66 protein-coding genes, 1 tRNA gene and 3 pseudogenes are annotated in these 51,629 nt (G+C 60.2%); 33 read left to right on the forward strand and 37 right to left on the reverse strand.

All coding sequences use genetic code 11. From position 1 onward, the window contains the following. Positions 1-400: 400 nt before the first annotated feature. Positions 401-808 (reverse strand): hypothetical protein, encoded by a 408-nt coding sequence (locus RLCC275e_RS03585; RefSeq protein ID WP_003557243.1) that lies wholly within the window; start codon positions 806-808, stop codon positions 401-403. A gap of 261 nt (positions 809-1,069) precedes the next feature. Between RLCC275e_RS03585 and RLCC275e_RS03590 the strand changes: the two genes are divergently transcribed. From RLCC275e_RS03590 to RLCC275e_RS03600, 3 genes are all read left to right on the forward strand, one after another. Then, positions 1,070-1,146, forward strand: a tRNA-Pro gene (locus RLCC275e_RS03590). An 816-nt stretch (positions 1,147-1,962) separates the two neighbouring features. Next, a complete protein-coding gene (locus RLCC275e_RS03595; RefSeq protein ID WP_033181334.1) occupies positions 1,963-2,706 on the forward strand; it encodes a Crp/Fnr family transcriptional regulator in 744 nt (247 codons plus the stop codon). Positions 2,707-3,049: 343 nt separating this feature from the next. Further along, the gene (locus RLCC275e_RS03600) at positions 3,050-3,298 is read left to right on the forward strand and encodes a hypothetical protein (protein WP_033181333.1); all 249 of its coding nucleotides are present in this window, start codon (positions 3,050-3,052) and stop codon (positions 3,296-3,298) included. A gap of 333 nt (positions 3,299-3,631) precedes the next feature. Here the strand turns inward: RLCC275e_RS03600 and RLCC275e_RS03605 are convergent, their stop codons facing one another. From RLCC275e_RS03605 to RLCC275e_RS03620, 4 genes are all read right to left on the reverse strand, one after another. Continuing rightward, the gene (locus RLCC275e_RS03605; RefSeq protein ID WP_033181332.1) at positions 3,632-4,081 is read right to left on the reverse strand and encodes a type II toxin-antitoxin system VapC family toxin; all 450 of its coding nucleotides are present in this window, start codon (positions 4,079-4,081) and stop codon (positions 3,632-3,634) included. Then, a complete protein-coding gene (locus tag RLCC275e_RS03610; protein WP_003546085.1) occupies positions 4,078-4,329 on the reverse strand; it encodes a type II toxin-antitoxin system Phd/YefM family antitoxin in 252 nt (83 codons plus the stop codon). Before RLCC275e_RS03610 ends, RLCC275e_RS03605 begins: the two co-directional genes overlap by 4 nt. Positions 4,330-4,772: 443 nt before the next feature. Further along, positions 4,773-5,168, reverse strand: a complete 396-nt coding sequence (locus RLCC275e_RS03615; protein ID WP_033181331.1) for a hypothetical protein — start codon at positions 5,166-5,168, stop codon at positions 4,773-4,775. Continuing rightward, on the reverse strand, positions 5,168-5,734 hold the full coding sequence (locus RLCC275e_RS03620) for a Panacea domain-containing protein (protein WP_033181330.1): 567 nt from the start codon (positions 5,732-5,734) through the stop codon (positions 5,168-5,170). Before RLCC275e_RS03620 ends, RLCC275e_RS03615 begins: the two co-directional genes overlap by 1 nt. 368 nt (positions 5,735-6,102) lie before the next feature. Here RLCC275e_RS03620 and RLCC275e_RS03625 point away from each other — a divergent pair, with 368 nt between their 5' ends. Next, positions 6,103-7,182, forward strand: coding sequence for an IS630 family transposase (locus RLCC275e_RS03625; RefSeq protein ID WP_130707161.1), 1,080 nt, complete (start codon positions 6,103-6,105; stop codon positions 7,180-7,182). Between the two features lie 69 nt (positions 7,183-7,251). Continuing rightward, on the forward strand, positions 7,252-7,491 hold the full coding sequence (locus RLCC275e_RS03630; protein WP_003546088.1) for a DUF982 domain-containing protein: 240 nt from the start codon (positions 7,252-7,254) through the stop codon (positions 7,489-7,491). A 26-nt stretch (positions 7,492-7,517) separates the two neighbouring features. Here RLCC275e_RS03630 and RLCC275e_RS03635 read toward each other — a convergent pair whose 3' ends face one another. From RLCC275e_RS03635 to RLCC275e_RS03655, 4 genes are all read right to left on the reverse strand, one after another. Beyond that, positions 7,518-7,742: a hypothetical protein gene (locus tag RLCC275e_RS03635; protein ID WP_033181199.1), complete on the reverse strand. Its 225-nt coding sequence runs from the start codon at positions 7,740-7,742 to the stop codon at positions 7,518-7,520. Then, positions 7,739-7,972, reverse strand: coding sequence for a hypothetical protein (locus RLCC275e_RS03640; protein WP_033181198.1), 234 nt, complete (start codon positions 7,970-7,972; stop codon positions 7,739-7,741). Before RLCC275e_RS03640 ends, RLCC275e_RS03635 begins: the two co-directional genes overlap by 4 nt. Before the next feature lie 11 nt (positions 7,973-7,983). Further along, positions 7,984-8,247: a hypothetical protein gene (locus tag RLCC275e_RS03645; RefSeq protein ID WP_033181197.1), complete on the reverse strand. Its 264-nt coding sequence runs from the start codon at positions 8,245-8,247 to the stop codon at positions 7,984-7,986. 865 nt (positions 8,248-9,112) lie between these two features. Beyond that, positions 9,113-9,760, reverse strand: coding sequence for a S24 family peptidase (locus tag RLCC275e_RS03655; RefSeq protein WP_011650846.1), 648 nt, complete (start codon positions 9,758-9,760; stop codon positions 9,113-9,115). A gap of 142 nt (positions 9,761-9,902) precedes the next feature. Between RLCC275e_RS03655 and RLCC275e_RS03660 the strand changes: the two genes are divergently transcribed. From RLCC275e_RS03660 to RLCC275e_RS03695, 8 genes are all read left to right on the forward strand, one after another. Then, complete coding sequence (locus tag RLCC275e_RS03660) at positions 9,903-10,094, forward strand: hypothetical protein (protein ID WP_018495302.1); 192 nt, start codon at positions 9,903-9,905, stop codon at positions 10,092-10,094. Then, positions 10,091-10,285: a hypothetical protein gene (locus RLCC275e_RS03665; RefSeq protein ID WP_018495303.1), complete on the forward strand. Its 195-nt coding sequence runs from the start codon at positions 10,091-10,093 to the stop codon at positions 10,283-10,285. The genes RLCC275e_RS03660 and RLCC275e_RS03665 overlap by 4 nt, the downstream gene beginning before the upstream one ends. A 220-nt stretch (positions 10,286-10,505) precedes the next feature. Beyond that, on the forward strand, positions 10,506-10,784 hold the full coding sequence (locus RLCC275e_RS03670; protein WP_033181761.1) for a DNA-directed RNA polymerase sigma-70 factor: 279 nt from the start codon (positions 10,506-10,508) through the stop codon (positions 10,782-10,784). A 32-nt stretch (positions 10,785-10,816) separates the two neighbouring features. Continuing rightward, positions 10,817-11,182 (forward strand): hypothetical protein, encoded by a 366-nt coding sequence (locus tag RLCC275e_RS03675; protein WP_033181196.1) that lies wholly within the window; start codon positions 10,817-10,819, stop codon positions 11,180-11,182. After that, positions 11,148-11,543, forward strand: coding sequence for a hypothetical protein (locus RLCC275e_RS03680; protein ID WP_033181195.1), 396 nt, complete (start codon positions 11,148-11,150; stop codon positions 11,541-11,543). The genes RLCC275e_RS03675 and RLCC275e_RS03680 overlap by 35 nt, the downstream gene beginning before the upstream one ends. Continuing rightward, the gene (locus tag RLCC275e_RS03685; RefSeq protein ID WP_027689641.1) at positions 11,540-11,839 is read left to right on the forward strand and encodes a GcrA family cell cycle regulator; all 300 of its coding nucleotides are present in this window, start codon (positions 11,540-11,542) and stop codon (positions 11,837-11,839) included. Before RLCC275e_RS03680 ends, RLCC275e_RS03685 begins: the two co-directional genes overlap by 4 nt. Then, positions 11,836-12,033, forward strand: a complete 198-nt coding sequence (locus RLCC275e_RS03690; protein WP_003546099.1) for a response regulator transcription factor — start codon at positions 11,836-11,838, stop codon at positions 12,031-12,033. Before RLCC275e_RS03685 ends, RLCC275e_RS03690 begins: the two co-directional genes overlap by 4 nt. A gap of 13 nt (positions 12,034-12,046) precedes the next feature. Beyond that, positions 12,047-12,640, forward strand: coding sequence for a hypothetical protein (locus RLCC275e_RS03695; protein ID WP_033181194.1), 594 nt, complete (start codon positions 12,047-12,049; stop codon positions 12,638-12,640). Between the two features lie 158 nt (positions 12,641-12,798). Here the strand turns inward: RLCC275e_RS03695 and RLCC275e_RS03700 are convergent, their stop codons facing one another. Then, entirely contained in the window at positions 12,799-13,674 is an 876-nt protein-coding gene (locus RLCC275e_RS03700) for a LysR family transcriptional regulator (RefSeq protein ID WP_197727357.1), read from the reverse strand. Positions 13,675-13,798: 124 nt separating this feature from the next. Between RLCC275e_RS03700 and RLCC275e_RS03705 the strand changes: the two genes are divergently transcribed. Together RLCC275e_RS03705 and RLCC275e_RS03710 are read left to right on the forward strand one after the other, a co-directional pair. Next, complete coding sequence (locus RLCC275e_RS03705) at positions 13,799-14,407, forward strand: short chain dehydrogenase (protein WP_033181193.1); 609 nt, start codon at positions 13,799-13,801, stop codon at positions 14,405-14,407. Positions 14,408-14,814: 407 nt separating this feature from the next. Beyond that, the gene (locus tag RLCC275e_RS03710; RefSeq protein ID WP_027689644.1) at positions 14,815-15,141 is read left to right on the forward strand and encodes an NIPSNAP family protein; all 327 of its coding nucleotides are present in this window, start codon (positions 14,815-14,817) and stop codon (positions 15,139-15,141) included. Positions 15,142-15,443: 302 nt separating this feature from the next. Here the strand turns inward: RLCC275e_RS03710 and RLCC275e_RS03715 are convergent, their stop codons facing one another. From RLCC275e_RS03715 to RLCC275e_RS03740, 6 genes are all read right to left on the reverse strand, one after another. Further along, positions 15,444-15,680, reverse strand: coding sequence for a hypothetical protein (locus RLCC275e_RS03715; RefSeq protein WP_141653417.1), 237 nt, complete (start codon positions 15,678-15,680; stop codon positions 15,444-15,446). Positions 15,681-15,842: 162 nt separating this feature from the next. Then, positions 15,843-16,475 carry a class I SAM-dependent methyltransferase gene (locus RLCC275e_RS03720; RefSeq protein ID WP_033181191.1) on the reverse strand — a complete coding sequence of 211 codons (633 nt, stop codon included), beginning with the start codon at positions 16,473-16,475 and terminating at the stop codon, positions 15,843-15,845. Between the two features lie 107 nt (positions 16,476-16,582). Further along, on the reverse strand, positions 16,583-16,996 hold the full coding sequence (locus tag RLCC275e_RS03725; RefSeq protein WP_033181759.1) for a nuclear transport factor 2 family protein: 414 nt from the start codon (positions 16,994-16,996) through the stop codon (positions 16,583-16,585). An 84-nt stretch (positions 16,997-17,080) separates the two neighbouring features. Beyond that, the gene (locus RLCC275e_RS03730; protein ID WP_033181190.1) at positions 17,081-17,680 is read right to left on the reverse strand and encodes an NADPH-dependent F420 reductase; all 600 of its coding nucleotides are present in this window, start codon (positions 17,678-17,680) and stop codon (positions 17,081-17,083) included. Between the two features lie 31 nt (positions 17,681-17,711). Continuing rightward, a complete protein-coding gene (locus RLCC275e_RS03735) occupies positions 17,712-18,464 on the reverse strand; it encodes an SDR family NAD(P)-dependent oxidoreductase (protein WP_033181189.1) in 753 nt (250 codons plus the stop codon). A gap of 50 nt (positions 18,465-18,514) precedes the next feature. Next, complete coding sequence (locus tag RLCC275e_RS03740; protein ID WP_033181758.1) at positions 18,515-19,249, reverse strand: SDR family NAD(P)-dependent oxidoreductase; 735 nt, start codon at positions 19,247-19,249, stop codon at positions 18,515-18,517. Positions 19,250-19,477: 228 nt separating this feature from the next. Between RLCC275e_RS03740 and RLCC275e_RS03745 the strand changes: the two genes are divergently transcribed. Next, entirely contained in the window at positions 19,478-20,374 is an 897-nt protein-coding gene (locus RLCC275e_RS03745; protein ID WP_033181188.1) for a LysR family transcriptional regulator, read from the forward strand. A 79-nt stretch (positions 20,375-20,453) separates the two neighbouring features. Here the strand turns inward: RLCC275e_RS03745 and RLCC275e_RS34740 are convergent. Further along, positions 20,454-20,552 (reverse strand): annotated as a pseudogene (locus RLCC275e_RS34740) (dihydrofolate reductase family protein); the annotation flags it as partial. A gap of 282 nt (positions 20,553-20,834) precedes the next feature. On the opposite strand from RLCC275e_RS34740, the gene RLCC275e_RS03750 reads away from it, so the two are divergent. After that, the gene (locus tag RLCC275e_RS03750; RefSeq protein ID WP_033182783.1) at positions 20,835-22,409 is read left to right on the forward strand and encodes a carboxylesterase/lipase family protein; all 1,575 of its coding nucleotides are present in this window, start codon (positions 20,835-20,837) and stop codon (positions 22,407-22,409) included. 313 nt (positions 22,410-22,722) lie between these two features. On the opposite strand, the pseudogene RLCC275e_RS03755 reads toward RLCC275e_RS03750, so the two are convergent. Next, a pseudogene (locus RLCC275e_RS03755) lies at positions 22,723-23,227 on the reverse strand (P-loop nucleotide/nucleoside kinase family protein). A gap of 328 nt (positions 23,228-23,555) precedes the next feature. Between RLCC275e_RS03755 and RLCC275e_RS03760 the strand changes: the two are divergent. The 4 genes from RLCC275e_RS03760 to RLCC275e_RS03775 are packed head-to-tail and all read left to right on the forward strand — an operon-like array spanning position 23,556 to position 26,840. Then, entirely contained in the window at positions 23,556-24,023 is a 468-nt protein-coding gene (locus tag RLCC275e_RS03760) for a DUF305 domain-containing protein (RefSeq protein ID WP_033182785.1), read from the forward strand. 16 nt (positions 24,024-24,039) lie between these two features. Further along, positions 24,040-25,497: a beta-propeller fold lactonase family protein gene (locus RLCC275e_RS03765; RefSeq protein WP_033182786.1), complete on the forward strand. Its 1,458-nt coding sequence runs from the start codon at positions 24,040-24,042 to the stop codon at positions 25,495-25,497. 51 nt (positions 25,498-25,548) lie between these two features. After that, positions 25,549-26,076 carry an RNA polymerase sigma factor gene (locus RLCC275e_RS03770; protein ID WP_033182787.1) on the forward strand — a complete coding sequence of 176 codons (528 nt, stop codon included), beginning with the start codon at positions 25,549-25,551 and terminating at the stop codon, positions 26,074-26,076. Then, positions 26,073-26,840, forward strand: a complete 768-nt coding sequence (locus tag RLCC275e_RS03775; RefSeq protein WP_033182788.1) for an anti-sigma factor family protein — start codon at positions 26,073-26,075, stop codon at positions 26,838-26,840. The genes RLCC275e_RS03770 and RLCC275e_RS03775 overlap by 4 nt, the downstream gene beginning before the upstream one ends. A 152-nt stretch (positions 26,841-26,992) precedes the next feature. Here RLCC275e_RS03775 and RLCC275e_RS03780 read toward each other — a convergent pair. Then, positions 26,993-27,163: pseudogene (locus RLCC275e_RS03780) on the reverse strand (P-loop nucleotide/nucleoside kinase family protein); the annotation flags it as partial. A gap of 384 nt (positions 27,164-27,547) precedes the next feature. Between RLCC275e_RS03780 and RLCC275e_RS03785 the strand changes: the two are divergent. Both RLCC275e_RS03785 and RLCC275e_RS03790 read left to right on the forward strand, forming a co-directional pair. Further along, a complete protein-coding gene (locus tag RLCC275e_RS03785; protein WP_033182790.1) occupies positions 27,548-27,928 on the forward strand; it encodes a hypothetical protein in 381 nt (126 codons plus the stop codon). A 114-nt stretch (positions 27,929-28,042) separates the two neighbouring features. After that, positions 28,043-28,519, forward strand: coding sequence for a hypothetical protein (locus RLCC275e_RS03790; RefSeq protein ID WP_050516830.1), 477 nt, complete (start codon positions 28,043-28,045; stop codon positions 28,517-28,519). Between the two features lie 21 nt (positions 28,520-28,540). Here RLCC275e_RS03790 and RLCC275e_RS03795 read toward each other — a convergent pair whose 3' ends face one another. The 3 genes from RLCC275e_RS03795 to RLCC275e_RS03805 all read right to left on the reverse strand — a co-directional run bounded on the left by RLCC275e_RS03795 (position 28,541) and on the right by RLCC275e_RS03805 (position 31,505). Further along, positions 28,541-29,215 carry a response regulator gene (locus tag RLCC275e_RS03795; protein ID WP_033182791.1) on the reverse strand — a complete coding sequence of 225 codons (675 nt, stop codon included), beginning with the start codon at positions 29,213-29,215 and terminating at the stop codon, positions 28,541-28,543. After that, entirely contained in the window at positions 29,212-30,594 is a 1,383-nt protein-coding gene (locus RLCC275e_RS03800; protein ID WP_050516831.1) for a sensor histidine kinase, read from the reverse strand. Before RLCC275e_RS03800 ends, RLCC275e_RS03795 begins: the two co-directional genes overlap by 4 nt. 473 nt (positions 30,595-31,067) lie before the next feature. After that, a complete protein-coding gene (locus RLCC275e_RS03805) occupies positions 31,068-31,505 on the reverse strand; it encodes a copper-binding protein (RefSeq protein ID WP_003557321.1) in 438 nt (145 codons plus the stop codon). A gap of 328 nt (positions 31,506-31,833) precedes the next feature. On the opposite strand from RLCC275e_RS03805, the gene RLCC275e_RS03810 reads away from it, so the two are divergent. Then, the gene (locus RLCC275e_RS03810) at positions 31,834-32,637 is read left to right on the forward strand and encodes a glycosyltransferase family 25 protein (RefSeq protein WP_033182792.1); all 804 of its coding nucleotides are present in this window, start codon (positions 31,834-31,836) and stop codon (positions 32,635-32,637) included. Here the strand turns inward: RLCC275e_RS03810 and RLCC275e_RS03815 are convergent. From RLCC275e_RS03815 to RLCC275e_RS03830, 4 genes are all read right to left on the reverse strand, one after another. Beyond that, complete coding sequence (locus RLCC275e_RS03815; RefSeq protein WP_033182793.1) at positions 32,603-34,027, reverse strand: HAMP domain-containing sensor histidine kinase; 1,425 nt, start codon at positions 34,025-34,027, stop codon at positions 32,603-32,605. The genes RLCC275e_RS03810 and RLCC275e_RS03815 overlap by 35 nt on opposite strands. Before the next feature lie 147 nt (positions 34,028-34,174). After that, the gene (locus RLCC275e_RS03820; RefSeq protein ID WP_027685636.1) at positions 34,175-34,852 is read right to left on the reverse strand and encodes a winged helix-turn-helix domain-containing protein; all 678 of its coding nucleotides are present in this window, start codon (positions 34,850-34,852) and stop codon (positions 34,175-34,177) included. 221 nt (positions 34,853-35,073) lie between these two features. Beyond that, complete coding sequence (locus RLCC275e_RS03825; protein ID WP_033182951.1) at positions 35,074-36,135, reverse strand: DMT family transporter; 1,062 nt, start codon at positions 36,133-36,135, stop codon at positions 35,074-35,076. 270 nt (positions 36,136-36,405) lie between these two features. Further along, positions 36,406-37,767, reverse strand: coding sequence for an adenylate/guanylate cyclase domain-containing protein (locus RLCC275e_RS03830; RefSeq protein ID WP_245483442.1), 1,362 nt, complete (start codon positions 37,765-37,767; stop codon positions 36,406-36,408). 264 nt (positions 37,768-38,031) lie between these two features. On the opposite strand from RLCC275e_RS03830, the gene RLCC275e_RS03835 reads away from it, so the two are divergent. Next, on the forward strand, positions 38,032-38,382 hold the full coding sequence (locus RLCC275e_RS03835; protein ID WP_026160141.1) for a EutQ-related cupin domain-containing protein: 351 nt from the start codon (positions 38,032-38,034) through the stop codon (positions 38,380-38,382). A gap of 15 nt (positions 38,383-38,397) precedes the next feature. On the opposite strand, the gene RLCC275e_RS03840 is transcribed toward RLCC275e_RS03835, so the two are convergent. From RLCC275e_RS03840 to RLCC275e_RS03885, 10 genes are all read right to left on the reverse strand, one after another. Continuing rightward, the gene (locus RLCC275e_RS03840) at positions 38,398-39,189 is read right to left on the reverse strand and encodes an aldolase (protein ID WP_033182795.1); all 792 of its coding nucleotides are present in this window, start codon (positions 39,187-39,189) and stop codon (positions 38,398-38,400) included. A gap of 254 nt (positions 39,190-39,443) precedes the next feature. After that, a complete protein-coding gene (locus RLCC275e_RS03845; protein ID WP_033182952.1) occupies positions 39,444-39,830 on the reverse strand; it encodes a response regulator in 387 nt (128 codons plus the stop codon). Positions 39,831-39,903: 73 nt separating this feature from the next. After that, positions 39,904-40,956, reverse strand: a complete 1,053-nt coding sequence (locus RLCC275e_RS03850) for a sensor histidine kinase (protein WP_033182797.1) — start codon at positions 40,954-40,956, stop codon at positions 39,904-39,906. 280 nt (positions 40,957-41,236) lie between these two features. Then, a complete protein-coding gene (locus RLCC275e_RS03855; RefSeq protein ID WP_050516832.1) occupies positions 41,237-41,827 on the reverse strand; it encodes a CDP-alcohol phosphatidyltransferase family protein in 591 nt (196 codons plus the stop codon). Beyond that, complete coding sequence (locus tag RLCC275e_RS03860) at positions 41,824-42,078, reverse strand: Rieske (2Fe-2S) protein (protein ID WP_033182798.1); 255 nt, start codon at positions 42,076-42,078, stop codon at positions 41,824-41,826. The genes RLCC275e_RS03855 and RLCC275e_RS03860 overlap by 4 nt, the downstream gene beginning before the upstream one ends. Next, positions 42,075-43,295 (reverse strand): iron-containing redox enzyme family protein, encoded by a 1,221-nt coding sequence (locus RLCC275e_RS03865; protein WP_245495361.1) that lies wholly within the window; start codon positions 43,293-43,295, stop codon positions 42,075-42,077. The genes RLCC275e_RS03860 and RLCC275e_RS03865 overlap by 4 nt, the downstream gene beginning before the upstream one ends. After that, positions 43,292-44,074, reverse strand: coding sequence for a RibD family protein (locus RLCC275e_RS03870; RefSeq protein ID WP_245495362.1), 783 nt, complete (start codon positions 44,072-44,074; stop codon positions 43,292-43,294). The genes RLCC275e_RS03865 and RLCC275e_RS03870 overlap by 4 nt, the downstream gene beginning before the upstream one ends. Positions 44,075-44,262: 188 nt before the next feature. Then, positions 44,263-44,859 carry a general stress protein gene (locus RLCC275e_RS03875; RefSeq protein WP_033182800.1) on the reverse strand — a complete coding sequence of 199 codons (597 nt, stop codon included), beginning with the start codon at positions 44,857-44,859 and terminating at the stop codon, positions 44,263-44,265. 18 nt (positions 44,860-44,877) lie between these two features. Then, positions 44,878-45,195, reverse strand: a complete 318-nt coding sequence (locus tag RLCC275e_RS03880) for a PepSY domain-containing protein (RefSeq protein ID WP_033182801.1) — start codon at positions 45,193-45,195, stop codon at positions 44,878-44,880. A gap of 346 nt (positions 45,196-45,541) precedes the next feature. After that, on the reverse strand, positions 45,542-45,931 hold the full coding sequence (locus tag RLCC275e_RS03885; RefSeq protein ID WP_033182802.1) for a RidA family protein: 390 nt from the start codon (positions 45,929-45,931) through the stop codon (positions 45,542-45,544). 154 nt (positions 45,932-46,085) lie between these two features. Here RLCC275e_RS03885 and RLCC275e_RS03890 point away from each other — a divergent pair, with 154 nt between their 5' ends. Beyond that, the gene (locus tag RLCC275e_RS03890) at positions 46,086-46,679 is read left to right on the forward strand and encodes a TetR/AcrR family transcriptional regulator (protein WP_033182803.1); all 594 of its coding nucleotides are present in this window, start codon (positions 46,086-46,088) and stop codon (positions 46,677-46,679) included. A 54-nt stretch (positions 46,680-46,733) separates the two neighbouring features. Here RLCC275e_RS03890 and RLCC275e_RS03895 read toward each other — a convergent pair whose 3' ends face one another. Continuing rightward, complete coding sequence (locus tag RLCC275e_RS03895) at positions 46,734-47,090, reverse strand: hypothetical protein (RefSeq protein ID WP_082229821.1); 357 nt, start codon at positions 47,088-47,090, stop codon at positions 46,734-46,736. Positions 47,091-47,576: 486 nt separating this feature from the next. On the opposite strand from RLCC275e_RS03895, the gene RLCC275e_RS03900 reads away from it, so the two are divergent. The 7 genes from RLCC275e_RS03900 to RLCC275e_RS03930 all read left to right on the forward strand — a co-directional run bounded on the left by RLCC275e_RS03900 (position 47,577) and on the right by RLCC275e_RS03930 (position 51,564). Beyond that, a complete protein-coding gene (locus RLCC275e_RS03900; protein ID WP_003557361.1) occupies positions 47,577-47,891 on the forward strand; it encodes an ArsR/SmtB family transcription factor in 315 nt (104 codons plus the stop codon). Then, entirely contained in the window at positions 47,888-48,247 is a 360-nt protein-coding gene (locus RLCC275e_RS03905; protein ID WP_033182805.1) for an SRPBCC family protein, read from the forward strand. Before RLCC275e_RS03900 ends, RLCC275e_RS03905 begins: the two co-directional genes overlap by 4 nt. Positions 48,248-48,293: 46 nt before the next feature. Further along, on the forward strand, positions 48,294-48,905 hold the full coding sequence (locus tag RLCC275e_RS03910; protein WP_029875803.1) for an ATP-dependent Clp protease proteolytic subunit: 612 nt from the start codon (positions 48,294-48,296) through the stop codon (positions 48,903-48,905). Positions 48,906-49,245: 340 nt separating this feature from the next. Continuing rightward, positions 49,246-49,464, forward strand: a complete 219-nt coding sequence (locus RLCC275e_RS03915) for a hypothetical protein (protein WP_033182806.1) — start codon at positions 49,246-49,248, stop codon at positions 49,462-49,464. Between the two features lie 156 nt (positions 49,465-49,620). Then, on the forward strand, positions 49,621-49,878 hold the full coding sequence (locus RLCC275e_RS03920) for a GlsB/YeaQ/YmgE family stress response membrane protein (RefSeq protein ID WP_033182807.1): 258 nt from the start codon (positions 49,621-49,623) through the stop codon (positions 49,876-49,878). Between the two features lie 332 nt (positions 49,879-50,210). Then, positions 50,211-50,861 (forward strand): pyridoxamine 5'-phosphate oxidase family protein, encoded by a 651-nt coding sequence (locus RLCC275e_RS03925; protein WP_033182808.1) that lies wholly within the window; start codon positions 50,211-50,213, stop codon positions 50,859-50,861. Between the two features lie 226 nt (positions 50,862-51,087). Beyond that, positions 51,088-51,564, forward strand: coding sequence for a nucleoside deaminase (locus tag RLCC275e_RS03930; RefSeq protein ID WP_033182809.1), 477 nt, complete (start codon positions 51,088-51,090; stop codon positions 51,562-51,564). Positions 51,565-51,629 lie beyond the last annotated feature (65 nt).

Here is a 51,629-nt window from a genome sequence, read left to right on the forward strand (position 1 = left end):
CCCTCGGGGAGAAGGTGCCGGCAGGCGGATGAGGGGGCCACACGGCACACCCCTCTCGTAACAACCTATCCGGCGATTGAGACGACGCGAGCGGTGTGGAACTCACATGGTGTTGTTGGAAAGACCGGCGTCGCCGGCCCCCTCATCCGCCCTACGGGCACCTTCTCCCCGAGGGGAGAAGAGGGAATCGAGAGGTCGCGGCATGGTCCCTTCGCCCCGCAGGCAGGGGTCCGAAGGACGGGTCGAGACCAGTGGCTCGACCCCGGCAAAGGTGGCGGCAGCCGGATGAGGGGCGATCCCCGGCACAAACCAGAAAGCAGCGGCCTCGCGCCGAGACTTCGTCAGCAGCATAACAGGCGGCACCCGGGCCGCCTGTTATGCATCTCAAACAAACCGTCCGTTACTTCTGTTCCGGCGCCAAAAACTCTGCGCAATAGGACGGGCCGTCGACGCCCGGGATATCGGCGACGGTGCGGATGTCGCGGATGGTGTAGTCGGAGCTGGTGGTGATTTCGGCCTGGCAGCGCAGATAGGCGGTGCGGGCGGCGGAAATCTGCTTGCCGCGCTTGCCGTCGGCGCCTTCGGCATATTTCGCCGGAATGCGCACGGTCTTGTAGCCGCCGCGCCAGGTATAGACGGTGGTCGAGCCTTGCTCGCTGTCGCTGATCGGCGGCCCGTAGGCTGCAAAGAAGATGCCGGCCGATTTGCCGACCCAGCGGGCCTCGATCGGGTTGCCGGCAGAAGGAATGGTCGTGCATCCGGCAAGTGCAATTGCAAGCCCGGCCGCGGTCATGGTGCGGAAATTCATCGTGTCGTCCCTGATCTCAAGCGCATTGGCTGCGAAGCCGCCGTCGCAGCGGTTTCGCCTGTCCCGTCTGCCCTTTAGCGCGGAACCCGGCAAAAGAAAATTGCCCCTTTGACACTTCCGTTCGATTTGCGGCAGGTGTGGCTTTTTGCTGCAGCCGCGTGACCCCAAACCTGTCACGTCACGGTCAAAAATTCCGCCGGCTTTTTGGAATTTGGTGCTTGTGCAACCAGATAGGCTGTTCTATAGAAGCGCCGCTGGTCACGGAGTGTAGCGCAGTCTGGTAGCGCACCACGTTCGGGACGTGGGGGTCGAGTGTTCGAATCACTCCACTCCGACCAGCTAGAAACCCCGCTCCGGCGGGGTTTTTCGTTTCTGCTGATCTCAGCCCAAATTCCCCAGGGTTTCACCATTTGGATCATGCGATCCCTGACCGCCCTCGCGCCTTGCGCGCTGTGGATCAAAAAGGAGCCCCGCCGAAACGGGGCAATTTGGGTACGGGCGGATCGCACTGCAAGGGGTGGCGTACGGCCCCGTCACGAGGGGGCCCTGCGCGATCCTTGCGACCTAACCCATTGATAGCCTGAAAAGTTCCTGTGCGGTTCCGCACTAAGCGCCCCGCGCCTGAGGGATTGATGTCGGCACCTTGTTTCATTCGAATAGGAGCACATCTCGATGGAGTAAGCGCCGCCAGGAAAGCAAATGGCCTATGAGCCTGGTATGGCTATCGTCTTTGATAGCGTGACAAAGGCAGTGATCGTCAGTTTCCGCGGCGTCACGGTCTATCTGCCAGGTCCCTATGCTGACCCAAGGGCGGCCGTCCCTACCGCCGAAGCGCATTGCCGCCGACCTGGCTGGCGAGATCGATTGCGACTTATATCAACGATCCACAAACGCAGATATTCGTATTGTGAATCGCTCGTCCTTTCGCAATGAGCGCGCATGCCGAGGCACAATGTGCTAAGCTCTTTTGGTCGGTATCGAACATCGTTGCCGGTCTATCGTCGCTGATCATCAACAATGTTAGTGGCTTATGTGCTGTTTTGTCATAAACGCACACTTTGGCGGGACCGATAGCCAGATCTTTGGCCGTTCCGTAGCTTTCACGACACCCACAGGCGTTTGGTTGACATCCAAGCTCCCGACGCGGAGCTGCTATGCCCCACTTCGACCAATCGACGGTCGAGAACACTCTGCTGAAATTGTTGAGCGTAGACGGCTTCGCACGTCTCTCTGGAGAGATGGAGCGCGTCGACCTTCCATTGCGGCATGTTCTTGTTGCTAGCGACGTCCCATCCACGCATGTCTGCTTCTTGGAAAGGGGATTGGGATCTATGGTTGTCGGCAGCACCGACGAAGAAGCGGTGGAGATTGGCCACATCGGGCCCGAAGGCGCATCCGGCATGCACGTCGTCCTGGCGGTAGAGACCACCCCCACGCGCACGTTCATGCAAGTCGCAGGGTCGGGAATTATGGTGCCGATGGAGACGTTTCAGCGCGCGCTGGCCGATGATCCCGAGATGAAGGATTTCTTCCTTCGCTATGTTCACACAACCGTGCTGCAGCACGCACATTCGGCGCTTGCGAGCGCCCGCTTCAATATGCATGAACGGTTGGCTCGATGGATCCTGATGTGTCACGATCGCCTTGAAGGCAACAACCTGGCAATTACCCATGAATTTCTGGCATTGATGCTCGGTGTCCGGCGTTCGGGCGTCACCAATGAACTACACGTGCTTGAGGGCGTCCACGCCATCCGGTCGACCCGCGGAAACGTTAGAATATTGGACAGGGAGAAATTGATCGAAATTGCCGGTGGCTGCTATGGAGTGCCGGAGCGCGAATACGAAAAAGTGCTGGGTCTTCCGCTCCGCGCCAGGTGCATTAGCCCGCTCGCTTAACCGCTTCCGAAAAAGGCAACACGAGCAGGATATCGCCTGTTTCGTTTCTGATCTCGACGCTCCTTGACCCGATCTCATATCCGAGGAGCACGGCACAGAATGTTGAAGGAGAAGCGTGGCATTCTAAATCCTTCAAAGCCGGCATGGCCGGCAGGATAGCCCTGTTCATTTTGCCTCTCTCCGTCGCGCTCAAGGCAACGGCATCGATGACGCATTCGCCACTGTCCCATGTCATCGCCGGCAATTGTGCGCAACCGCACTGATGGTTGGCCTTCAGAGCTTGATGCACTACGGTTTTTTATCGCGATCCGGGTGAGCTGTTGCGGCGCTCAAGGAGGATGATATGACGGACTTCAATCTCTCACTCCAGCTAGCAGACGTGAGCATGCTTTCGGATGCTGTTCGGACTTGGTACCGGCATAATCACGCCACGCCAACGGAACAATCGACACAGCTGCTTTGCAGCGCGGCGTTCGACCTCTATAATCAAGGACACAGGACGCGCGAGGAACTGGTCACGCTGCTGATCACGAAGTTTGATTGCCTTCATTCGCTTGATGTCAACGCGCCGACGTCCACGTCTCATCATTAGCACGGGATGATTTTAGGCCGGGTCGGCCGATGCAACGTGCGGCGCTGTGCTGCGGCCTCAGCCGCCGACTGTGAATTCACCCACCGCCAGTCCAACTATGGGATTTTTCAGCATGGCCCCCTCTCCAAATTGGACGCCAACCATATCACGATCTCTCTTGGCCGGTCCGGTTTAGATCAGGTTCAGATCGGTGCGTGAGGTGCTGCGCCGGGAGCAGGCGCCGCAGTCAAAGCTGTCCAGTTGCTTGTGATTCCGAGCAGGCGCGACGGGCGTTTATAGCGGCAGCCAGGGCGAGCGACATCAAGTGCGGCTCGCGATCGGCGGTATCTCGGATCATTCCGACCGGAACGCGGCGGGAAGATCAACAGCGATATCAAGCGGCTGGAAATGCCGCAGGTTTTCCGTAATGACAGTGAGGTCGTAGGCCCGCGCGGTCGCTGCAATGATGAGATCGCCAAGGCCGGGATGACGGCCATAGCTCTCGGCTTCATCTTCGAGGGCGCCGACGATGCGCGCGACAACAGTATCCATCGGCAATATCCGTTCCCCGAAACTGTCGGTGATGACGTCCAGCCATGCCGAAAGGCGCTTTGCCCGCTCGATCCCGCCGCGACGGTGAAGGCTCCGCATTCCCTTCTCGATCTCCGCGACCGATAGAGCCGACAGAAAGAGGCTATCGGCTTCGCCCTGCTCATGAAACCATGCCCGCACCGGATCGGACGGCGCCACCTTGCCCGGAGCGAACTTCGAAATGATATTCGTGTCGAGAAGATAGGCGGTCACAGATCGATATCGCGCATTTTCGAAGGGTTCCGCTCCAGCTCGACCCCGCCGGGGAAGGTCAACAGGAAATCCCCGAAATTCGGCCGTGGTTTCTTCAAAGCCCTTTTCGCGGCCTCGGCCGCTTCGACGGACACAAGCACGGCAGCGGGCTTCCCGTGCCGGGTGATCGTCACGAATTCCCCGTTTGCCGCTTCATCCACCAGACCGGCGAAACCGGCTTTGGCCTCTGCCACGCTGATCGTCGACATTGCGGCCTCCTGAATTAAATGACCATATATGGTCAAAATAGTCATTGTCGCTGACGGAATCAAGCGGGGGTTTCCAAGGGTGCAGTGGCGCTTTAGAATCAACCAGCCGAAAGCCCGCCCTTCCTCTGGTTATAATTTTTCTGCAGGAAAGTTATAACCGAGGCACGGCTGAACAGGAGCAGGATGGGGCCCTCAACGGCGTTTTTTCGTCTTCTTCTGCAAAACTTCATCCGAATAGCTGGCGGCTTGTGGCCGAGGCTACTTGTGCGGTTGGACGGCGGCAAGATGAGGGAGCTTACACCGCCAGTTGTCATCGGCCGTCGGCAGTATTGCGTATGCGGGATTCCGTTCGATTTCCGACCGCAAGGCTGCGTTGCGGGCTCGCAATTGGAGTGCACCGGTCGGTGGCGGAAGCGTCGAGACCTCGAACTCCGGTTCCGGAGTCAAGCCGTTCCAGCTGGATTCACAAGAGCCGCAAGCACTTCCTTGACGACAACGCGATCAGGTTTTGGCATCGATCGAACTGTATCGATGAAGATTGCCATCTCTTCGACTACGTCCTGCGGCATTGTTCCAAGCACTTCCGCATCGTAAAGCTCAAGCTTTTCGGCGGTGTAGCGCGCGGCGATAGAAAAACTTATTGCAGTATAACCTGTTTCCGACGCGGGTAGAAACGGCATCCGCTTACATTCAATATTTAGGCAGTCTTTGTGGTTTGGGTCAGAGTTCAGATACAAGAACCTGCCAGCTGCGTTATCTCCAGGCAAGCAAATACAAAAGTGATACTTCTTGTAACCCGCCACAGGCGCGTAGATTCTGACTACGTCACCGGGCTTCATCAAAGGTGCTCGGATATAAACTGTAGCTCTTGCGCCTTCTCGAGGGCGGGAACGTCGTACAACATGACGTAACTTATATCGAACGATTTCTTATCGCTATCGTCTTCCCATGCGTCAACGTAAGCGGGGTCTTCATGGGTGAGTTTGCGGATCTGCGCAAAGCCCAGCGATTTTACTGTCACAAATGATTCGGCCAAAGCCTCGCAATCGCTCTCGGCAAGAATGCCTTCATCAAAAACGCGTTGCGCATCTGTATATCGATAGGTCTTCGCACCAGTCTGGATACGCGTCCACGGTAGGCCAGCGGCGACCGGGTCTTTCTTCAGAAGGTCATAGACACTGGAGGGCACAGGTCCGTGCTCCATAGCCACGTATCGGTCAAACGTGATGGGCCGGCCGTATTCATTTAGATGTCTACGATCAGCAAGGAAAATGGACTTCACGATGTCGTACTGCGTAGCCTGCTTCCCAAGGCGGTCCGCCTCAGAAATCAGGAAGACAACCGTCTCAAGAATACGCGGCTCGTTAGGTGTAATCTGAATGATGGGGGCCTTCGCACGCGTCATGTGTTCTCCTGTTCGATCGAAGATCGAAACAAAACCGTTAGCTGCGCCATACTTCTTATATAGGCAGCGTTTATAATTTATCTACATTTCGTCTTGCGGAACATGTTGCTCAAAGCTGGTAGCAGAATCGTCGTAAACCATCAAAGGGTTTGTTATCGACGCGGATCAACGGACAGGCCTCTTGCTCTTCGCCAAAACTGGCCATTGCCACGCGGATCGTCAGGTTCTTTTCGTATTATGGGTTCTTAGTAACGGTCTAAATGGCTTCTCTGGCAAGTATTCAGTCCTCCGGATTGCTAGTGGATTGATCGCGACGAAAGATTCCGTCCTGAGATTCCCAACCGTTTGGGATTGTGCGACGGTTGGGGATGCGCACAGGGATCACATTTGACGTCACCGCCGCCGACCGTTCTCGGCTTGAAGCCATCATTGCTGCCCCAACGTCTCCGCAGAAGCATGTCTGGCGGGCCAAGATCATCTTGATGAGCGGCAACGGCCTGGGAACGGTCGCCATCATGCAGGCGACGGGAAAGTCCAAACCTTGCGTCTGGCGCTGGCAGGAGCGTTTCATGTCCGAGGGGGTCGATGGCCTGTTGCGCGACAAGAGCAGGCCTCCGGGCATGGCGCCTCTGGAGAGCGACGTGGTGGAGCAGGTCGTTGCGCTGACGCTGGAACCGCCTCGACAGGAGGCAACGCACTGGACCGTGCGTGCCATGGCAAATGCCGTTGGGATCGCGGCCTCTTCCGTCGTCAAGATCTGGCACGAGCATGGGCTGGCGCCGCATCGGTGGCGCAGTTTCAAACTCTCCAATGACAAGGCTTTTGCCGAGAAGCTTCACGATGTCGTCGGTCTCTACGTCTCGCCACCGACCCACGCCATTGTCTTGTCCGTCGATGAGAAAAGCCAGATCCAGGCGCTCGACCGGACCCAACCGGGCTTGCCGCTCAAGAAGGGGCGCGCCGGCACAATGACCCACGATTACAAGCGCCACGGCACGACCACCCTGTTTGCCGCCCTCAATGTTCTCGACGGATCGGTCATCGGCCGAAACATGCAGCGCCACCGGCATCAGGAGTTTATTCGGTTCCTCAACGCCATTGAGGCGGAGCTGCCGAAAGATAAGGCGGTCCACGTCATTCTCGACAATTACGCGACGCATAAACAGCCGAAGGTCCGCGCCTGGCTGGCAAGGCATCCACGATGGACCTTCCACTTCGTCCCGATATCGTGCTCATGGCTCAATGCTGTCGAAGGCTTCTTCGCAAAACTGACACGCCGGCGGCTGAAGCACGGCGTTTTCCACTCCGTCGTTGACCTGCAGGCGGCCATCAACCGCTTCGTCAAAGAACACAACCACGAACCAAAGCCATTCATCTGGAAAGCAGACCCCGATGAGATCATCGCAGCCGTCAAACGTGGGCACCAAACGTTGGAATCAATCCACTAGAATCATCTCAACCGGAACGAGTCCCGCAGTGATTCGTTGAGTCGCGTGTCCAGCGTGAGGGGCTGCATCATGAGCAAACGACGAAGCTTCAAGCCGGTGAAAATCACCATCAATGGGAAGACCAGAACCGTCTACAATGTCGTGCAGGCGGGGAACACTTTGCTGAATGATTGGCCCGAGCAGACGCCGGCGGCCAAGGTGGCCGAGCGGCTTGTGCTTGATGTGTTCAATGATGCGGCCGGGCCGGAGCAGGTGCGGCGGGCATTCATTACCGCGGCGAAGGCGAGCGACATCAAGTTCAGCTCCTGAGCGGCGGTGTCGGCAAAAGCCATGGCTCACTTCCATGACACATGCTCCGGGTTTCGCAGATCCCGGGTTCTGAACTGCGTCTCCATCCAGGCGGCCGTAACAGTGGCCGCGAGGAAGCCGAAGGTGAGGCAGACGATTGCCTGGGTCCGCCACGAGACGAAGGTGACCGGCGCCGGGGTGGTGGGCTTTTTCGCGCATTCGCCGGACGGACAGGCGCAGCCGGAAAAGGCCTTGATCAGGCAATCGCTCATGCTGCACCGCCTTTCACCGTGTCGATGGCGGCGAGGATCTTCTGGTGAAGCGGGCAGCCGTGATCGTCGCTGCCATCGAAAAAACGTTCGGCCTCCACCAGCGCCGTCAGCAGATCGGGTGCCCCGGCGGTGAAGCGGGCCTTGGCGCGGGTCTTTTCGGTTGCTCCGGCCCGTGGGGCGGCAGGAAGGCTCTCGGTCGATGGCTCTGGTGCGGGATTGACGGCAGACATCTCCGTTCCCCTCAGGCGTAAAGCTGATCGGTATCGGTGATGCCCATGATCTCCCGGGCATAGCGGTAATGCTCCGCGACGGAGGCGCTCGCACCGCGCAGCCAGGACGGGCCGCGGATTGAATGTTCGGGACGGCGGAGGAAGGCAAAGCCGAGGGCGCCCATGCGCTGGGCCTCGTTGGCCATATAGGCGCGGCAGTCGTGGGTCGTGCGCGCCGCATTCCAGCGGGCATCCCGCTTGCTCTCCTCGGTCTCGATATTGCGGATGTGCTGCATCGCCTCTCCTCTCGCGCCTCTGATCGGCTTGTGAGGGAAAGGTATATATTATACCTGATTGCGTCAACCGTGAAAGGTATAAAAAATACCTCATAGATTGACGAGGTACGAATCATAGGCGTATGTCTGTCGCCAATGATTGGGCGACCGGGTGCAACTCCCGAGCTGACGAAGCCCAGCGGCGCGGGAAGCGAAAGTCCTTAAGTGCGCTGTCAGAAAATCAGGACGAGGGTGAAGCGAATGGCCCCTCTGGCACGTGTCCCATCCCGGCTCCGGCCTTCAGGACTTGGCCAATGCTCTCCCGGCTTCATGGGTTTTGCTCATGGGGTAGGGGGAAGCTTTGGCCGGAACCCTCCCTCACCAGCCTTCAGGAACCTTCTCCTCCTAAGCTGAAGAGAGAGGATAGAGAACTGAAGTTGGAGTATGAAGCTAAGAGAAAAAAGAGGCCGGCCATGCGCAACGAAGTCGAAATCATCGACGAAGTGATCGAGGCGGGCCTGGATGCCATCACCGAATTTACGATCCATGGGAGGAGAAGCTGCTGAAGGACATGTTCGCCGCTGCCATCCGTTCCATCCTGGTGGCGGTGTCGAGAGTGGTGCGCGAACGGCATCCGGAGCTTCCGCAATTTGTGGTTTCAGAGGATGAATCCTCCCGATCCCCCTCCTGGTCCCGACTGGAGCTTCGAAGCGAAATCCTGCAGGCCGTACATCTCGCGCGCAGCACTGTAGCCCAGGAGCAACACCGCTAGTGTGACGATATAGAACCAGATTCGGCCAGAGCGTGAGGAAGGGCGTATCATCCTGTTTTCTCTGTTGAAATATGATTGATTCCCGGCATTGTTTCCGAGCCTTGGCTGTCAGCCTCACATCTCGATGATCGATCGGCGGACGCGGCCGACGATGGTGACGGCGCCTTGGAATTCCGGTGGCGGCACGTCCTCGTAGGACGCGGGCTGGAAGGGCGGGTCGTCGTTCGGGCGATAGCGCTTGTAGGTCGCAGCCCCCGTTTCGTCGGCGACGACATAGAGCGCGTTCGGCGCCAGGCGCTTGTCGCGCAGATTGACGAAGATGATCGAGCCCGGCGGCGAGATCTTGTTCATCGAATTGCCTTCGACCTCGAGCGCGATCCATTCGCCATCCGGCAGATCGAGGGCGGCGACCGTCGGGAATTCCGAAAAATCGGTGATCGGCGCCTGCTCGCTCAGCTGGCCGGCGCTGACCCAGGAGATTTTTGGGACATCGGCGACGGAGGCGGGCAGCTCATCCGGATCGAGCGCGTTGCCGGTGCCGAACTGCAGCCAGTTGAGATTGACCTTGAAAGCGCGGGCATATTTCTTCGCGTCAGCTATGCCGAAGCCGTTGCGGCCGGACTCATGCGCCTTGTAGACATTCGCATTCCAGCCGAACCGATCGACGATCGCCTTCGGCCCGGCAAAGCCAGCATTCTTCCTGGCCATGACGAGGCGCTTTGCGCGTTCTTCGCGTTCAAATTGTTCCTGATCTTTCAACATGATATAAAAAATACCCTAAATTAAGGTACATGTCATGCCCTAATGTGCTTGACATTACGGGTATTAATTGTACCCTATTCGCCATGACACACAGCGACATCATCAACAACGGCCAGCCTTTCGGACTGGAGGAAACGGCACCATGAGGTTCACCATCTCCTCGGAAGAGCGGCTCGCCATGGACGTCATGCCGACCGGCGTCGTCATTCACCGGCCGCAAGGCCCAAGGGGAGGGCGCATGTCCGTGATATCAGTTCGCAACGAGGATATCCCCTTCCTCGCCAAGGCCCTGCAGCAGGTGCTGAACGCCAACCGGGAGGTGGAATCGATATGACCATCTCCGCCCTGACTGCCGCCCGCTACACCGGCTGCCCGAACTGCGGCAAGGCGCTGTCGATCGCCGAGGTGATCGAGCGCCACTGCGAAAATTGCGATCGGCCGACGCGCCCGGAAGAGATCAGCGAGACCATGATCCCGCCTGGCGCTCTGCCGATCACCAACCCCGATAGCCCAGCCCCTCCCTGACGGCTATCGGCCGCTGGCGTCGTTGCCCTCCCTCGGCGACGCCAACTCCCGGGCGCTCGCGCCCGAAACCCAGGCGGCGGCCTGGCAGACGACCGGGGCCTTTGCTCCCAGAGCCGGCGCTCCGGTCGTCATCGATGAATTTGAAATCAAGCACATGGCGAGCCACCCGCTTCGGCGGGAACGGCGGACCGCGTTCGAAATTGGAAAGAAGGATCAAGCGATGAGCATCCAGCCCAAGGCCGCCCCGGCGCAGCAAGGCGCTCACATGAACGCGCTCGAGCTCTTCCGCTCCGGCCGGGACTATATCGAAATCGCGGCCATCCTCGGCACGTCGGTGCCGTCGGTGGAAACCGAGATCCACAGACTTCGAAGCGCCGAGAAGGGCGACACCGCCCACGCGGAGCATGCCGGCTCGGAGATCCGCCGGTTTCCCCGCCGCGCCGCGAGGCCCGGCGCCCCGGTCAATTTTGCCGGCGGGCGACGGAGGCTGCGGGTTTGAAGAGGCCATCTCAAGCGGGAAAGGGACATCGCATGGGCAAGGACACAACGAGCCAGGACATCATGGAGATCCTCAGGCCGGTGCTGGGGGAGGAACTGGCGGCAGCGATCATCGAGCACCGCAAGCGCACGCTGAAGAAGCCGCTGACGGCTTATGCCGCCAGGATGCAGGCGAGGGAATATCTCATGACCGGCGACCCGATCGGCGCCGCCGAGATGCAGATCTTTCGCGGCTGGCAGGCGATCAAATGCGACTGGTACCTCAAGGAAAAGGCGAGGGAAGCCGGGTCGATCAACAGCAGTACGAGAAGGACGACAGTGGATGCCGCAAGAGATTTCCTCTCCGGTGAAGATCGTAGCTGGGATGCTTTCGGGTTTCCCGGCGTCCGCAGGCACTGATCCCGACATGCAGATCCGCGCCTATCTCGTCGCGATCGAGGGCATCCCGCTGGAGGCGGTCTGGCAGGCCGCCAAACTCTTCATATCAGGAAAGGTGAGGGATCATAACCGCGCCTTCGCCCCGAGCTCAGCCAGTTTTGCCGAACAATGCCGCATTCAGCAGGCGGCGATCGAGGCGGAGAGCCGCCCGCGCATGGAGGCGGAGCCCGAGACGCCGCAGCCGAAAGTGCCGGCCTACAAGATGCAGTTGCTGCGCGACGCCGCCAATGGCAGCCGCAGCGCCAAGCGGGAGCTGGCAAAAATGTTTCCCGACAACCCGATCATTGCAACGGCCGCACGATACGAGGAGGCAGTGAGATGACCATCACCTTTTGGACGGAAGACAAGATCGTCAAGGCGGAAAAGCTCTGGAAGGAAGGGCTGTCGGCGAGAGAAATCGCCAATCTGTTCGGCTCGAAGAAGAACACCGTCATCAACATGGCGCATCGCAACCGCGACAGGTTCCCCTCGAGGCAGGACACCTGGCATCCGCAGCCGAAGGCGGGCCCGCCCGTCCAGCCGATCCGGCACCCCGACCGCGTCACGCGTGTGACCCTGTCAGGCGCGCATGTGACGATGCCGCGCGTGCCCTGCATCGATGGTTATGCAGAGCCATGAGCAACGTCACCCCACGCGAAACCGAAGTGATCCGCTGGATGGCGGCGGGAAAGACGGCTGCCGAGATCGGCACCATTCTCGGCATCTCCCACATCACCGTGAATACGCACATTGCCAACGCCAAGGCGCGGCTCGGCGTCTTCAAGGATACGGCGCTGGTCGCCGCGGCACTCAGAAACGGCATCATTCGATAGAAGGACGATCAGCATGGGCGGCAAAGCCACCAAGGTGAAGACAGGACGGGTCAACAAGGGCGCCGGCCGGCCGCGCAAGGAGAATGTCGAACGTTTTCCCTGCGGCAAGATCAAGCCCTTCGAAACCGAGAAGGACAATATCAGCGTGGCGATATCAGCCCGCCGCCGCATCCACGGCTTCGGCCGCACAGTTGATGACGAGACGGTCAAGAGCCCCTTTGCCGGCTACACCCTCGGCCGCATGTTCCTCGACGGCCTGATCACGGCCGAGCAGCGCCAGGCCGGCGATGACTATGCCGAGGCGATCTCCCGCTACCACAAGACCACAGGCATCCCGGCCCCGAGCCCGAGAGCCCAATCGCTTTTCTCCGTCAAAGGCCATGAAGGCGAGCAGACCGAAACCCTCGCCGACCGCGCCCGCAAGGCCAGCAACCGCATGATGGCGCTACAGGGCATCCTTCTGCGCTGCCCTGATGGACCGCAGGTCAGGAGCACGGTCTATAACGTCACGATGATGGACTACGAACATTTGCGCCAGATGCCGCCGCAGCAGTTGCTGTGGCTGCGGAGGGGATTGACGGCGTTGCGCGGGGCGAAGGGCGGTTGATGGAGTGGGGCAAGCCGGGGGTCAAAATTGCGGAATTGTGTAGCAAATGCCACCAACCGAAAGCGTTGCGGCGCTGACAGCTTTGGGCCAAAGCGCAGCCGGTGGTCATCGTCAGCAATGCCTCAATTTGGACTTCAGATCCATTCGACACGAAATCGCTAGTGTGTCTCCTGCTCCCTGACATGCGCGAGCAAATGCCCAATGAAACGAGTGAGTTTTGGGAGCGGTCTTCGATCCTGTCGATGCACGATATGGACCGCGCGCGGTTCGGGCAGATAAGTTTGCAGGACTGAAATCAGCGCCCCGCTCGCCAAGTCCTGAGCCACCAGAACCTCGGGCTGCAGTAACAACCCCGCCCCGGCCAGTGCAGCCATACGCAATCCGTTGCCGTCATTGCATGTGAAAGACGGTTCGATCGGTGGCTGCACCTCTTCCCAGCCTTTTAGTTTCCAGGCATTACGGCTGTTCCATACCGTGTGAGAAAGGCAGTGATGCGCGCTAAGATCGTGCGGAGTCTGTGGATGGCCATACCGGGCCAGATAGTCCGGCGACGCGCAGATCACCATGCGATACATCGTCAACGGTTTTGCTACTAGGTCGACATCACCCAGCTCGCCGATGCGGATGGCCATATCAAAACCCTCGTCGATAAGATCGACGACGCGATTGCTTAATTCCAGTTCAATATGCACAAGCGGATAGGTTCGCTGGAACGTCGCCACCAGGGGAGTGATGACGCATGCGCCAAAGGTGGTTGGAGCGCTAATACGCAACGTGCCCGATGGTGATGCACGCAGTCGTTCGATTGATGTCTCGGCCACTCGTACGTATTCGAGCGCGCGCTTTGAATCTTCGTAATATACGCGACCGGCATCCGTTAATCCTTGGCGTCGTGTGGTGCGCTCAAGCAGGCGCGCGCCAAGGCTGTCTTCAAGCTGACGCACATATTTTCCAACCATGACCGCCGACATTTCAAGCCGCTGCGCAGCCTCGGTGAAGTTGCCTCCTTCCACAACGGCAACGAAGGTTTCCATAGCCCGTAATCGATCCATATTGCTAACTACCGGTTCGCAAACAACGAAGTTATGGCACATTTATTATCTCAATGGTTCGGTGAATGATAGCGATGCTTCAGGCTGAATTTGAAAGGAATATTCTATGAAGATCGTTGTAATCGGCGCCAGTGGCGATGTAGGTCGCTTCGTGGTGGAAGAACTCGCGCGCGATGGTAAGCACGACATCATTCGTGTCGGCCGCACCCAGGGTGATCATCAGGTCGATATCACGAGTGATGAAAGCGTGGATGCGCTGTTCAAGAAGATTGAACGGATTGATGCCATCATCGTTGCTGCAGGCAATGTCATCCTGGCGCCGATCGCAGAAATGACGACGGCCAACTTCCACAAAGGATTGCAGGACAAGTTGCTAAGTCAGGTGCGCGTTGTGCTGGTTGGTCAGCATTACCTGAACGACGGAGGGTCGATCACGCTGACCTCCGGCATCGCTGTTGATGATCCTATTGCGCAAGGCTCTAACGCCGCAACCTCCAACGCGGGGCTCGACGGGTTCGTCCGTGCCGCTGCCTGCGATTTCTCTCGAGGCATCCGTATTAATGCAGTGAACCCGACAATGCTGACGGAATCGATGGACCGCTTTGGTCCGTTCTTTCCCGGTTATGAAAGCGTCTCGGGGGCTCGTGTCGCAATGGCCTATAGACGCAGCGTTGAAGGCGTGCAGACCGGGCGCGTATACCGCGTCGGCCACTGAGTTGAAGGCCAATGGCGCTCCAACTGCCGCGATAAAAGCTTGAGCCTGGGTGTAGCGGGTGTCGGAACTCCGCGCTACTCCAATCTTTCGTGAACGCTTCACGGGCCGAACGCTCTGAAGAGGGATCCCGCAGAAGTCCGATCTGCGGTAGACCATGACCGCTTCGGGCGAGAGGCGGACATTGGTGGCATTTGCTACATAATTCCGCAAAATTGCCACGCCTAGACACAGGCGATCGGATTGACAGAAGATTAGCGGTTCGCACATACCTGCAGGGCTTGTTCTAATAGGGATATTGACGGATCCACCGTGAAATTGACGTTGCTGCAAGTTTTGAGGACATTGTGGGCGCAGGGGAGCACGTGCCAAACACATGTCGTTCTCAGGGGACATAAGGAAGCAAGACTGTGATCTACGAGCTCAGAATTTACGACTGCCTGCCCGGCCGATTGCCCGCGCTGCTCAACCGCTTTGCCGAACATACGCTGGCAATATGGGACAAGCACGGAATCAAGCAGGCGGGTTTCTTCACCACAATCGTGGGCGAAAGCAGCCAGCGTCTCACCTATCTCATCGCCTGGGAATCGCTAGCCGATCGCGAGGTGAAATGGAAAGCCTTCACCACTGATCCTGCATGGCTTGAGGCCCGCGACGAGTCAGAGCGCGACGGGCAAATCCTCGCCAATATCTCTAGCCAGCTGTTGTCACCGACCGCCTTTTCGGCAGTAAAGTAAGACACCACCGATCCCCGCTTGCCGCCAGTCGGAATTCCACCCGCTGCGCAGGGGATTGACGGTGCTGCGAGGGGCGAGGGGCGATTGATGATGACGGAGCGACGGACGCGAAATTCGCCGACATCCCATCCGCCATCGCTGTCCTTGCCGCAGAGCTGACCCCACCCTCCGTCGTCCTCGGGCTTGACCCGAGGATCCACGCTGGCCTCCATCGGCAGCGGCCTGGAGACACGGGCGGGAGCGGGGCGAGGGGGCATGCTGCGACATCTGTGATTACAGCCGTCTGCCTTCATAGGAAGGCTTCACGAGGCTGAGAATTTCACCATGACACCGCGCTGCCGAAAGTGGGCCTCCATCCGCTTCCTGCCAGAACGGTTATTCTGCACGAGCCTGGCCGGGTCGAATACGGCCTCTTTCAAACCCGCTTGCGTCAACGCTGCCTTGAGGGCCGCGATATGTACGTCGATGTCGGCGTTGTCCGCCTGGAGCGACTCATAAATGCGGTTTGTTGCATCTGCTACGGTCGGTTCGCTCACGATTACACTCCTGTTGTCGTCTGGCTGGCCTGACCGTATTGGGGTGAAACCTGTTCACGTCAATGGGTGACAATGAATTGGAACATTTCGTCCACTTTCGAAGATGAACCACCAGAAGCCGCCTCCGTACGAGAGCCGACCTCATCGTTGGCGAATGGCTCAGTGTTAGATCTTCAAAAATCGATAGGCGAAGCGATCGGTCTCTCCCTTGATCGACGGATCGAAGACCTTGATCGAGTGCGAATCGTCCTTGTTCGCGAGCAGGGTGCTTTCCGCGTCCAGGACGAAGCCGGCCGCCTCCACCTCCTCGCGAACGGAGGCTGGCTCAATCCGATGCAATGACTGGGCATCACCTGTGCCGGCTCCGGCGGCGGCGGCGTGATCGACGATGACGTAGAACCCGCCGGGCTTCAGCCGCTCGTAGACGGCTCGATTGAAGGCGGCCGCCGTCGCGCCCCTGGCCTGCATCAGGGCGGTGTGGAGATCGTGGTAGAACAGATGCAGCCACAGGACATCCGCTGTTTGCGTGACCTCCGGCATCGCCACGAGGTCCGCCGAGACGGCTTCGACGTTCGCTCGGCCTGGCTCTTGCGCGAGCGTTCGCATTAGGCCGACCGGATCGTTCTTGAAGTGAGCGACTTCGGCCGGCACGAAGCTGAAGACCCGTCCTTCGGGTCGCACGATGTCGGAGAAGAGGCGCGTCCAGTCGCCGTCGCCTGGATAAACGTCGATGACGTTGGAGCCCGCATCGATGCGTGCGAACCGGATCAATTCGGATAGCTTGGATTGGTCGTACATTGGGATCTCCTTTACGGTTGAGTATTCGACGAGCGCGCGGCGTGCGAGGCTCCGATCAATGGCTCATTCACCTTCGACGCCGGACCGAGGGCCGCAGTCGGCCAGCGCTACGCCGGCCCGGACGCGTCCATCTGCGCGGCGCGCGCCAGCGCTTGCGTGTCGACGTATTCCCGGATGTTGGTCAGTCTGCCGTCCCGGACCGTGATGGCGAAGACCCAGTCGTCCTCGAACGTCTTGTTCGTGGCTTTGATCTTTCCGTTCGCGAAGCCGACGACCAGGACCCGGTCTCCTTGCGCTACGAACTCCCGGGGTTGCGTGGACGTTTCTATCGACTTGGATGCCGTCTCGAGCAAATTCGCAAGTCCCGCGTGCCCCCGGTAGGTGCCGGCCAGCGGCCAATCCTTGCCCGGGATGATCCATTCGATGTCTTCGGCAACCAGCGCCAGCAGAGCCTCCCTGTCACTGCTGCCGATCGCGGCGAAGAAGTCCTTCACGGTCTGGATGTTCTTTTCGGTGCTCATCATTATTTCTCCATTTCGCTTGGATCGGATCGCGCTCGATCCGATCCGTGCAGCGTGGCGCTGCCGGTGGGCAGGTCGTCTTCATCAGTCGAACTTGACCAGGTCCTTGAAGATCAGATGACCCCAGCTCTTTCCGCGCGCCTGGACCAGCAGCCCGCCTTCCGAAAGCCCGCCAAGTTCGATCGGCGCGAAACCGAGATTTTTCGCCAGCGCACCAATCTCCGCTGCGGCAGCGTCATCGTCGCTCGCCAGGAACACGACTCTCCTGCCACCCTTTACGGCGGGATCCTGGTCAAGGCTGGCAGCGATCAAATGGTTGAAGCCCTTGACCAGTTTCGCACCGGAAAACGCCTGTGCGATGAACCTGGAAGACGGCTGTCCTTCCAGTTCCTCCGGGGGCACGCCGTAGGCATTGGTCACATCGACGATTGTCTTCCCCTGCCAGGTGGGAAGCGTCTTCGCGACCTCCGGGTGCGACTCGAAACGCACAGCCAAAAAGATGATGTCCGCCTTGACGGCTTCCGCCAGTCTCTTGGGAATGATCGTGGGTCCGATCGCAGCTGCGGCGGATGCGAAGCTTTCCGGGTCGCGCGTGGTTGCAACGGAAACTTCGATGCTGTTTCTGGCAAAGGCCTTAGCGATAGCCTGGCCGATATTGCCGAATCCTATAATTGAATAGCTCATAATGCTTCTCCGATCCTGTGTTGACGCTGGGTCAGACCTGCGCCCAACCACCATCTACGGCGAGATCGATACCGGTGATGTAGGAGCTTTCATCGGAGGCGAGGAACGTGAGCGCAGCCGCGATTTCCTCTGGCTTGCCCCTGCGACCCATTGGGATCTGTGCAGCAAACTGGGCGACCGCCTCCTCGGCTTGCTCAGCGGTGAGGCCGGTCGTTGTCGCCAAGGCGGGAGTCTCGATCGCGCCGGGGCTCATCGTATTGACGCGGATATTGCGGTCCTTCAGCTCTTGGGTCCAAGACCGCGAGAAGCTGCGAACAGCAGCCTTGCTTGCTGCGTAGGCGCTGAACGCTGGCAGCCCCATCACATTCGAGACCGAAGAGTTCAGAATGATCGATCCGCCGTCTTTGAGGATGGGAAGGGCCTTCTGCACCGTAAAGAACAGACCCTTCACGTTCACATCGAAGGTCTGGTCAAAATGGGCCTCAGTCGCTGCCGCGAGCGGCGCGACCGTACCTGCGCCGGCGTTTGCGAAGAGAATGTCGATGTGACCATGTTTCTCCTTCACGGTGGCGTAGAGCCGGTCCAGATCTTCCAAGCGCGAGACGTCGCCCACGACTGTTGTCACGTTTTTCCCGATAAGGGCCGCGGCCTCTTGTAGGGCTTTCTCGCGTCGCCCAATGATCACGACCTGCGCACCTTCCTCCACGAAGCGCTTGGCGGTGGCCAATCCGATCCCGCTGCTTCCGCCCGTGATGACTGCTACTTTGCCTTCAAGTTTTTTCATGATGTTCTATCCTTCGTTGTGTTCCTCGGACGCGGGATCGCGCCGGGGGGTCAGAGTTGCGCCAGGCCGCCGTCGACGGCGACCTCGCTGGCGGTCATGAAGCTGCTGTCCGACGACGCGAGAAAGGCGGCCACCGCCCCGATCTCCGCGGGATCGGCCATACGCTGGAGTGGAGTCATCGCGCCGTAGGCCTTCTGGCCTTCCTCACCCAGCGCCTCCTTCGCAAGTTCGGTCGCCGTCGCCCCGGGTGACAGCACGTTGACCCGGATGCCGGTGCCCTTCAGGTCCTCTGCCCAGGTCCGCGCGAGATTGCGCACTGCTGCCTTGCTCGCGCTGTAGGCAGTGAATCCCGGGGCTCCCGTGGTGCCGGCGCTCGATCCGGTCAGGATGATCGAACCGCCTGAGCGCATCAGCGGCAGCGCCTTCTGGACCGTGAAGATCGTGCCCTTCACATTGGTGTCGAAGGTCTCGTCGATGTGCTCGGCGGTGATTTTGCCGAGCGGAAGCGGGCTTCCTGCCCCGGCATTGGCAAAGACGATGTCGAGCGTTCCGCGCTCTGCCTTCACCGCGGCGTAGAGACGATCAAGGTCGGCCTCATCCGAGACCGAGCCCTTCACCGCCCGCGCGTTGGGCCCGAGCTCCGCCACAGCGGCGTCAAGCGCCTCCTGCCGGCGGCCGAAGATGAAGACGAAGGCGCCCTCGTCGATGAAGCGCTTGGCTGCGGCGCGGCCGATGCCGGTAGCGCCGCCGGTGATCACGGCGGTCTTTCCATTCAGTCTGTTCATGTCATGCATCCTTCGTTTTGCCGTCACGCGTTTTCGGCTGTACGGGGAAGTCCCCCGAGAGCCCCGATATGGGTTCGCCAAAGTCGGGCGGTGAGTGCGCAATCACGCACATGGGTGGTGCAAAAACGATCCATCCGGATGATTAAGTGCCGCAACGCTCGCGCACATTGCGGCTCAGTGTGCTAGAACGGGCTTCGGAAGCCGCACCCCGCGGCGCGGGAATGCACCATGATCGACTGGGACGACGTTCGCTACTTTCTTGCCGCCGCGCGCGGAGGCTCATTGCGGGCTGCCGCCAAGCGCCTCGGGGTGAACCACGCGACGGTGCTGCGACGCATCGCCCAGCTCGAGGAACGCCTCGGGGCGCAGATGTTCGAAAAGCTGCCTTCGGGCTACCGCTTGACGGCTGCGGGCGAGGAGGTCCTCCAGCTCGCGGAGCAGATGGAAGCCTCGTCGCACCAGCTGGAGACGCGCGTCTTCGGCCGCGACCAGAGCGTGCGCGGTCTTTTGCGGGTGACGTTGGCACCGACCCTTGCGACACACCTGCTGATGCCGGACTTCGCCGATTTCGCGCGTCTGCATCCTGATATCGAGATGGAAATCGTGTCGTCCGGCGAGCTGGCGAATCTGACCAACCGAGAGGCCGATGTGGCGATCCGCGTCGTCTATGACCGCAAGACCCTGCCGCTCAATCTTCACGGCCTGAAGGGATCGGATATATTCGGCGGTATCTACATGTCCCGCGATCTGCTGGCAGCGTGGCGTGCGGGCGCGCCGGATCCCATCCGGTGGATCGTCATAAGCATGCATGGCATCCCGGACTGGGTGCGCGACGGCGAGGTTCGCACCACGGGGGTTCCGTTCAGGACCACGGACGGCGAGGCGCAGATCGTTGCTGTACGGCAAGGGCTCGGGATCACCACGCTGCCGTGCTTCGTCGGAGATGCCGATCCCCACCTGGTGAGGGTGCCGGGCACCGACCTGCACATGTACGGAACGCTCTGGCTTCTCACACAGGGGGAGACACGCAAGACGAAGCGCGTCCGGCTCTTCACGGAGTTCGTATCCGGCAGGCTCGCCGCCTACGCTCCGCTTCTCACGGGGCTGTCCATATCGCGCGACTGACGCCCGGCAGGTCGCCGGCGACGCTTGCCGTCATCCGGCCGGAAGCCGCGCTGGGATTTTCATCCGGCGCGTCGCGAGATCAAGCCGGAACGTAGATCAACCTGATCACATCCTCGCCAATCCGGTCATGAGCCATCAGGCGGAGCGGCGGCCGAGGTCCGGCGAAATACGGCCGTCCGCCATCGCTGCCCTTGCCGCAGAGCTCAACCCACCCTCCGTCTTCCTCGGGCTTGACCCGAGGATCCACGCCGGCCTCCATCAGCCTGGCATGGATCCCAGGCTCAAGGCCTGGGATCACGGAGATTGGGGATGCGTTTTCGCCAAACTCCCAGCGGATCGAGCCGATACCCGGCGTGGGAGCAATAGCGGAGTTTGGTCGACGTCGGATGGTCCCTTTTCGTTGCCGCTCTATGGGAGTATTTTGCTCTCAAACTGTCTCAGCTTAACGGTGGAGAGTGCAGTGTTTGTGGACGGCAGCCGCAAGTTCCTGCTCTTTTTGGCCGTAGCATCGTGTCAGGTGACGTTCGCGCCACGATTGGGTGCGGCAGACGACACCGTTACGATCGACAGCGGAATGCTGAAGGGTGAGAGATCAGGCACGGTCATCAGCTTCAAAGGCATACCCTATGCGGCGCCGCCGGTCGGTGATCTGAGATGGCGTAATCCCAGACCGATGAAGCCATGGAGCGGGACCAGGGATGCCCGCAATTTCGGTCCGTCCTGCATGCAGACGGACGACCTGCCGAAGTCAGAGGATTGTTTGACCCTCAATGTCTGGACACCCGTCAAGCGTGCCCGGACGCCGCTGCCGGTGATGGTTTGGATTTACGGCGGCGCTCTTGCCCATGGAAACACCCCTCAGTATCCCGGTGGCCAGCTGGCTGCCCGGAAAGTTGTGTTCGTCAGCATGAACTACCGCATGGGCCGGCTGGGTTATTTTGCCCATCCTGCACTTATGAAGGAAGCCCCTGACGAGCCCGTCGGCAACTATGGTTACATGGACCAGCTTGCAGCCTTGAAATGGGTCCAGCAAAATATCGAAGCCTTCGGCGGCGATCCGAAGAAAGTGACGATCTTCGGAGAGTCGGCAGGTGGCGGCTCGGTGATGGCGCACATGATATCGCCGTTGTCACGGGGGCTTTTCCGGGGCGCCATTCTACAGTCACCGGGTCTGCCTACCGCGCGTGCTGAGAGCACGCCTTTGTCTCCTTTAAAAGCAGCAGAGAAAACCGCGTTGGACTATGCGGCTTCTCTGGGAATCAACGGCAGCGATGCCGACGCTCTCACCGCCCTTCGGGCGCTGCCTGCGGAAAAGCTGACCGAAGGTGCATCGGCACAAGAGGTGCTGGCGGGAATGTCGACAGGCAAGCCCGTCATCGGCATCTCAGGCGCGATGATCGACGGACGGTTTTTGCTCGAAACGCCGGAAGCGGCTTTTGCGGCAGGCCGTCAAGCGCCGGTTCCCGTCATCGTCGGGGCAAATGATCGTGATCTCGGTCTTGGTCAGGCCGCGACGAAAGACGATCTCTTCGCACTATTCGGGAAGCATGCGGGCGAAGCCCGCACCCTTTACGATCCGACCGGCCAACAGACGCTCGCTGAGCTCAAGCAGCAGGTTCTGGCCGACAAGACGCTTGTCGAACCATCTCGCCACCTCGCTGACGAGATGATCCGCGCTGGTCAGCCGACGTGGTGGTATCGTTTCTCCTATGTCGCCGAGGCTCTCCGCAACGATCCGGCATGGAAAGGCACTCTGCACGGCTTCGAAATTCCATATACGCTCAACATTCCAAACGCACTTGTCAAAGATAAGGTGACACCTGCCGATTGGGCCATGGCCACATTGGCGAGTGACTACTGGGTCGAATTTGCAACGAAGGGTGACCCCAATGGCGGCTCCCGGCCAAAATGGCCTCACCACGACCCATCCGTCCACAGGGTCATCGACTTCACCAATCACGGCGTGACGTTCGGAGCAGATCCGCTGAAGCCGAGGCTCGACCTCTGGCAAAGCTATTGGCAGGAAAAGAAGTGACGGGTCGGTGCCTGTCGCTTAGCCCCGCCATCCGTAGGGCTCCAGTCCCGGCCGCAACAGACAGGCGCGCGTTCTCCACGTCCTCATGCTTTCAGCACTGAAAAGAACAGTAATCGCGGCTTGGTCGTGGTCGTCAGGCTCTGATAGGCCTGACGCTCATCCGGGTGGGCGCTCGCATGGTCTTCCATCCATGCGACCTCAAGCCCTAGTCAAGCAAACCACGGCTGACCAATTCGGTCTCGCATGTCCTCACGAGCGAGCCGGCCCGGACCCGCTACGACGTCGACTGAGAAGACCTTGGCGCTGTGGCGTTTCATCTAAGGGCGGTGATGGCTGGATGGGTTTTACCGATCGTAAAGCGCCAACTCCTCCGCGGTTGGCGGCTCGAACAGCTTCGACCACCGAAGCAGGTCCGCCCGCGAGATGTCGAACGTGCCGACTGGAAGCGCGGCGTTTCGCCGGGAGACCCGGTCCCAAAGCGCATCGAAGGGAACGTCGAGGAAGCAGAGGACGACGCGGGCACCCGCTGCGCGAGCTTCCTCCCGGCAGGTGTCGCGTTCTGCCCGTGACCACACGCCCCAATCCACGACAACGTTACACCGAAGCCTGATGGCACGCAGAGCGATCTGCCATTGCAGGCTCTCGACTCTGCCTCGGCACGGACCAGTTTCGGCTTCCGGAGTAGAGATGCCGGGGTAAAGCTTGTGCATCCAGTCGTCTCCGGTCAGACGGAGGGCAGATGCTTCATGTTCGATGATCTTGGCAAGCGACGTCTTCCCCGAACCGGGAAGACCGCAAGTGAGGTAGAGCGTTGGCATTGGAAAATCTCTGATTTTGGCTTGGCAAGTGGAAGTGGCCCCGCGGTGTCGTGCAGGACTGCGCTTCGCTCAAGGCCGCAAGGCGCGGCCAATCAGAGGTGTGTTGCCATGGTCTGTATTGTAGGAGCGCTCTGCTTGGGGGTCAAGACGGCGCGCACGGGGGAGCTCACAGGTGTGCGGCTCTTGAGATCGCACTCGGTCTGCTCGCCTTCGCTCTTGTCGCGTCCTTCGGACTCGAAGACCCGACGGCACAAAAAAAGACGCTCTCTTCGGGAATAGACACCGCCCTCAGGTGTCTACCCCGGATATAACAAGAAGGAAGACGTCGATGAACATCTGGTCCCACCGAAAGTCGACGGTCCTTGCGGCCGCGATCCTGGCCACAGCCGGAACATGTGCGGCATTCGCGCATGACCCGGTGCAGCACACACATCCGGCCAAGGCCGACTCTACAGAGGCTGCCTTTCTCGCCGAGAACAATACGGCCATGGACAAGATGATGGCGGACATGGAGGTCAAGCCGACCGGCGATGTCGATCGTGATTTCGTGGCGATGATGACGCCTCATCACCAGGGCGCGATCGATATGGCACTCGCCGTCCTGAAATACGGCAAGAACGAACAGCTTAAGCGTATCGCGCAAGAGATCATCGTGGATCAGCAGCAGGAGATTGCGGCAATGAAGCTTGCGATCGGCGATCCGCTTCCCCCATCCGACGCCGCCCCGACACAGGTCGCACCGGAGATTACCCCCGCCGAATCCATGCAGGGCATGGATCCAAACATGAAGATGTAATCCAAAGGTCTTCCAAATGAACATTCGGACATCGTTTGCCGCCAGCTTGTTCGCGGGCAGCATGCTTTTGCCTTTTTCCGCCTTGGCCGGCCAGGCTCCGGCAGCCGCTTCTGATCCAGATATCCCGATCAGCAGCAAGGACCGCGTCTATGCTGCCGAACAATTCTCCAACACCGTCTCGGTCAGCGATCCGTCGACCAATAAACTTCTTGGCGTCATCAAGCTGGGTGATCCGCAACCGGGCAACCTAAGCCCGCTCTACAAGGGCCAGGTTCTCGTCCACGGCATGGGCTTCTCGCCCGATCACAAGACTTTGGCAGTAGTGTCGATCGGCTCCAACTCAGTGACCTTCATCGACACGGCAACCAACATGGTCAAGCATACGACCTATGTCGGTCGTTCGCCCCACGAAGCCTTCTTCACCCCGGACGGCAGGGAAGTGTGGGTCACGGTTCGAGGCGAAGACTACATCTCCGTGATCGATGCCAGCACGTTTGAGGAGAAGACACAGATAAAGGTTCCGGCGGGACCCGGGATGCAGATCTTTTCGCCTGACGGGAAATACGGCTACATTTGCTCATCCTTCAATCCTGAAACTGTCGTCGTCTCGGTCGCCGACCACCAGATTGTCGGCCACGTGAAGCAGGAAAGCCCGTTCTGCCCCAACATCGCCGCTTCTCCTGATGGCAAGCAGGTCTGGTTTACGCTGAAGGATATCGGCAAGACGCAGGTCTTCAATGCAGAAGCGCCCTTCGACCTGATCAAAACCATCGACACCGGCCCGATCACCAACCACGTCAACCTCGTCACCAACAAGAACGGCAGCTTCGCCTACGTGACAGTCGGCGGACTGAACGAGGTCAAAGTGTTCCGCACCGATAATTTTGAGCAGGTCGCGACGATCCCGGTCGGCAATCTGCCGCATGGCATCTGGCCATCCGGCGACGGCAGCCGTGTCTATGTTGGCCTGGAAAATGCCGATCAGTTCGCGGTCGTCGACACCGTGACCAACAAGGTCATCGCCAATATCCCGATTGGTCAGGCACCGCAGGCGGTTGCCTATGTGCCGAACGCAGTTCCGGAAGGTGACGGCCTGCAGAACCTCGTGCCGCTCGGCAAGGCTGGCGAAGCCGCTCACCTTAAGCTCGCTGCGAAGGAGGAGAAGGACAAGACACCGTCTACCGTTTCGCTGTTCGATCAGGGCCTGACGCAGGTTCTGCAGGCCTCGGTCACCGGACTTGAGCCTAAAAAGGCCTATGTTCTGGCACTCTCTGACAAGCCAGATGGCAGTGGTCCGCTGGAAGGTCTGTCGAACTTCATGACCAACCCTGCGGGCTCGGCGATCGTCAACGCAGTCGGGCCGATCCGGCAGATCGTGGAGGCCAAGCATAAGGACGAGCGGCGTTTCCTCGTGGTTGCCTCGGTTGAAGACGGCAAGCCTGGCAAGGTCCTGCAGGTACAAGCTGCGGAATAGAGCGAACCGACGGCCCGCGATACAGCGGGCCGTCTCTCCGGAGGTCAGCATATGGATGACTTGCTTCTACAGGTAGAGCCGATGATCCCGGCCTTGAGGCGTTATGCCAGAGGTCTTGTGCGGGACATCGAAGCCGCCGATGATATCGTTCAGGACTGCCTGGAGAGGGTGGTTCTCAACTGGAGCCACCGGCGCGACGACAATCCGCGTTCGTGGGTGTTCGCCATCCTGCACAACCTGGGAGTCAACAGGCTCAGGCAGGATGCCCGGCGTGGCGGCTCCGTGCCAATCGAGGACGTTGCCGAGGCTACGGGCGCGCGTGCGGCGACGCAGGAGGATACGGTCTATGGCCATGAGGTGATGGCGGCGATCGAACGCCTGCCGCCGGATCAGCGCAGCATTCTGCTCCTGATCTCCGTCGAAGATCTTTCTTACGCGGAGGCTGCGAAGGTCTTGGAAATTCCGCTCGGCACCGTGATGTCGAGGTTGTCGCGGGCGCGGGAGCAGTTAAGGACGATCCTGGAAACAAAGCCGTCGGGAGCGTCAGCCGGTCGCCCCTATATCCGGAGGGTGAAATGACCGTGAGACCAATTACCGAAGACGACCTCCAGGCCTTTGTCGACAATGCGCTCGATGCGGAGCGGCATCGCGACGTGTCCGAATATCTGTTGGCGAACCCCGAGGCTGCCGCACGTGTCTCCTCCTACCGGACTCAAGCCGCAGCGTTGCGCTCGGCAATGGAACCTGTGGCGCGCGAGCCTGTGCCATCGAGGCTCAACCTCAAGACTATCATGGCAGCGCGCCCCGCTTCCCAGAGGCCACAATGGTTCCGGCTTGCTGCCGCTGCTGTCCTGATGCTTACCGTCGGCGCAACGGGCGGCTGGATCACCAGAGGCTACACGCTCCCATCGATGGAAGGTGTTGCTGCGCTCGCGCAGGAAGCTTCCGCGAGCTACAGCGTCTTCGCCCCCGACAGGCTTCGCCCCGTTGAAGTCAGGTTTGACGGCAGCGAGAATCTGCAGCAGTTTGCAGCCGCGACGCTCGGGCGCTCTGCCGCTATCCCAGATCTCAGCAAGTCGGGCTATCGCCTCATGGGCGGTCGCGTGATCCCGACGGCGCGCGGTCCTGGCTTCATGCTGATGTATGACAACGACAAGGGCAGCCGGATCGTCATGCTCGCGCGCCACATGACGGTGGATCAGGACAAGCCGATGGTCAAAAGCGGCAAGGACGACATCCGCGGCTGGAGCTGGGCAAAGAACGGCATGGGCTACAGCCTGGTTGGATCGTTGCCGTCAGAAGAGCTTCACCCGATCGCCGACGCAGTACGCTCGCAAGTCTAGCGCTTGAAACCCAAGTCAAGGGTGAGATCATGTCCCTCTGCCGCTTCCCTCAGATCGCGGCACGGGAAATCACGCTCGTAATATCTCGCCGCAGCTTCCTCGGCGCAGCCGCAGCAACTGCAATGGTCATTGCCGAGGGCGTTCCGGCTTCCGCCGCGGCACTTTCCGGCAAGCCTATACCAGGAAGGCGACATGCCGAGGTAAAGCATGTGCATCCAGTCGTCTCCGGTCAGACGAAGGGCAGATGCGTCATGTTCGATGATCCTGGCGAGCGACGTCTTCCCCGAACCGGGAAGACCGCAAGTGAGGTAGAGCGTCGGCATTGGAAAATCTCTGATTTTGGCTTGGCAAGTGGAAGTGGCCCCGCGGTGTCGTGCAGGACTGCGCTTCGCTCAAGGCCGCAAGGCGCGGCCAATCAGAGGTGTGTTGCCATGGTCTATCTTGTAGGAGTGCTCTGCTCGGGGGGCAAGACTGGGCGCATGGGGGAGCTCACAGGTGAGGTCGTCTAACCCACTGGCTGCTTTGTGGTCCCTCCAACATAAGCCGATTGTCAGCAGGCATCCGACCAAGGTCCCCATGGCGCCCTATAAGGTCTGAGGGCCGTTCACAGCGCCTGCCGCATGGGCGCATCTTGTCGCTGTGAGATGCCAACGGGCTTTCGCATCACCCTTCGACACTAGTCGAAACCCAACATGAGGAGCAATACAATGTCGGTAATCCAATACGCCCTGCGCTCGGCGATCGTGCTGACCATGCTGTCCCCCGGTATCCCGGCCAGCGCTGCCCTGAGCGGCAAGCTCGATAGCGCCGCAGGCACAACCCGCCTCGAGCAGCGCAACGACCTCGTTGCCAAGAAGGGCGCCGATGACAAGCCGGGCCACACCCGCCGCGGTCGTGGCCGTGACGACGGTCCAAACCATGCATTCCTGCCAAAGCTGGAAAAAACACAAGTCGCGCGCCGCGGCGCGGACGACAAGCCGGGGCATGTCCGCCACGGTCGAGGCACCGACGACCAGCCCGGCCACAACCGCCATGATCGCGGATCGGACGACGCAGCCGGCGATGATCACGGCGGTCACCGCAGCTGAGCCGAATGATCGATGCGGACAAGGACCCGCACCTGGTTTAATCCACCGGCGCAGCCCTTACGGGTGCGTCGGTGATCCGGTTGAAGCGTCATCCAGTGACACGGAGTAAACACGTTGGCGAATGATCTCAGATTTCATGGTGCCGCCTTTCGGGCCGCACTGCTGGCTGCCGGCCTAGCCCTGCTTCTGGCCGTGCCGCATGGCGCGTGGGCGAAGGACGGCGATTCCGGCGGCTCGGGTTCGGATCACTCGGGCTCCGATCATTCAGGCTCTGATGACTCAGGCTCCGGCGATTCAGGCTCTGGCGATTCAGGCTCAGGGGGGCATAGCTCAGGTGATGATGGATCCGATAATTCCGGCTCGTCCTCGCACAGCGGCAAGGGCAGCGGCGGCGACGATGCCAGCGATGACGGCGGCGGAAGCGACGATTCCGGGCGTGGCGGCAAGGGCAAGGACGGACAGGAGCGCCAGCATACTTATGACGGCGGCTGGCGTGCGCAGATCCGCAATGGCCGATACCAGGTGTTCGATCCGGCCGGCCGCGTCGTGATCAACCGCAAGGCGAGGGTGTCCGACTACAGGAAATTCTAGACCGCTTATGCCAAAGAGCGGTCACTCGCGGTGGCTGGCGTCCCGAAGCAGCATGGCGGCCTCCGTCCGGTTGCGGACGTTGAGCTTCTGCAGGATCCGGGTCATGTGGTGCTTGATCGTCTTTTCCTGCAGGTCGAGCCGCCGGGCAACTTCCTTGTTGCTGTTGCCGGCCGCGACCAGCTTGAGGATTTCCTCCTCGCGGCGCGTCAGGCTCGCCAGCATGTCCTGCGAGCTTTCGCCTTTCTCAATACCGTGAGCCACCGGCGCCACCGTGCGCAGTTCCGCCAGGATCCGTGCCGCGAGCGCCGGCGAAACATAGCTTTCCCCCGCGATCACGCCGCGGACCACCTCGATCAGCGTCGTGGCGGGAACCCCTTTCAGCACATAGCCGCGCGCCCCGGACCTGAGCGCCATCAGCACGTCCTCGTCGGCCTCGGAGGCCGTTAGCACCACGACCCTTGCGTCAGGTGACTGTTCGAGGATGAGGCGCAGGGCATGCAGTCCGCCGCCAGGCATCGAAAGATCAAGCAGGATGATGTCGGGGCTCAGCTCCCGGTCAAGCCGGATCGCCTCGTCGGCGGACGCGCCCTCGCCGCAGACCTCGAGATCCGATTGTTCCGAAAGGCTTATCGACACCCCTTCCCGGAACATCGGATGATCGTCGACGATGAGGATGCGGATGGCGTTTTCGGTCATTGTATTGTGTTCCCCGGCAGGCGCATCGTCAGGCGCGTGCCGTTTTGCGAGTTGAGGTCGAGCGTTCCGCCGAGACCGGCAATCCGTTCTTCAAGACCCAGAAGTCCCAGACCTTCACCGGCTGTGCGGCGGTCAAAACCCGGCCCCTTGTCGCTGACGGTGATCTCGATGCCGCTGCCCGCCGCCGAGGCCGTGACCTCCTGGCCGATGCCGGCGGCATGGCGGGCGGCATTGTTGAGGGTTTCCTGGACAAAACGGTAGGCGCAGATTTTTTCGGCTTTCGACAGGTCCGGCAGCACCGGATCGCAGGCGAAGGCGACCCGCGTTCCGGTTCGGCTTTCGTGGGCAGCGACGACGCGCTTAAGGACATCATCGACGCCGAGCCCATCCAGTTCCGGCAATGTCAGGCCGCGGCAGATATTGCGGATGTCGCGCATCGCATCGTCGAGCGCCCTCTTGACCCGTTCGCTGTCCTGATCGGACGATCCGGCGGGAAGGATCGATCGGAGCCGCAGTGACGCGAAAGCCAGCGATTGCGCCGGGCCGTCGTGAAGCTCCGCCGAGATGCGCCGCAGGTAGCGCTCGTTGAGGTCGGCGGTGCGATGGGTCGCCTGGTCGGCGCGGCGCCGCAGCGCCTGGTTCTGCGACAGCAGCGTCGACAGCGTCTCCACCTTCTCGTCGAGAGCCGCGCGCTGGCGGGTGATGAGACGGCTGCCGCGGGCGACGATGCCGAACAGCAGAGCGAGCATCGCCAGCGTCACCACGCCGACGACCAGCCAGCTCTGCAGCCGCGCACGGGTCAGTTCCGAGCGGAGGTCGACGCCGTTCTCGTAGAATTCGGCGATGCCGATGATGTCGCCGGACCAGGGCTCGCGGATCGGGCTATAGATTTCCAGCAGCGGGATGCCGCTCTGCCGTTCGACCTCATTCTCAGGACCTTCGAGCTCGTCGAATTCGGCATGGATTTGTCCGGCCTTCGCCGCCATCAGCCCGTCGGTCATCTCGAAACGCTTTCCGATCGCGCCGTCCTCATTGCTGAAGACAATCGTGCCATCGGGCTTCCAGATCTTGAAGGCAAACAGTTTTTCGCTGAGAACACCCTGGGACAGCGTCTCAGTGAGGGCGAGACGCGCGCCCTCGCCAAGCGTGTTGGATTTTGCCAGCTCCTGCGTCAGCGGCGCAATGATGCTGTCCACATAAAGCGCCGTTGCTGCTGCCGCATTGTGGATCAGGGATTCCTCGATGCGCCCACTGACCCAGAAGCCGATCGCCGACATCCCGAACAGAAGGACACCCGCCGCCGCCAGCACGAACTGGCGGGCAAGACTTATGCTTCCGGCCGGTGCCCGCACGTCCGCCGTGTCCACTTTGCTGTCCATGCCCGTTCATAGCGCGTTTTACCGGCCCAAAGAAGGCGGACCCTTGGCAGCCGGATAGGGACCAAAGTCCGATCAACCCTCCGACCGCCAGCCCGTGCGCTTCGCACTTTCAGTCTATCCAAACGGTTGAGCCCTGGACAATTTCGCTAACGACCTCACTAAACGTTGCCTCAAAGGAAACTTTTGTCTGTACGTTATGTTCGTCCGCTCTAAGCTTGCGCCAATCATCTGCACAAAACTCACCGTGCTGCAAAATTCCGCGACTTCCTTGTGAGATTTTGTGCCTCCCAAAATCAGTGCGAGCCCGCTTAGGGGTCGACAACGGCCTGTGCATATCGTCGAGCCCGACAACGCGTAGAACAGGCGGCGCAAAGCGGCCTTTTCTACGGTGTTCTGTCTCGCCGGCGAGATCCGCTCGCCGCCGAGTGGGCAAGCAGGTCCAGCAAGGGTGCTGCAAAAGGCAGTCGCCCGCCCTACGGCGTCACCGTCAGCCTGGCTTCCATCCCGGCTTCGTAGTGGCCCTTCATGTTGCAGAAGAGCAGATAGGTGCCCGGCGCCAGCCTGGTATTCAGCTTGCCGCTGGCGCCTGGCTTCAGATCGGAAACCTCGCCCAGGCTTTTCAGCTTCGATTCATCGACGCGGTTCTTGGCAGCGTTGAGCGGAATGGGCAGGTCCGGAGATTTCAGGCGAACGACGACCATTTCATGCTGCTCCGTCATTGCATCATTATGGACTGCGAAGGTCGCGGGGCCGGCTTTGACCGTTGGCGGGTCGAGCTTCAGCGACATCGCCCCGCCGCCTTCTCCATCTTCCGTGACATTGATCACGGTGGTGGCGGCAAAGCTTGCTCCAGCCGAGCAGGCGATGGCGGCTCCGGTAAAGAGGGGCAGCAGTCTGGCACGTGATTTCATCGTTGGTCTCCGTCGGGTTTGAGAGTGGGCGCTGGGCGGTTGCTCAAGCCAAGGGTCATCCGGCGCGGCACGCAGTGGTCGCTGTCGTCATCGAAGGCGCCGGGTTGTCGTTTCGATCGCGGGAAGGGAGGCGTCCACTGCGTGCCGCAAGAGAGCTGGTAGCGCGGCATTCTTACGCGCCCTTTGCCGGGACTATACCAATCCGTAAGAATGCTGCCCCGGCCGTTCGACCGCCGCACTTTACCAAAATGTATAGTTCCAGCGAGGTCCCGGTGAGGTTTGGAGCGCAGCTTGGCGCCATCATTGCCAAGTCGAGGTCAGCTCTCTCATGAACATGCGCGCCGCACCTGCCGCCCTTATGCCGGCCCTTCATCCGGTCAGCCTGCGGGTGAACACCTACCTGATCAATCTCGATCGTGCGCCATTGCGCCGGTTTCGAATGGAGCGCCTGCTGGCAAGCGTCGGCCTTGCCTTCGAGCGCGTGGCGGCGGTCGATGGGGCAGGGCTGAGCCTGCCGCATCCGGGCTTCGACGAAGTATCCTATCTCCGCCGGCACGGCCGCCGGCCGAACCCTTTCGAGATCGGCTGTTATCTCAGCCACGTCGAATGCGCCAAGCGGTTCCTCGGCAGCCATGCCGAGTTCGCGCTCATTCTGGAGGACGATCTCGATTTCGATGACGATCTGGCCGAGCTACTCGACGCTGCTCTCGAGCACCAGGCGCGCTGGGACATCCTGCGCCTGTCGACCGTCAATACCGGGCGAAAGCACAAGGTGGAGCCGCTGACCGCGTCGCGCTCGCTCGCCATTGCGCTCACCCGCGAGAAGGGGTCCGGCGCCTATCTGATCAACCGCAAGGCGGCGGGCTGGATTGCCGATGTGCTCGTCCCCATGCGCCTGCCCTATGATCTCGCCTTCGATCTGGAGTTCGATGATGGGCTTTGCGCCTGCTTCGTCGATCCGCTGCCGGTCAGCCAAAGGGCCGATCCCTGCTCCCAGATCCAGGCAGGGCTTTCGGCCTACCGGCTTGGCCGCCGCCGGCCGTGGAGCGTCCTGCCGTATCGCGCCGCCGCCGAGCTGCGCCGCTTTACGGCCCGCCTCAGCCGGCTCGCGGCATGGCGGATGAGAGGTTAGCATCACCCGCCGGCATCAGCGGGAAGCCGATCGAAACCACGAGGCCGGGATGATTGTCGGCCATGGTGATCTCAGCCGAATGCAGGTCGGCGATCGCCTTGACGAGGCTGAGACCGAGCCCGCTTCCCGGCGTCGCGCGGCTCTTGTCGAGCCGGTAGAGACGCCGGAAGACCTTCTCCCTTTCATCGGCGGGAATGCCGGGGCCGCTATCGGCGACCGAGACGATGGCGCGGCCGCCCTGGCAGCGGAGCGAAACCGTGATGCCGGTTCCGGCCGGGCAGTGGTTGATGGCGTTCTCCACCAGGTTGGCGATCATCTGCGTCAGGAGATCGCGGTCGCCCCGGATGAGCGCCGGACAGCGTTCCGCGATCGTCAACGCCATGTGCGCGTCTTCGGCGACATCGACATAGACCTCGGAAATCACGGCAAGCACGGCGTCGATATCGGTCGTCTGGAAACGCTCCTTGCGGGCACCGGCCTCGATCTGGGAAATGCGCAGCAGCGCCTCGAAGGTGGCGTTGATCCGGTCGCTCTCGTGTCTCGCTTCGTCAAGCAGCGCCGACACATCCGCCTGCTGGTCGTTTCCGGCCACCGCGGCATCCAGCGTCAGGCGCAGCCTGTTCAGCGGCGTCTTCAGATCGTGGGCGATATCGGCGCTCACCTGCCGCATGCTCTCGACCAGTCTCTGCAGCCGCTCCAGCGCCGCGTTGATCTGGATCGCCACCGTCTCGAGGTCGTCGCCGTTGCCGGTGATCGGAATGCGGGCGTCGAGCGCGCCGTGGGAGACATGGTTCATGGTATGGGCGACCCCGTCCAGCCGCGCCTGGGCCCGGAAGGCGAGGAAGACGCCGCCGCCGATCGCGGTCGCGACGACGATCGCGGCTGCCCATTCGAAGCTGACCAGCACGATCCGCAGCATCTCGTCGACATCGTTGAAATTTTCCGCCACCACCAGGCTGTTGGGGCCGATGGTCGACACCTGCATCCGGTAGCGCTCATGCCCCTTCAGCCCGACATCGCCCGAGGTGACGGTATAGACGCCGTCCGGGATGCGGGGCGCGGCGAAATTGCCGGCAAGCTTGCGCCCGCCGGCATCCGTCAGCGAATAAAGCCCGTCGGAGGTCGACTGGAAGCTCGCATAATTGTTCAGCGTATTGATCAGGTCCTCGGGATCATTGGGCTCGTAGGTCGAGACGATCAACGAATTCATTTCGCTGAGCGACTGTTCGAGATCGCGCACGAGGCCGAGCCGCAGCATGTGATAGATGATCGCGCCGCTCAGGATGAAGGCGACGACGAAGAGGACGCCGAAGGTCACGGCAAGCCGGAACGGCGTGCTCCTGCGCAGGCTAGATGCCGAAAAGTGTGCGCGGTTTTCGGACGACATCATGCTCTTATTCTTTAAATTGCAAACAGGATTTGAGATTTTCCTGTTCTAGAGCGGTTCAGCTTTTCACGGAAACGCAGAATCGCTCTAACTTTTTGTTTTTAAGCAATTCCGGACGGAAAACCGCTTCGCACTTTTCCTGGAATTGCTCTAGCGAGGCGCATGCAGGCTGTATCCGGTGTTGCGGACCGTATGCAGAAGCTGGGCCTGGAACGGCTTGTCGACCTTGGCCCTGAGGCGGCTGATATGGGTCTCGACGACGCTGGTCTTCGGATCGAAGTGGAAATCCCAGACCCGCTCCAGCAGCATCGTCTTGGTGATGACCCGGCCTTCACCGCGCATCAGCACTTCGAGCAGGGTGAATTCGCGCGGCTGCAGCTCGATCACCTGGCCGGCGCGGCGGGCCTCCCGCCGGATCAGATCGAGCTCGAGATCGGCAACCTTCAGCACCGTCCTCTGCTCCTGCACCGGCGGCCGGCGGCCAAGCGCATTGACGCGCGCCATAAGCTCGGAGAAGGCAAAGGGCTTGACGAGATAATCGTCGCCGCCTGCCTCCAGCCCTTCGACCCGATCGTCGACGCCGCCGATCGACGTCAGGAACAGCGCCGACGTGCCGACCTTGGCAGCCCTCAGTGAACGCACGATCGCCAAGCCATCGAGACCCGGCAGCATGCGATCGACGACGATGACGTCATAGGCCTCGCGCTGCGCCTGAAACAGCCCATCGCGGCCGTCGCCGAACACGTCACAGACATGCCCGGCCTCGGAAAAGCCCTTGGCGATATAATCGGACGTCTTGGTATCGTCTTCGATAAGCAGGATTCGCATCAGCCCGATCATTCCCGGCATGCCTGGATGGCGAGATTTAGCCGAGAGGACGGCGTGGCCACAACTTACGGATTGGTAAGGTGATGGGTGGTGTGGAAAACATGATGTCTAGGCCCATTGCGTCCTCTAGCGCATCGGCCCGAAAATATACGTAGATTCAAGGTGTTGGAACGTCCTTTGTGCGTCCGAAAGGACGCACGGCGCTCGAGCGTTGCCATGGCTTAGTCATGCGAATGGCGATGGTGCAGGTCAGGGTAATGGGCGTGACTGTGCCTTAGCGGCGCGTGTCGATGCCAGTGAGAATGAGGCTCCGTGAATGGCCCGTCATGGATGTGCTGGTGATGCGCGTCGTGGACATGCAGGTGGTCGTGTTCCAGCGCCTCGTGCGTGTGTTCGTGGTCGTGATGCTCGGCCAGGTGCAACCATAGGCCAATGCCCATGAGGACGCCCGCCGCAACAAGCTGCACTGTAACGGCTTCGCCGAAAATGAGGACCCCGAGAATTGCGCCAATGAACGGAGCCAACGAGAAGTAGGCTCCTGTCCTGGCTGCCCCAAGATGGCGGAGCCCGAGCATGAACATCACCAGGCTCACTCCCACGCCAAGGAAGCCGACCAATGAACCTGCCCAAACGAGAGTAGCATTCGGCAATGACGCGCCAAACATGATCGCCAACACAAGGTTGGTCGTACCGGCGACGAGCCCCTTGATCATCGCAATTTGAACCGGGTCGGCCGAAGACAACTTGCGGGTAAGGTTGTTGTCGATACCCCATGACAGGCACGCAGCCGCAATAAGCAGGCCACCGATGTCGAGGTGAAGCGTCTCACCGTTCCATGACAACACTGCCGCCCCAGTGAGGATAGCCATAGCGCCAAGCACTAGCCGCCGATCAACGTTCTCGCGAAAGACAAGCCAGGCAATGCCCATGGTCGCCAATCCTTCAAGATTGAGAAGCAGCGATCCCGAAGATGCCGAGGTCCGAGAAAGACCCAACATCAACAAAAGTGGGCCGAGTACGCCACCAAACAGGACGACCAGGGCCAACCAGGGAATATCTGCTTTTTGAAGCGGAGCCTCCACGTTCGGCAGCCCGATCAGGCGGCGTCCCCAACTGACAGCGGCAAGCCCAAGTCCGGCTCCAACATAGAGAACGCCTGCCAACAACCAAGGATCGATTGACCCCAAAAGCAGCTTGGAGAGCGGCGCTGACGCCCCGAAGAGAACGGCTGAACCAAGAGCGAGCGGGACGCCAGGCCAAAGGTGTCGGTGCTTGTCGATCATCCGCATGAACTATCACAAGATATGAACCGACAGCCACCACCTTCTTATCTGCGTTAAGGCGGACCGGCTTGAGGGTTTGCGATCGTTTGAACGAACGCGACGAACTCACAGCGATGCTGCGCGGCGGCAAGCACCCGGCGCGCAAGCTCAGAGGATAATTGCGGGCCGCGGAAATGTTTGCGGCAGCCCCTTAACAAGGCGTGAAGGGTAGGCCGTCGCCGCAATGTTCGCGTCTTGAGAACGAGTTTGCGACAGGTCCGGCGTCGGCGTTCAAGATACGGCTTTCACCATTCGGCGGATGCTAACGTGACCTTCACGCCCCTTGACCTGAAGGTTTTCGACCGACGCGAACCCATTCGCAGCGCCACTGCGGTCGAGCGTGGCGACGTCGCAAACGATCTCCCCGCGTTTTGCCTCGGCGCAAAGTCGTGCGGCAATGTTTACGGAATCGCCTATAACCGTGTAGTCGCGTCGCGCTTCCGGTCCGATCGGGCCCAAAATCGCAAGCCCCGTGAATACGCCAACCCCGATGCCGCGCGGCAAGCCGCCTTGTTCCACGATTTCCTGTATGTCGAGCGCCGCTGCGATGGCGCGCTCCTCTTTCCCTGGCCCATCGAAGCGCGCCAACAGCGCGTCGCCAATGAGCTTGTCCACATCTCCGCCGTGCCGCACGATAGATTCGATCTGGATCGTCATAATGCGGTTCAGGAATGCTACCACCTTCTCGGGCGATACAGCTTCCGAATATTCCGTGAAGCGGCGCACATCGGAATAGAGCAACGATACCTCGATGCGTTTCAACGGCAGGTCGCTGCCTGCCGGCGCTTGTTTCATCGCGCCGATCGCGCTCAACGAAAGCAAGCTTTCTATTCGTGCGGAAAGTTCGCGTACTCGCGCCGCACGAAGATCGATGCTCGCCTGGGCCCGACGGATGAGATAGCCAAGCATGACGACCAGCCCAACGAGAAGCAGGCCCGGCACGAGCGTAGGGAGCAGCAAAGCGCGCAACAAGATACCGCTAAGGTAGCCGGCCGGCTCGTAGAGCTCGAACACAAGCGCGACATCGCCCCCTTGTCTCTCTACCGGGATGTAGAATTCGTTGTAGCGGGTGCCATCGGCCTCGCGATGCGGAAGGAGAACGCGCTCGCCTTTTTTGAAAGCTGCGGTGAGCGCGGCATTCGCCTCCATTGTTCCAATCTCCGCAGCGTCCGTACTGAACACTGCCTCACCGCTCGGGATGTATACCTTGAGTTGCGGAACGCCGCGCTCAATGGCGGCTTCCATCATGAGCGCCATGATCACCTGCCGCTGCGGGCCATCCGCGTGGGCGGCGAGCAGCGCCCCCCATTCCGGCTGCGCCTTTCGATTGATCTCGCTCGCGATCTCCGACACCCGACGGGCAGCAAATTCCAGATGCACATCGCGCACCGTCTGCCGCACGGCAAGCGCCGTCAGAGCGACAAGCGAGGCGACAAAGAGCCCGATGATTGGCAGCACCCGGGTCCTGTAGCGTCGCTCCAGGGGAAATGGTTGCTCCGGTGCATCGCCGAGGCTCGTGTCTGGCGACAAAGGATGGGCGACATCTGGTAACACCGGCCCACTAGCCTGTGACGGGGATAGAGTCGAGCCCATCGTCTTTTCCTGCCATCTTGGTATAGCTAGGATACAGGTTCCTCTCCCCCAAGTGAACACCTGCCAATCAGCTTCTCGCGGCGGCGTCACCGCCAACGGCGCGTCGGATTTCAATCTCCTCGATGATGGCGTTGCCATGCCTCGCCCCACCTTTTTCGGTGGCGAGGAAACCATAAGACCGGGAACCTCCTCCTCGAGCGTTTTGCACCGTCTTGGCGTGTAAAATTTCCGCGCTACCTCTGCAAACGGCAATGGAGGAAGACGATGAAGATGCGGAAGTTCACGATCGCCGATGCGTCGTTGGAGCGCTCCCCCGGACAGGAGGCAGATATCTCCGTCGGCAATCTGGTCGACGAGCGGCACGGAGGGCCGATCACCATCGGCTATGGACGTTACGCGCCCGGCCAGAGCCTCACCGAGACAATGGCGGTTGATGACGTCATGATCGTGCTGGAAGGCCGGCTTTCGGTCTCGACGGACGGGGGAACGGTCACCGCCGGGCCGGGCGAGATTGTCTACATGCCCAAAGGTGAAACGGTGACCATCCGCTCGCACGAGGAGGGCGCGCTCACCGCCTATGTCACCTATCCGCATTGGCGGCCGGCACACGCCTAAACCGCGGTCTGCGGCTCAGCGCTTGTATTCGGGCTCGCTGCGATCGAGCGCGCGCTTGACGGACTCCAGATGGAGCCGGGCCGATTCCGGGTCGCCTTCGCGCATTTGCCGGTACGCCGCTTCCGCAATCTCAGGCGCGACGGCAAGGACTTCGCGTCCTGTCGACAGGGCGAGCGTCTGCACTTCGCAGGCGCGCTCGAGGTAATAGAGGTCGTCCCAGGCCTCGGCGATGTTAGGTGCACAGACCATCACGCCGTGGTGCTTCATGAAGACGATGTCGGCATCGCCGATCGCGGCGGCGATGCGATCGCCCTCGCGCGCGTCGAGCGCCAGGCCGTTGTAATTGCGGTCGATGGCCGTGCGTCCATAGAATTTCAAGGCTGTCTGCCCGGCAAAGATCAGGGGATCGCCCTCCGTCATCGAAAGGGCGGTGGCATAAGGCATATGGGTGTGGAACGCCGCCTTGGCGCGGGGAATGTTCTTGTGAATCCTGGCGTGGATGTAAAAGGCGGTGGCCTCGGGCTGGCCGCTGCCCGACACGACGTTGCCGTGAAAATCGCAGATCAACAGCATCGAGGCGGTCAGTTCGGCAAAAGCGTAGCCGTAAGGGTTGACGATGAACAGGTCGTCATATCCAGGGACGACGGCCGAGAAGTGGTTGCAGATCCCTTCCTCCATGCCGAGCCTTGCCGCCATCCGGAAGCAGGCTGCCAGATCGACGCGGGCCTGCCAGATGTCGTCCGTATCGAGTTTGGGCTGGTTGGGGCCGCCGGCCGGCGAGGGGGTTGTATTGAGGGAGTGCGCCATGGGTTCGTTTCAAATTGGTGTCGAAGGAGAGGGTGGCTCTGTTCTGGATTACGCCCGGATCAGCCTCGCATCAAGCCGGCTGGAGACAAACATGGTTCGGTTCATTTGCATATTTTTACCCACCCTCCGTCCCGGGCTGAGGCCTGGGATGACGGAGGTGGGGAGGCGCTTTCCGCCAAACTCCCCGTCGGCGCAGCGGATGGCGGATCGTCTCACCCGCGGGTCGACCCGAGGGGCGTCGAAAAACACTTAGCTTAGCAGTCAGCCGCATTCCCGATCGACAGCAGATGAGCCATTGCATCGGTAATTGCGTGATTGTCGCAGGGTTTCGAAAACGCCCTGCTTCCCATGGGGAGATCGCTCTCTTCGAGGATTACCGCGCCGGAGGCAACGATCAACCTGACAGGCGGCCACCGATCCCGGATGTAATGCGATAGTTTGATGCCGTCCATCGTGCCGGGCATCTGAACGTCGGTGAAAACCAGATCGATGTCGTTTCGCGACTCAAGGATGCGAATTGCCTCGTCCGCATCGCAGGCCTCCAGCGCTTCGTAGCCCGCAGAGAGCACCAGATCGACGGCACTCATCCGAATAATCGTGCTGTCTTCGACGACCAGGACGACCGCCTTGCCATTTTTCATCATTCACTCGGTCAAATTGGAGTGTGAACCTCGCGGGCTCCGGTAGTGTAGCGTTTGGGAAGCCAATCGGTTCCTACGCGGCCGTAGAAAGGTTGGTTCGCAAACCGGCGCTTTCCAGGTGGCGGATTGTGACGGCGGTGCCGGGACCCGCATCGCTCACCTGGATGTCGCCATTCAGGCTCTTTGCCAGCGCCTCCACAATGCCAGTCCCCAGTCCCGCCTTTGGTGCATCGCGACCCGCAGGCATGCCGATGCCGTTGTCGGTAACGGACAGGGTCCAGTCCTTGCCGGATGAGTGATAGTCGATGACGATTGCGCCCGGTCGTTCATCGGGAAAGGCGTGCTTGAGGGCGTTGATCACAAGCTCGGTCACGACAAGCCCCAGGCGAACGGAAACATCCGCTTCCACCGCGCTGTCGTCGACCGTCACCTGAATCGAAAGCCTGTCGGGGTCAGCAATCATCGACGCGCCAAGGCTTTGGCAAAGCTGAGTGAAATAGGTACGCAGTTCAACCTTGCCACTATTGGCCATGGAGAGTTGCCGTTGCAGGGCCGCAATCGACATGACCCGGTGATGGGCGTTGTGGAGATGCCCGCGCGCTTCCTCCGACTGGACCCGCCGGGCGCTCTGCATGAGAACACTGGCAATGATCTGAAGGCTGTTTGCGACCCTGTGCTGGACTTCCTGCAGCAGGATCGCGTTATCGCGAACGAGATCATCTTTCAGCCGAGCCTCGGCGCGCGCATCGGTCACGTCGGTGATGGCCAGAAGCAGGCGAATATGATCGAGGTCGCCGTCATCGAGCCTGCGCGCGTTGACGATCAGGTGACGTGTTTTCTGGTTTAGCCGTTGAAGGTCGATTTCGTAGGCCTCGATGTTGGCGCTGCCCAAGGCGGTCGCCCTCAGCAGTGATGCAAGCTTGGGCATCGCCCATTCGCCGTTGCCAATTTCGCTGAGGCGTTGGCCGCAAACGGTCTTGGGGTCGATGTCGAAGGCCCGGCAGAACGACGCGCTCGCCGCGATGACCTTCAACTCGTCGGACAGGAACAGCAGCGGCTCGTTGGATGATACCACCACGGCAAGGGTGCTCGCCGCTTCGAAATGCGCGATGGGGATCTTTTGCATAGGGAGGCCCTCATGGGCCGAAGACTCGCGAAGCAAGTCATCACTCGGCAACAATGCCAACCGGCCAGAAGGCTCAGCCCGACAAAGAGACCGTAACACGCCTGAGAGGTAATCCCTTCATATTAAATATCGCGGCTACCATGTCGACGCGATGAGCCGATGATGACGACTATTCATTGTCTGGGAGCGAGCCCATCGAGCAGGAAGCCGAAGCCTTTCCGGAAAGCGCCGTCCCACCAACAGCAGATGCGAGCGTTCGTCAGCAGGAGCGGGTAAGACGCTACTCCTGGGGCCGTTCCATCGAGGCGAACATGTGTGGCGCATCCTGATCGACACCTCCGCGCAGAATGAAAATCACCTGTTCGAGTCTGCTGAGCCCGACGACGGTCGCGGCCAGTGGAACGAAGGCCTCCCATCCCGTGAGATAAAGCAACGGCCACAACGCGAATAGCAAAAGTGCGCCGGCCTTCGCGGACCAAAAATGGAACATCAGCAGGCGTCGCGTCAGCAGCCACGAAACGAGCAGATAGATCACCGGGCCGCCGAACAGGACTGCCAACGCAACTCCGTGGCGGGACGCGAGGCCGGGATATGACGAGAGCAGAAAAAACAGAATGGCGACGGAGAAGATGTTGTCGACGATGGCGTCAAGGCGGGCACCGTATTCGGAAGCTCGCTTCGTCCGTCGGGCGAGCCATCCATCGACGAGGTCGGTCATGGATGCAATCAGGTAGAGGACAAGCGCCGGCCCAGCATAGCCATAGCCCAGGAGCAGCAATATAGGGGCTATCAACAGGCCGCGACTGAGCGTCACGACGTTGGCGAGCTTAAGCGGACCATCTTCCCAAACCAAACCATGGACGACGCTCATACTGGCTCCGCGGTCAGTTTGAGGGTCGTATCGCGGGCAATCAGCCTCTCAATAGAATAGGCGTTGTGATGCATGGGGCAGACAATCTGATTACGCTCATTGATGAAACCAAATTTGAGCGGACCGCCACGGTGGGGGCACCTGTTCGGGATCAAGTAAAGCGCGCTTTGGTAGGAAAGCAGAAAATACTCTATTCCGTCCCTGACGATCGGGGGAAGGTCCTGACCGATCCAGCTTGCCGCCTCACTCATGGCACAACCTCGCGACCGACCGACAACGGTGGAAAAACCCTGAAGGCGGACGGGTCGGTCAAAAAACCAATGCCGCCGATCTGCAGAGCCGAACCCGTATTCCAGTTCGTCGCGGGCACCGCGCAGCGACCAGGCGAGGCCAAATTTGTTGGCATGCCAAACTCGGCGTGTCCTGCCTTCACCGCGGCCTCGAATGCCAAGGTCACGGCCAGCAGATGATCTCCTGACCGCTCGAAGGCCAGTCTCGTCAGTTCGGCGCCGGCGACGATCTCGGAGCCGACCTCGGAACCGTATTTAGACACCAAGGGCGCGACCACTTCGTCGGCAACCATTGCGGAATGGTGGATGTCGATGTGCGCATGTTCGCCAAAGTAATGCGCGTCTACGCCGGGATGGAAGCGCTTGAGATACCGGAAGTGCTCCTCCGTGGAACGTTGGTAGCTCGCTTCGGCGAAGAGCAGGAAGCCAATTTGAAGAAACAGATTGCGAGGGCTCTGGAACATGAAGTGGATGACATTGTGCAGTTCCAGAGTCGGAGTATCGAACAACGACCAATAGGCATTGTATTCTTCGCTCAGTCCGAACCCCCTCAGTGTCGATCGGTAGAGCACGCTGTGTTTCTTGTTGTGGACCCCGAATCCGAATTCATCAATGAGAATGCGGAAGAGTGCGGACTGAGGCTCACCATATTCGCCGATGACGCCGAGCGCGGAAGCGGAGGCTTCAGCCAGCAAATCGACAGAGGACTGAAGCAGAAAGTTCCGGTAGTAATGATGCCGGTTGCTCGAGCTATCCAAAAACCCAAGGAAGCCGCTCGGCCTGTTCGCTTTGAGACTGGGTATAAGGTTTGCCACATACCCGGCGCAATCTTGTCTTTGGCTAAGGCTGCGTGCCTCGGCAACCAGCGGGCCAACCAGTTCGTCTTCAAGGTCTGCTCGTATTTCGTCGAGACGCAGCATCTCGCGGGGATCGTAGTGCTTCTGTAGCCGCGACAGGATCGAGCCTGCAGGCGCTGCGCTTGGCAGCAAGACATAACGACCCTGATAACTGCGCATCAGCGCCTGATGTTGGATAAATCGCCGAAGGCTGGGATCTTCATCGTCGCGGAGAGCTTCGGCGTCGATGCGAATATCATATACCGAAGGTGGATTTCCTCCTGCTCGCGCCGCGAGGCGTTCGCCGATATCCAGCAGATCTTGCTTTCCGATGAAGGTCATGTGCGCGCCGTTCCAGGCTCGTAGATCGTCACGGCTATCCCACTCTTTGTGAAGCACTCGACCAATCGCCATTTCGACAATTCGAATGCCCGACTATATTCGTCAGGGCGCATATAGCTCGGGGCGTCCGCCGATCCAGTGACAACGGGTATATGTTTTATGACGATCCGGTGGACCAACCGCGCCTCGTGCAGGCTGTGCAGCAGGCGACTTCCGCCTTCGACGATCATGCTTTTGATGCCGCGAGCATCGAGAATGTTCATCAAGCCGGGGAGGTCGACTCGGCGTTCGCCACATCGCACCACTTCGACATTGGGCTTGCTTTTGAGCGCTTCGATATCGGCTTCCTTCGCCGCGCGGGAGACGACGATGACGGTCGGATGGCCGTCGTTCAAAAGCTTTGCGTCAAGCGGCAGCCTGCCCATGGACGAGGGTACGATCCGCAACGGATTTGGCCCTGGTGCGTGGCGCACAGTAAGTTCTGGATCATCCAAAAGGACGGTGCCGGCACCGACCATGATGGCATCGTGCGCCGCTCTCTGGCCATGGAACCAGGCGCGAAGATCGTCGCCGTAGAAATCGAACAGACCCTTGCTGGAAGCCGTCGCCCCCAGCGACAGTTTGCCGTCGATAGTGACCTCCGACAGCGTTGTTATTTCAACCATTTCTTGTCCTCCTCCTGCGCACACTTTAATGCGGCTGCGCCGTGATTGTTCAATTGGCAGGAGGAAATTGGGCACGATGTCTTTGGAGGATACGGATCGAGCGAAGTGGTCCACTGGCCGGCATCATTGCCGCATCAACTGAAGCCCAATGGCGGCTGTGGGGCGACGGGCGGCGATTGGTGGCTTTGCCCCACCCGCATCCAACTCGATGGTGAGGAAGGGATCCGAGGCGCCGACTGATGCGTGAGATCAACGTTTCAACCCTCCTCGCGAGATGCAAGGAGGGTTGAGCTCAAGGGCGGTTAGATCGTCCGCCGATAGCGGTCGCGCTCCTGCGCGATCTGCTCAGGCGCGTAGGGATCGAGCGTGTCGTCGAAGCGGGTCCATCCCTGGTCGTTATAGGCACGCCGACGTTCGATCGGGTCGACCCAGTTTGAACCCTGGAGAATAGCCTGCGCCTCGGAGGCGCGGGCGTCGTCGACCTTGGCCGTGACCAGGCTGCCGCCGCGGCGGACACCTTCGGCATAGAGGTGGGCATCATCCTCCGGGACGCCGGAGTCGGTGAGGGCGCCGATCAGGCCACCGGCAGCACCACCAGCGACGGCGCCGGCAACGGCGCCAGCCGCAGTCGCGGCCAGCCAGCCTGCGGCAACCACCGGCCCGACACCAGGAATGGCCATCAGGCCCAGTCCGGTCAGCAGGCCGCCGGCGCCGCCGACGGCAGCGCCAATGCCGGCGCCGGTCGCGGCATCCTCGCCAACGTCAGAGTCGCGATCGATGCGGCCAGCCTTGTTGGAGACGATGCTGATGTCGTTTGAGGGAATGCCTGCCGCTTCCAATTTGCTGACGGCGGAGCGAGCGTCCGAGTGGTCGTCGAAAAGTCCGGTTACAGTTCTCATGATGTTTCTCCCTGGGGGTTACTTGGCGACGATGTTGCCTTGATAATCGAGGGCGATGGCGACGGCTTTGCCGTCCTTCATGCCGGCGGCCATCCAGATCCCCTTGTCATCGAGCTTGAGATCCTTGACGTCGGTGTAACCCGCTTCCGTAATGCGATCCTTAGCCTGGGCTTCGGTGAAGCTGTTGGCGCCCTCAACGGGTGCAGTCGGATTTTTGGTGTCCGGTGTTGCAACCGCAGGTGTATTACCATCCGCAGATGGAGCCGGTGTTGTCTGGGCAAGGGCTGCAACGGCAGACGCGCAGAGAATTGTCGCCGCAAAGACGATCTTCTTCATATGTGTTTCCTCTCATTTTGCGGATCAGATGACGATCCATGCGCTGAAAACACGCAAGGGAGTTCTTTGTTCCCAGAGATTATGCAATTGATTTTTCTAAATATAAGGCAACTCGCCGCACCGCGGGCCTATTCTCTGCGACGCCGCGGCAATGTAAGCAGACAGTAACGGGGAGGGTAACCGACGATCCATGCGCGCGCTTCAAGGAAACCTCTCGGAGTGAGGCTGGTCCTTTAACTCCTAAGGTTGTGCTTCTGTCAAATATCCCAGGCGGTAGCAGCGCGGGGCCGCTCGCCTGCCGGCACTTCGTGCTGTGACGGATGCGGCCCCGGCGATGTCAGTGACTTCAGGGAATACGGGCGATGACCTTTATCTCGAAGTCGAAGCCGGCGAGCCAGTTGACGCCGAGTGCAGTCCAGTTCGGGTAGGGTGGCTTGCTGAAAATCTCCTGCTTGACCGCCATGATCGTTCCGAACTGGTTTTCGGGATCGGTGTGGAAAGTGGTGACGTCGACAATATCATCCAGCGTGCAGCCGGCGGCACTCAGCGTGGCCTTCAGGTTTTCAAAGGCGAGCCGCACTTGGCTTTCGAAATCGGGTTCCGGTGTTCCGTCCGGACGGCTGCCGACCTGTCCAGATACGAACAGCAGATCGCCGGATCGGATCGCGGCGGAATAGCCGTGCTTCTCATAAAGAGCGTGCCGGTCGGCCGGAAAGATTGCTTCGCGTTGGGTCATTCTGATCTCTCTTCATTGTTGACAACGACCGATGAGCGCGGCGTGACGCTTCACATCTCGCACCAAATTTCGTATACGGTTCGTATATGAAATATGTAGTGTGCGGAGCGTATGTCAAGTTAATATACGCGCCGTATATGAAATTGAGGGATGAATGGCGAAGAAGCGTAGCGAAACGATGCAGGAGAACCGCGTCAAATTGATCGCGGCAGCGCGAAAGGCTTTTGCGGAAAAGGGCTACTCCGCAGCATCGATGGACGAGTTGACGGCGGACGTCGGTCTGACACGGGGCGCGCTCTACCACAATTTCCAAGACAAGCGCGGGCTGCTGGCGGCGGTGGTCGATCAGATCGACACGGAGATGGCGGTGCGCGCTCAAGAGATCGGCGCGGGCGCAGGCAGCGATTGGCAGGGCCTGCTCGCCGAGGGTGCGGCCTATATCGAGATGGCGCTCAATCCGGAAGTCCAGCGCATCGTCCTGCTCGACGGACCGGCGGTGCTGGGCGATCCCTCGCAGTGGCCGAGCCAGAACAATTGCCTGCAGGTGACCAAGACCACGGTGGAGCGCCTGATCGCCCAAGGCATCCTCAAGCCGCTTGACGCAGAGGCGGCGGCCCGATTGCTGAGCGGCGCAGCTCTCAATGCCGCTCTGTGGATCGCCGCCAGCGAAGATCCGCAAAGCGTGCTGCCAAAGGCGGTCGAGGCTTTCCACGCCCTGGCGGCAGGTCTGCTGGTGGAGCGCTTGTGATCTGCCAAGAGCCAAAGTCGAGCGAAGGAGCGGCGGCCCTGGCTTGCAAGGTGGTTAGCTACTGTCAGGCGGCGAGAAGAAACAGTTTACGTCGTTTTCCGTCGGATGAAGGCAGATATGATACCGGCCATCGCCGGAGGGGATTTCGTCCCCATAAGGAATGAAGAACAGGTGTGGTTTTGTCACGAGGTGGTGGTCGCCGGCATGCAGGAGGACGGAAAAGCCGCGAGGTCCTCGACTGATGTCCTGAGCGGGAATGGCCTCGCAATCTCCAACCAAACCCTGAGCTTTGCAGCACGCCGGAGGATAGGTCCAGCCGCTCTTCGCTTCATGGGCGTCGGTTCGAACGATAGTGCAGACGGAGATCGCCCCAAGTGTGATCACGGATACTGTTGATGTGGCGAATGTCATAGCATACCTCCTTAGAGGCAGCCCCTCGAAAAACGCCGGGAGGTTGCGCACTGATTACCAAAACGCGCGATCTTTTTCGACAGCTCGATGAGTTGTTTTTGCTACCAGCCTGCGCCTGAAGGGCCATCGCCGTGATGCGTAGAGGCACTGGGGAGGCGGGTCGAACATCAGCGCTATCACGGTACTCCTCGGCTGCGTGGAAGTGAAATCAAACCTCTGCTGCGCCGACCGCACGGATGGGACCTCCGTGCTCCGCCCCGTGGCAAAAGGCATCCTGCTGTGCTCCCTAGCAACCATCGGGTGAGTAGGAGTGGAGCCTTGCCGTCGAAGAGACGGCGGGGAACGATGAAGACGTCGATGCCGTCGTTGGGTTCGTGCCGTAAGATCAGCGGGTCTGCGTGAGCCGCGCGGCATCGCCTCGACGTGGCGGAAAAGCCATCGCGAAATAGACTTGCGAATCGCATAAGTGTATGCTTATGTGTCTGCATGATCGAGAATGACATTTTCCGAGCCTTGGCTGACCCGACCCGCCGCGCGATATTCGAGAAGCTGGCGGCGGGCGGCATGAACGCCAGTGCCCTGCGTGAGGGCATGGAGATCAGCCAGCCGGCAATGTCGCAACACCTCTCGGTTTTGCGCAGCGCAAAGCTCGTGAGGGAAGAACGGCAGGGGCGTTTCGTGAATTACGAAGTCGATCCGGACGGGCTGGCTCTCATCGCGCAATGGTTGGCGAAATATCGCGCCTACTGGCCTGCCCGCATCGAAGCTCTCAAGGTCTTGCTGAAGGATATGGACCAATGAACGTTGGAAAGGCCAAGGAGCAGAAATACGGCATCGAACTGGAATTCGATCTGGATGAACCGCCGCAAAAGGTCTGGCGTGCCATCAGCATTCCGGAATTTCGGGAAAACTGGTTGCCGAAAGACGCTTTAGCCGATCCCACCCCGGCCACGATCACACCTGGCGAGGAAGTCCGTTATAGCCTGCGCGACGACGCTCCACCTTTCCTTGAAAGCACGGTGACGTTCACGATCGTCCCGAACGCGACCGGCGGCACCCGCCTGCGCATTATCCACGAGCTGACCGACGCGAGGCTTCACCGGATGGCGAAAACGCCCGCGAACGGCAACAGTCCGCCCCTCACGCTCGCCGCCTGACGCGGCAAGCTCTCCCCTTTGATGTCTGCAAGATTGGAGTTCGCCGATGCGCGAAGCGATGCAACTCGTCCCTATGGTCATAGAACAATCCAGCAGAGGGGAGCGATCTTTTGACATTTACTCCCGCCTTCTGCGCGAACGCATCATCTTCCTCAATGGTGAGGTCAACGATACCGTTTCCGCTCTGGTTTGCGCGCAGTTGCTGTTCCTCGAGGCCGAGAATCCAAAGAAGCCGATCAATCTTTACATCAATTCTCCGGGCGGCGTCGTGACCAGCGGCCTTGCCATGTACGACACCATGCGCTTTATCCGCGCGCCGGTTCATACGCTTTGCATGGGGACAGCCCGTTCGATGGGATCGTTCCTGCTGATGGCGGGCGAGGCCGGCGGAAGAGCTGCTTTGCCCAATGCCAGTATCCTCATTCACCAGCCATCCGGTGGCTTCCAAGGGCAGGCTTCCGACATGATGATTCACGCCGAAGAAATTCTGAAGACCAAGCAGCGCATGACGCGGCTCTACGCGGAGCATTGCGGACGCTCCTATGAAGACTTTGAGCGCGGGATGGATCGAGACCGCTTCATGACCGCGGAAGAAGCATTGGAATGGGGTCTTATCGACCGTATTCTAACGGTTCGGGAAGACACGGACAGCCTATAGAGAGTTTCAGGAACGCAAAGAGTCCAGACCGGGCGGAACCGTTGCTGCGGCTATCGGTTAATCCGCCGAGGTCGCGGCGTGCCAATCGGACGTGACGGAGATGGTGAACGCACCGGTTTTTCCGATTTCTCGGTGCGGGCAACGAAATGCCAGGCGAGCACCTTACCTGTTCGCCGCGATCTCATCCCACAGGACAGGATTTCGCGAGGATCGAACCGCCGACCAGGACCGCACATCGATCACTGTCTCCTGAGCGCGTAAACCGCCGCCCGCCCATCAAAGGCGGTGGAACAGGCGAGCGACCATGCTCGGTGTGGATCGATCAGAGGAGGAAAAGGTCATGAGCAAACATAATTGGCAGGCCGGGCTTCGCGCCAAGCTGGAGCATCTCGTCGACGACTGCGTCGTGGCCGGGGCCAGGGAGCAGGACGTTTTCGATACGATCATCAAGGAGATCGGCAATCTGCGCGCAGCCCTTGAGCGCGATCCTGACCCTGCGGAGGACGACGCTGCCGTCATAGAGGAGCCTGCGAACGATTGGCCGGCGGCCGAGAAGTGACGTGTACCAGCTCAAGAAGGGCGCGTGACCTGTTGGGGCGGGGGCTTATGGAACCAACTGGCGCTGCGGAAGGTTATAGTTTTGGCGATCGGTTTAGCTCGATCTGCGAGACGTGATAGCCCGCGCCGGCGCTCATAATTCACAAGGGGAATTGCTATGGAAAATGCAGGTATTGGCTGGATCGCCGCAATCATCATCGGCGGCATTGCCGGCTGGCTCGCCGAGATGCTGATGAAGAGCAACATGGGCGTGCTGATGAATATCATTCTCGGTATTGTCGGCGCCATCGTCGCCAACTTTATCCTCTCGCTCTTCGGCGTCGTCCTTGGCGGATGGCTGGGTTATCTGATCGCGGGCTTCATCGGAGCCTGCATCCTGATAGCTGTTGCGAGAATGGTCAGACGTACGGCCTGATCAAACAGAAGGCGGCCCCCCAAACCGGCCGCCTTCATTGCGTTTTTGGGTTGGCGCTCACGCGTGGTCGTCCGGCGGTGAGGTCTGTCAATGCGTGCCTGATGCCCGCGACTGCCGCCTTCTTTGAAGCGTGATTACATCTGATAACGCGTCATCATCCGCCCTTGCCCTGCAATACGGTGGCTCGATCCCTCATTGATCCCGGATATCAACTCATGTATATCTTCTGAGGTACGTACATCAGGTCTATTGGCTTGCGGGCGGAGACGAGTGTTGCGAGGTTCCAGACCTGCAGTTCGGCCATGCGATCAGAGGGATTTCGGGAGGGGATCATGACGGCCTTAAAACTCAATCCAGATTTTGCCATCGCCGATGAACAGTCGCTTCGGGCGCTGTTCGAGCCGACCCACGCTCTGGCAATCGTGAAGTGTCAGAATTCTCTTGGCGAGCACGCGCAGGAATTCATTCGGCGCTCGCCATTCTTCTGCATCGGCACGCAGAGTTCGGAGGGAAGGGCCGACGTCAGTCCTCGCGGCGACCCTCCAGGGTTCGTCAAGGTTCTTGACGAGCGCACCCTGGCAATCCCGGATCGACCTGGCAACAATCGTCTTGATACCCTAAGCAACATTATCGCCAACCCGAATGTCGGGCTCTTGTTTCTTATCCCCGGTTTCGACGACACATTGCGCGTCAACGGCCGGGCAAGTCTGACCAATGATCCTCAACTGTTGACGAGCATGAGCGTTGCCGATCGTCTCCCGAAACTCGCGATCATCGTCAACGTCAGCGAAGTTTTCATGCATTGCGCCAAGGCCTTCAGACGGTCCCACCTGTGGAGCCCGGATCATTTCCAGGACCGCACGGAGATGCCCTCGCTCATGAAGATCATTCTGGACGAGACGTCAGGGGCGCCGAAGGACGGAGATGAAATGCGAAAGATGGATGAAGACCTGGAACAAGCCTACCGAAGGACACTTTATTAGCTGCCCGGCGCGGGCTGAAGGCGGTCTCTTTCCCCGCCAGCATCTTGAATCCGATCTGCAGCCCTTGGAAAACCCATCGATTCAAGACAAGATCGTCCCGCTCTAAAGCGCGTCGCGATCTTTCAGATTTGCTTGTCGCGCTTTAGGTCTTTGTTTTGACGCATGTCGTTGTCGCCAAACCGCTGCACACTTTTGCGAGACATGCTTAGTGTCTGGGGGAATCCTGATGGAAAACCACGAGCCGTTTTTGCGCGAGGCGATTGCGCTCTCGAAATCCGCGGTGGAAAACGGCGACGAACCGTTTGGCTCGGTGCTGGTGAAGGACGGCGAAGTCATCCTGCGCGCCGAAAACAGCGTCTTCACCGGCCACGATATGACCAACCACGCCGAGATGAACTTGGTTAAACTGGCGGCGCAGCACTACGACACTGCTTTTCTCGCCGGCTGCACGCTCTACACCAGCACGGAACCCTGCGCGATGTGCTCCGGGGCGATTTACTGGTCGGGCATCGGGCGCATGGTGTTTGCCTGCTCCGAAACGCGGCTTGGCGAGATCGCCGGGATCGGATTGAACGTGCCGAGCCGGGCGGTGCTGCAAACCGGCGCACGCATCGTCACGGTGGTTGGCCCCGACCCTAAGCTCGAAGTCGAAGCCGCCGAAGTCCATCAGCAATTCTGGCCGAAGCATCTGGGCAAGGCATAACCTCTTTCGACCAAAATGGGTATTCGCCCAGCCAGATGTGGCGGACGATCACACAGCGATGGGCG

The organism is Rhizobium brockwellii, from assembly GCF_000769405.2.
In the GTDB taxonomy this organism is placed as follows: Bacteria; Pseudomonadota; Alphaproteobacteria; order Rhizobiales; family Rhizobiaceae; genus Rhizobium; species Rhizobium brockwellii.

Excerpts from the sequence above, each read along its gene's own strand:
- RLCC275e_RS03585 (WP_003557243.1), bottom strand. The coding sequence starts at position 808 with ATGAATTTCCGCACCATGACCGCGGCCGGGCTTGCAATTGCACTTGCC.
- RLCC275e_RS03595 (WP_033181334.1), top strand. The coding sequence starts at position 1,963 with ATGCCCCACTTCGACCAATCGACGGTCGAGAACACTCTGCTGAAATTG.
- RLCC275e_RS03600 (WP_033181333.1), top strand. The coding sequence starts at position 3,050 with ATGACGGACTTCAATCTCTCACTCCAGCTAGCAGACGTGAGCATGCTT.
- RLCC275e_RS03610 (WP_003546085.1), bottom strand. The coding sequence starts at position 4,329 with ATGTCGACGATCAGCGTGGCAGAGGCCAAAGCCGGTTTCGCCGGTCTG.
- RLCC275e_RS03615 (WP_033181331.1), bottom strand. The coding sequence starts at position 5,168 with ATGAAGCCCGGTGACGTAGTCAGAATCTACGCGCCTGTGGCGGGTTAC.
- RLCC275e_RS03620 (WP_033181330.1), bottom strand. The coding sequence starts at position 5,734 with ATGACGCGTGCGAAGGCCCCCATCATTCAGATTACACCTAACGAGCCG.
- RLCC275e_RS03625 (WP_130707161.1), top strand. The coding sequence starts at position 6,103 with ATGCGCACAGGGATCACATTTGACGTCACCGCCGCCGACCGTTCTCGG.
- RLCC275e_RS03630 (WP_003546088.1), top strand. The coding sequence starts at position 7,252 with ATGAGCAAACGACGAAGCTTCAAGCCGGTGAAAATCACCATCAATGGG.
- RLCC275e_RS03635 (WP_033181199.1), bottom strand. The coding sequence starts at position 7,742 with ATGAGCGATTGCCTGATCAAGGCCTTTTCCGGCTGCGCCTGTCCGTCC.
- RLCC275e_RS03640 (WP_033181198.1), bottom strand. The coding sequence starts at position 7,972 with ATGTCTGCCGTCAATCCCGCACCAGAGCCATCGACCGAGAGCCTTCCT.
- RLCC275e_RS03645 (WP_033181197.1), bottom strand. The coding sequence starts at position 8,247 with ATGCAGCACATCCGCAATATCGAGACCGAGGAGAGCAAGCGGGATGCC.
- RLCC275e_RS03655 (WP_011650846.1), bottom strand. The coding sequence starts at position 9,760 with ATGTTGAAAGATCAGGAACAATTTGAACGCGAAGAACGCGCAAAGCGC.
- RLCC275e_RS03660 (WP_018495302.1), top strand. The coding sequence starts at position 9,903 with ATGAGGTTCACCATCTCCTCGGAAGAGCGGCTCGCCATGGACGTCATG.
- RLCC275e_RS03665 (WP_018495303.1), top strand. The coding sequence starts at position 10,091 with ATGACCATCTCCGCCCTGACTGCCGCCCGCTACACCGGCTGCCCGAAC.
- RLCC275e_RS03670 (WP_033181761.1), top strand. The coding sequence starts at position 10,506 with ATGAGCATCCAGCCCAAGGCCGCCCCGGCGCAGCAAGGCGCTCACATG.
- RLCC275e_RS03675 (WP_033181196.1), top strand. The coding sequence starts at position 10,817 with ATGGGCAAGGACACAACGAGCCAGGACATCATGGAGATCCTCAGGCCG.
- RLCC275e_RS03680 (WP_033181195.1), top strand. The coding sequence starts at position 11,148 with ATGCTTTCGGGTTTCCCGGCGTCCGCAGGCACTGATCCCGACATGCAG.
- RLCC275e_RS03685 (WP_027689641.1), top strand. The coding sequence starts at position 11,540 with ATGACCATCACCTTTTGGACGGAAGACAAGATCGTCAAGGCGGAAAAG.
- RLCC275e_RS03690 (WP_003546099.1), top strand. The coding sequence starts at position 11,836 with ATGAGCAACGTCACCCCACGCGAAACCGAAGTGATCCGCTGGATGGCG.
- RLCC275e_RS03695 (WP_033181194.1), top strand. The coding sequence starts at position 12,047 with ATGGGCGGCAAAGCCACCAAGGTGAAGACAGGACGGGTCAACAAGGGC.
- RLCC275e_RS03700 (WP_197727357.1), bottom strand. The coding sequence starts at position 13,674 with ATGGAAACCTTCGTTGCCGTTGTGGAAGGAGGCAACTTCACCGAGGCT.
- RLCC275e_RS03705 (WP_033181193.1), top strand. The coding sequence starts at position 13,799 with ATGAAGATCGTTGTAATCGGCGCCAGTGGCGATGTAGGTCGCTTCGTG.
- RLCC275e_RS03720 (WP_033181191.1), bottom strand. The coding sequence starts at position 16,475 with ATGTACGACCAATCCAAGCTATCCGAATTGATCCGGTTCGCACGCATC.
- RLCC275e_RS03725 (WP_033181759.1), bottom strand. The coding sequence starts at position 16,996 with ATGAGCACCGAAAAGAACATCCAGACCGTGAAGGACTTCTTCGCCGCG.
- RLCC275e_RS03730 (WP_033181190.1), bottom strand. The coding sequence starts at position 17,680 with ATGAGCTATTCAATTATAGGATTCGGCAATATCGGCCAGGCTATCGCT.
- RLCC275e_RS03735 (WP_033181189.1), bottom strand. The coding sequence starts at position 18,464 with ATGAAAAAACTTGAAGGCAAAGTAGCAGTCATCACGGGCGGAAGCAGC.
- RLCC275e_RS03740 (WP_033181758.1), bottom strand. The coding sequence starts at position 19,249 with ATGAACAGACTGAATGGAAAGACCGCCGTGATCACCGGCGGCGCTACC.
- RLCC275e_RS03745 (WP_033181188.1), top strand. The coding sequence starts at position 19,478 with ATGATCGACTGGGACGACGTTCGCTACTTTCTTGCCGCCGCGCGCGGA.
- RLCC275e_RS03760 (WP_033182785.1), top strand. The coding sequence starts at position 23,556 with ATGAACATCTGGTCCCACCGAAAGTCGACGGTCCTTGCGGCCGCGATC.
- RLCC275e_RS03765 (WP_033182786.1), top strand. The coding sequence starts at position 24,040 with ATGAACATTCGGACATCGTTTGCCGCCAGCTTGTTCGCGGGCAGCATG.
- RLCC275e_RS03770 (WP_033182787.1), top strand. The coding sequence starts at position 25,549 with ATGGATGACTTGCTTCTACAGGTAGAGCCGATGATCCCGGCCTTGAGG.
- RLCC275e_RS03775 (WP_033182788.1), top strand. The coding sequence starts at position 26,073 with ATGACCGTGAGACCAATTACCGAAGACGACCTCCAGGCCTTTGTCGAC.
- RLCC275e_RS03785 (WP_033182790.1), top strand. The coding sequence starts at position 27,548 with ATGTCGGTAATCCAATACGCCCTGCGCTCGGCGATCGTGCTGACCATG.
- RLCC275e_RS03795 (WP_033182791.1), bottom strand. The coding sequence starts at position 29,215 with ATGACCGAAAACGCCATCCGCATCCTCATCGTCGACGATCATCCGATG.
- RLCC275e_RS03800 (WP_050516831.1), bottom strand. The coding sequence starts at position 30,594 with ATGGACAGCAAAGTGGACACGGCGGACGTGCGGGCACCGGCCGGAAGC.
- RLCC275e_RS03805 (WP_003557321.1), bottom strand. The coding sequence starts at position 31,505 with ATGAAATCACGTGCCAGACTGCTGCCCCTCTTTACCGGAGCCGCCATC.
- RLCC275e_RS03810 (WP_033182792.1), top strand. The coding sequence starts at position 31,834 with ATGAACATGCGCGCCGCACCTGCCGCCCTTATGCCGGCCCTTCATCCG.
- RLCC275e_RS03815 (WP_033182793.1), bottom strand. The coding sequence starts at position 34,027 with ATGATGTCGTCCGAAAACCGCGCACACTTTTCGGCATCTAGCCTGCGC.
- RLCC275e_RS03820 (WP_027685636.1), bottom strand. The coding sequence starts at position 34,852 with ATGCGAATCCTGCTTATCGAAGACGATACCAAGACGTCCGATTATATC.
- RLCC275e_RS03825 (WP_033182951.1), bottom strand. The coding sequence starts at position 36,135 with ATGATCGACAAGCACCGACACCTTTGGCCTGGCGTCCCGCTCGCTCTT.
- RLCC275e_RS03830 (WP_245483442.1), bottom strand. The coding sequence starts at position 37,767 with ATGGGCTCGACTCTATCCCCGTCACAGGCTAGTGGGCCGGTGTTACCA.
- RLCC275e_RS03835 (WP_026160141.1), top strand. The coding sequence starts at position 38,032 with ATGAAGATGCGGAAGTTCACGATCGCCGATGCGTCGTTGGAGCGCTCC.
- RLCC275e_RS03840 (WP_033182795.1), bottom strand. The coding sequence starts at position 39,189 with ATGGCGCACTCCCTCAATACAACCCCCTCGCCGGCCGGCGGCCCCAAC.
- RLCC275e_RS03845 (WP_033182952.1), bottom strand. The coding sequence starts at position 39,830 with ATGAAAAATGGCAAGGCGGTCGTCCTGGTCGTCGAAGACAGCACGATT.
- RLCC275e_RS03850 (WP_033182797.1), bottom strand. The coding sequence starts at position 40,956 with ATGCAAAAGATCCCCATCGCGCATTTCGAAGCGGCGAGCACCCTTGCC.
- RLCC275e_RS03855 (WP_050516832.1), bottom strand. The coding sequence starts at position 41,827 with ATGAGCGTCGTCCATGGTTTGGTTTGGGAAGATGGTCCGCTTAAGCTC.
- RLCC275e_RS03860 (WP_033182798.1), bottom strand. The coding sequence starts at position 42,078 with ATGAGTGAGGCGGCAAGCTGGATCGGTCAGGACCTTCCCCCGATCGTC.
- RLCC275e_RS03865 (WP_245495361.1), bottom strand. The coding sequence starts at position 43,295 with ATGACCTTCATCGGAAAGCAAGATCTGCTGGATATCGGCGAACGCCTC.
- RLCC275e_RS03875 (WP_033182800.1), bottom strand. The coding sequence starts at position 44,859 with ATGAGAACTGTAACCGGACTTTTCGACGACCACTCGGACGCTCGCTCC.
- RLCC275e_RS03880 (WP_033182801.1), bottom strand. The coding sequence starts at position 45,195 with ATGAAGAAGATCGTCTTTGCGGCGACAATTCTCTGCGCGTCTGCCGTT.
- RLCC275e_RS03885 (WP_033182802.1), bottom strand. The coding sequence starts at position 45,931 with ATGACCCAACGCGAAGCAATCTTTCCGGCCGACCGGCACGCTCTTTAT.
- RLCC275e_RS03890 (WP_033182803.1), top strand. The coding sequence starts at position 46,086 with ATGGCGAAGAAGCGTAGCGAAACGATGCAGGAGAACCGCGTCAAATTG.
- RLCC275e_RS03895 (WP_082229821.1), bottom strand. The coding sequence starts at position 47,090 with ATGACATTCGCCACATCAACAGTATCCGTGATCACACTTGGGGCGATC.
- RLCC275e_RS03900 (WP_003557361.1), top strand. The coding sequence starts at position 47,577 with ATGATCGAGAATGACATTTTCCGAGCCTTGGCTGACCCGACCCGCCGC.
- RLCC275e_RS03905 (WP_033182805.1), top strand. The coding sequence starts at position 47,888 with ATGAACGTTGGAAAGGCCAAGGAGCAGAAATACGGCATCGAACTGGAA.
- RLCC275e_RS03910 (WP_029875803.1), top strand. The coding sequence starts at position 48,294 with ATGCGCGAAGCGATGCAACTCGTCCCTATGGTCATAGAACAATCCAGC.
- RLCC275e_RS03915 (WP_033182806.1), top strand. The coding sequence starts at position 49,246 with ATGAGCAAACATAATTGGCAGGCCGGGCTTCGCGCCAAGCTGGAGCAT.
- RLCC275e_RS03920 (WP_033182807.1), top strand. The coding sequence starts at position 49,621 with ATGGAAAATGCAGGTATTGGCTGGATCGCCGCAATCATCATCGGCGGC.
- RLCC275e_RS03925 (WP_033182808.1), top strand. The coding sequence starts at position 50,211 with ATGACGGCCTTAAAACTCAATCCAGATTTTGCCATCGCCGATGAACAG.
- RLCC275e_RS03930 (WP_033182809.1), top strand. The coding sequence starts at position 51,088 with ATGGAAAACCACGAGCCGTTTTTGCGCGAGGCGATTGCGCTCTCGAAA.